At 58.3% G+C, this 55,389-nt stretch carries 59 protein-coding genes, 1 tRNA gene and 2 pseudogenes (1 of these 62 only partly in view); 37 read left to right on the top strand and 25 right to left on the bottom strand.

Going from position 1 to position 55,389, the window contains the following annotated elements; all coding sequences use genetic code 11:
- From G560_RS0113795 to G560_RS21765, 21 genes and pseudogenes are all read left to right on the top strand, one after another.
- The coding region (locus tag G560_RS0113795; RefSeq protein ID WP_022704891.1) for an ATP-binding protein at nucleotides 1–257 on the top strand (257 nt) is incomplete at its 5' end.
- 60 nt (nucleotides 258–317) lie between these two features.
- Nucleotides 318–1,064 (top strand): DUF4145 domain-containing protein, encoded by a 747-nt coding sequence (locus G560_RS19330; RefSeq protein ID WP_197082914.1) that lies wholly within the window; start codon nucleotides 318–320, stop codon nucleotides 1,062–1,064.
- Between the two features lie 145 nt (nucleotides 1,065–1,209).
- Nucleotides 1,210–1,689 carry a 50S ribosomal protein L15 gene (rplO, locus tag G560_RS0113805; protein WP_022704893.1) on the top strand — a complete coding sequence of 160 codons (480 nt, stop codon included), beginning with the start codon at nucleotides 1,210–1,212 and terminating at the stop codon, nucleotides 1,687–1,689.
- A 110-nt stretch (nucleotides 1,690–1,799) separates the two neighbouring features.
- On the top strand, nucleotides 1,800–3,155 hold the full coding sequence (gene secY / locus G560_RS0113810) for a preprotein translocase subunit SecY (RefSeq protein WP_022704894.1): 1,356 nt from the start codon (nucleotides 1,800–1,802) through the stop codon (nucleotides 3,153–3,155).
- 9 nt (nucleotides 3,156–3,164) lie between these two features.
- Complete coding sequence (locus tag G560_RS0113815; RefSeq protein ID WP_022704895.1) at nucleotides 3,165–3,818, top strand: adenylate kinase; 654 nt, start codon at nucleotides 3,165–3,167, stop codon at nucleotides 3,816–3,818.
- Between the two features lie 181 nt (nucleotides 3,819–3,999).
- Nucleotides 4,000–4,368 carry a 30S ribosomal protein S13 gene (gene rpsM / locus G560_RS0113820; RefSeq protein ID WP_028914100.1) on the top strand — a complete coding sequence of 123 codons (369 nt, stop codon included), beginning with the start codon at nucleotides 4,000–4,002 and terminating at the stop codon, nucleotides 4,366–4,368.
- A 14-nt stretch (nucleotides 4,369–4,382) separates the two neighbouring features.
- Complete coding sequence (rpsK, locus tag G560_RS0113825) at nucleotides 4,383–4,772, top strand: 30S ribosomal protein S11 (RefSeq protein WP_022704897.1); 390 nt, start codon at nucleotides 4,383–4,385, stop codon at nucleotides 4,770–4,772.
- Nucleotides 4,773–4,892: 120 nt separating this feature from the next.
- Nucleotides 4,893–5,909: a DNA-directed RNA polymerase subunit alpha gene (locus G560_RS0113830; protein WP_022704898.1), complete on the top strand. Its 1,017-nt coding sequence runs from the start codon at nucleotides 4,893–4,895 to the stop codon at nucleotides 5,907–5,909.
- Nucleotides 5,910–6,040: 131 nt separating this feature from the next.
- Nucleotides 6,041–6,460: a 50S ribosomal protein L17 gene (gene rplQ, locus G560_RS0113835; protein WP_022704899.1), complete on the top strand. Its 420-nt coding sequence runs from the start codon at nucleotides 6,041–6,043 to the stop codon at nucleotides 6,458–6,460.
- Between the two features lie 211 nt (nucleotides 6,461–6,671).
- A complete protein-coding gene (locus G560_RS0113840) occupies nucleotides 6,672–7,256 on the top strand; it encodes an autoinducer binding domain-containing protein (RefSeq protein ID WP_022704900.1) in 585 nt (194 codons plus the stop codon).
- A gap of 50 nt (nucleotides 7,257–7,306) precedes the next feature.
- On the top strand, nucleotides 7,307–7,894 hold the full coding sequence (locus G560_RS0113845; protein WP_022704901.1) for an acyl-homoserine-lactone synthase: 588 nt from the start codon (nucleotides 7,307–7,309) through the stop codon (nucleotides 7,892–7,894).
- 76 nt (nucleotides 7,895–7,970) lie between these two features.
- Nucleotides 7,971–9,347: a trypsin-like peptidase domain-containing protein gene (locus tag G560_RS0113850; RefSeq protein WP_022704902.1), complete on the top strand. Its 1,377-nt coding sequence runs from the start codon at nucleotides 7,971–7,973 to the stop codon at nucleotides 9,345–9,347.
- Nucleotides 9,348–9,388: 41 nt separating this feature from the next.
- A complete protein-coding gene (locus G560_RS0113855; RefSeq protein ID WP_022704903.1) occupies nucleotides 9,389–10,699 on the top strand; it encodes a replication-associated recombination protein A in 1,311 nt (436 codons plus the stop codon).
- 123 nt (nucleotides 10,700–10,822) lie between these two features.
- Nucleotides 10,823–11,200: a fluoride efflux transporter CrcB gene (crcB, locus tag G560_RS0113860; protein ID WP_022704904.1), complete on the top strand. Its 378-nt coding sequence runs from the start codon at nucleotides 10,823–10,825 to the stop codon at nucleotides 11,198–11,200.
- Nucleotides 11,197–12,243: an RluA family pseudouridine synthase gene (locus tag G560_RS0113865; RefSeq protein ID WP_022704905.1), complete on the top strand. Its 1,047-nt coding sequence runs from the start codon at nucleotides 11,197–11,199 to the stop codon at nucleotides 12,241–12,243. The genes crcB and G560_RS0113865 overlap by 4 nt, the downstream gene beginning before the upstream one ends.
- Entirely contained in the window at nucleotides 12,240–12,947 is a 708-nt protein-coding gene (locus G560_RS0113870; RefSeq protein ID WP_022704906.1) for an ATP12 family chaperone protein, read from the top strand. The genes G560_RS0113865 and G560_RS0113870 overlap by 4 nt, the downstream gene beginning before the upstream one ends.
- Nucleotides 12,948–13,181: 234 nt before the next feature.
- Nucleotides 13,182–14,204 (top strand): amino acid ABC transporter substrate-binding protein, encoded by a 1,023-nt coding sequence (locus G560_RS0113875; RefSeq protein WP_028914102.1) that lies wholly within the window; start codon nucleotides 13,182–13,184, stop codon nucleotides 14,202–14,204.
- Between the two features lie 138 nt (nucleotides 14,205–14,342).
- Nucleotides 14,343–15,596, top strand: a complete 1,254-nt coding sequence (locus G560_RS0113880) for an amino acid ABC transporter permease (protein WP_022704908.1) — start codon at nucleotides 14,343–14,345, stop codon at nucleotides 15,594–15,596.
- A 1-nt stretch (nucleotide 15,597) separates the two neighbouring features.
- Nucleotides 15,598–17,001, top strand: coding sequence for an amino acid ABC transporter permease (locus G560_RS0113885; RefSeq protein ID WP_022704909.1), 1,404 nt, complete (start codon nucleotides 15,598–15,600; stop codon nucleotides 16,999–17,001).
- 11 nt (nucleotides 17,002–17,012) lie between these two features.
- Nucleotides 17,013–17,804 (top strand): amino acid ABC transporter ATP-binding protein, encoded by a 792-nt coding sequence (locus tag G560_RS0113890; protein WP_022704910.1) that lies wholly within the window; start codon nucleotides 17,013–17,015, stop codon nucleotides 17,802–17,804.
- 144 nt (nucleotides 17,805–17,948) lie between these two features.
- Nucleotides 17,949–18,032 (top strand): annotated as a pseudogene (locus tag G560_RS21765) (IS5/IS1182 family transposase); the annotation flags it as partial.
- Here the strand turns inward: G560_RS21765 and G560_RS20725 are convergent.
- The 4 genes and pseudogenes from G560_RS20725 to argB all read right to left on the bottom strand — a co-directional run bounded on the left by G560_RS20725 (nucleotide 17,999) and on the right by argB (nucleotide 21,158).
- A pseudogene (locus G560_RS20725) lies at nucleotides 17,999–19,027 on the bottom strand (IS481 family transposase). The pseudogenes G560_RS21765 and G560_RS20725 overlap by 34 nt on opposite strands.
- A 78-nt stretch (nucleotides 19,028–19,105) precedes the next feature.
- The gene (locus G560_RS0113905; RefSeq protein ID WP_022704911.1) at nucleotides 19,106–19,612 is read right to left on the bottom strand and encodes a SixA phosphatase family protein; all 507 of its coding nucleotides are present in this window, start codon (nucleotides 19,610–19,612) and stop codon (nucleotides 19,106–19,108) included.
- Complete coding sequence (locus tag G560_RS0113910; RefSeq protein ID WP_022704912.1) at nucleotides 19,609–20,262, bottom strand: hypothetical protein; 654 nt, start codon at nucleotides 20,260–20,262, stop codon at nucleotides 19,609–19,611. Before G560_RS0113910 ends, G560_RS0113905 begins: the two co-directional genes overlap by 4 nt.
- A complete protein-coding gene (gene argB / locus G560_RS0113915; RefSeq protein ID WP_028914106.1) occupies nucleotides 20,259–21,158 on the bottom strand; it encodes an acetylglutamate kinase in 900 nt (299 codons plus the stop codon). The genes G560_RS0113910 and argB overlap by 4 nt, the downstream gene beginning before the upstream one ends.
- Before the next feature lie 126 nt (nucleotides 21,159–21,284).
- On the opposite strand from argB, the gene G560_RS0113920 reads away from it, so the two are divergent.
- On the top strand, nucleotides 21,285–22,016 hold the full coding sequence (locus G560_RS0113920) for an SDR family NAD(P)-dependent oxidoreductase (protein ID WP_022704914.1): 732 nt from the start codon (nucleotides 21,285–21,287) through the stop codon (nucleotides 22,014–22,016).
- A 3-nt stretch (nucleotides 22,017–22,019) separates the two neighbouring features.
- Here the strand turns inward: G560_RS0113920 and yihA are convergent, their stop codons facing one another.
- From yihA to rpmH, 7 genes are all read right to left on the bottom strand, one after another.
- Entirely contained in the window at nucleotides 22,020–22,673 is a 654-nt protein-coding gene (gene yihA / locus G560_RS0113925; RefSeq protein WP_022704915.1) for a ribosome biogenesis GTP-binding protein YihA/YsxC, read from the bottom strand.
- Entirely contained in the window at nucleotides 22,670–23,410 is a 741-nt protein-coding gene (locus tag G560_RS0113930) for an MOSC domain-containing protein (RefSeq protein WP_022704916.1), read from the bottom strand. The genes yihA and G560_RS0113930 overlap by 4 nt, the downstream gene beginning before the upstream one ends.
- Nucleotides 23,407–25,230 carry a membrane protein insertase YidC gene (gene yidC / locus G560_RS0113935; RefSeq protein ID WP_022704917.1) on the bottom strand — a complete coding sequence of 608 codons (1,824 nt, stop codon included), beginning with the start codon at nucleotides 25,228–25,230 and terminating at the stop codon, nucleotides 23,407–23,409. Before yidC ends, G560_RS0113930 begins: the two co-directional genes overlap by 4 nt.
- 209 nt (nucleotides 25,231–25,439) lie before the next feature.
- A complete protein-coding gene (locus G560_RS0113945) occupies nucleotides 25,440–26,999 on the bottom strand; it encodes a putative bifunctional diguanylate cyclase/phosphodiesterase (protein WP_022704919.1) in 1,560 nt (519 codons plus the stop codon).
- Between the two features lie 230 nt (nucleotides 27,000–27,229).
- Nucleotides 27,230–27,469, bottom strand: a complete 240-nt coding sequence (gene yidD / locus G560_RS20730; protein WP_081647668.1) for a membrane protein insertion efficiency factor YidD — start codon at nucleotides 27,467–27,469, stop codon at nucleotides 27,230–27,232.
- Nucleotides 27,466–27,900, bottom strand: coding sequence for a ribonuclease P protein component (gene rnpA, locus G560_RS0113955; protein ID WP_022704921.1), 435 nt, complete (start codon nucleotides 27,898–27,900; stop codon nucleotides 27,466–27,468). Before rnpA ends, yidD begins: the two co-directional genes overlap by 4 nt.
- A gap of 46 nt (nucleotides 27,901–27,946) precedes the next feature.
- Entirely contained in the window at nucleotides 27,947–28,081 is a 135-nt protein-coding gene (rpmH, locus tag G560_RS20735) for a 50S ribosomal protein L34 (RefSeq protein WP_081647669.1), read from the bottom strand.
- 317 nt (nucleotides 28,082–28,398) lie between these two features.
- On the opposite strand from rpmH, the gene G560_RS0113960 reads away from it, so the two are divergent.
- The 6 genes from G560_RS0113960 to G560_RS0113985 all read left to right on the top strand — a co-directional run bounded on the left by G560_RS0113960 (nucleotide 28,399) and on the right by G560_RS0113985 (nucleotide 33,166).
- Entirely contained in the window at nucleotides 28,399–29,145 is a 747-nt protein-coding gene (locus tag G560_RS0113960) for a TVP38/TMEM64 family protein (protein ID WP_081647670.1), read from the top strand.
- Nucleotides 29,146–29,148: 3 nt separating this feature from the next.
- Nucleotides 29,149–30,567, top strand: a complete 1,419-nt coding sequence (locus G560_RS0113965) for a dihydrolipoyl dehydrogenase family protein (RefSeq protein ID WP_022704923.1) — start codon at nucleotides 29,149–29,151, stop codon at nucleotides 30,565–30,567.
- A gap of 165 nt (nucleotides 30,568–30,732) precedes the next feature.
- Nucleotides 30,733–32,079: a sensor histidine kinase gene (locus tag G560_RS0113970; RefSeq protein WP_050525324.1), complete on the top strand. Its 1,347-nt coding sequence runs from the start codon at nucleotides 30,733–30,735 to the stop codon at nucleotides 32,077–32,079.
- Nucleotides 32,080–32,145: 66 nt separating this feature from the next.
- Nucleotides 32,146–32,222: transfer RNA gene (locus G560_RS0113975), tRNA-Arg, on the top strand.
- Nucleotides 32,223–32,312: 90 nt separating this feature from the next.
- Nucleotides 32,313–32,723, top strand: coding sequence for a hypothetical protein (locus tag G560_RS0113980; protein WP_022704925.1), 411 nt, complete (start codon nucleotides 32,313–32,315; stop codon nucleotides 32,721–32,723).
- Complete coding sequence (locus G560_RS0113985) at nucleotides 32,720–33,166, top strand: hypothetical protein (RefSeq protein ID WP_155947291.1); 447 nt, start codon at nucleotides 32,720–32,722, stop codon at nucleotides 33,164–33,166. The genes G560_RS0113980 and G560_RS0113985 overlap by 4 nt, the downstream gene beginning before the upstream one ends.
- 419 nt (nucleotides 33,167–33,585) lie before the next feature.
- Here the strand turns inward: G560_RS0113985 and G560_RS0113990 are convergent, their stop codons facing one another.
- Nucleotides 33,586–35,076 (bottom strand): NAD-dependent succinate-semialdehyde dehydrogenase, encoded by a 1,491-nt coding sequence (locus G560_RS0113990; RefSeq protein WP_022704927.1) that lies wholly within the window; start codon nucleotides 35,074–35,076, stop codon nucleotides 33,586–33,588.
- 81 nt (nucleotides 35,077–35,157) lie between these two features.
- Here G560_RS0113990 and G560_RS0113995 point away from each other — a divergent pair, with 81 nt between their 5' ends.
- Complete coding sequence (locus G560_RS0113995; protein ID WP_022704928.1) at nucleotides 35,158–35,937, top strand: alpha/beta hydrolase; 780 nt, start codon at nucleotides 35,158–35,160, stop codon at nucleotides 35,935–35,937.
- A 6-nt stretch (nucleotides 35,938–35,943) separates the two neighbouring features.
- Here G560_RS0113995 and G560_RS0114000 read toward each other — a convergent pair whose 3' ends face one another.
- The 5 genes from G560_RS0114000 to G560_RS0114020 form a co-directional block, all read right to left on the bottom strand.
- On the bottom strand, nucleotides 35,944–39,330 hold the full coding sequence (locus G560_RS0114000; protein WP_022704929.1) for an efflux RND transporter permease subunit: 3,387 nt from the start codon (nucleotides 39,328–39,330) through the stop codon (nucleotides 35,944–35,946).
- A gap of 2 nt (nucleotides 39,331–39,332) precedes the next feature.
- Complete coding sequence (locus tag G560_RS0114005) at nucleotides 39,333–40,793, bottom strand: efflux RND transporter periplasmic adaptor subunit (RefSeq protein WP_022704930.1); 1,461 nt, start codon at nucleotides 40,791–40,793, stop codon at nucleotides 39,333–39,335.
- Between the two features lie 121 nt (nucleotides 40,794–40,914).
- Nucleotides 40,915–41,457, bottom strand: a complete 543-nt coding sequence (moaB, locus tag G560_RS0114010; RefSeq protein ID WP_022704931.1) for a molybdenum cofactor biosynthesis protein B — start codon at nucleotides 41,455–41,457, stop codon at nucleotides 40,915–40,917.
- A gap of 3 nt (nucleotides 41,458–41,460) precedes the next feature.
- Nucleotides 41,461–42,099, bottom strand: coding sequence for a LysE family translocator (locus G560_RS0114015; RefSeq protein ID WP_022704932.1), 639 nt, complete (start codon nucleotides 42,097–42,099; stop codon nucleotides 41,461–41,463).
- Nucleotides 42,096–42,893 (bottom strand): uracil-DNA glycosylase, encoded by a 798-nt coding sequence (locus G560_RS0114020; RefSeq protein WP_022704933.1) that lies wholly within the window; start codon nucleotides 42,891–42,893, stop codon nucleotides 42,096–42,098. The genes G560_RS0114015 and G560_RS0114020 overlap by 4 nt, the downstream gene beginning before the upstream one ends.
- Nucleotides 42,894–43,017: 124 nt before the next feature.
- Between G560_RS0114020 and G560_RS0114025 the strand changes: the two genes are divergently transcribed.
- From G560_RS0114025 to plsY, 4 genes are all read left to right on the top strand, one after another.
- Complete coding sequence (locus tag G560_RS0114025) at nucleotides 43,018–43,980, top strand: aspartate carbamoyltransferase catalytic subunit (protein ID WP_022704934.1); 963 nt, start codon at nucleotides 43,018–43,020, stop codon at nucleotides 43,978–43,980.
- Nucleotides 43,981–44,141: 161 nt separating this feature from the next.
- A complete protein-coding gene (locus G560_RS0114035) occupies nucleotides 44,142–44,603 on the top strand; it encodes a hypothetical protein (protein ID WP_231575933.1) in 462 nt (153 codons plus the stop codon).
- Nucleotides 44,604–44,702: 99 nt separating this feature from the next.
- Entirely contained in the window at nucleotides 44,703–45,986 is a 1,284-nt protein-coding gene (pyrC, locus tag G560_RS0114040; RefSeq protein WP_022704937.1) for a dihydroorotase, read from the top strand.
- Complete coding sequence (gene plsY, locus G560_RS0114045) at nucleotides 45,979–46,587, top strand: glycerol-3-phosphate 1-O-acyltransferase PlsY (protein ID WP_022704938.1); 609 nt, start codon at nucleotides 45,979–45,981, stop codon at nucleotides 46,585–46,587. Before pyrC ends, plsY begins: the two co-directional genes overlap by 8 nt.
- Before the next feature lie 171 nt (nucleotides 46,588–46,758).
- Here the strand turns inward: plsY and G560_RS0114050 are convergent, their stop codons facing one another.
- The 4 genes from G560_RS0114050 to G560_RS0114065 all read right to left on the bottom strand — a co-directional run bounded on the left by G560_RS0114050 (nucleotide 46,759) and on the right by G560_RS0114065 (nucleotide 49,609).
- Complete coding sequence (locus G560_RS0114050; RefSeq protein WP_022704939.1) at nucleotides 46,759–47,124, bottom strand: YigZ family protein; 366 nt, start codon at nucleotides 47,122–47,124, stop codon at nucleotides 46,759–46,761.
- A 27-nt stretch (nucleotides 47,125–47,151) separates the two neighbouring features.
- Nucleotides 47,152–47,421 carry a DUF6455 family protein gene (locus G560_RS0114055; RefSeq protein WP_022704940.1) on the bottom strand — a complete coding sequence of 90 codons (270 nt, stop codon included), beginning with the start codon at nucleotides 47,419–47,421 and terminating at the stop codon, nucleotides 47,152–47,154.
- 122 nt (nucleotides 47,422–47,543) lie between these two features.
- Complete coding sequence (locus G560_RS0114060; protein ID WP_022704941.1) at nucleotides 47,544–48,809, bottom strand: DUF2254 domain-containing protein; 1,266 nt, start codon at nucleotides 48,807–48,809, stop codon at nucleotides 47,544–47,546.
- Between the two features lie 83 nt (nucleotides 48,810–48,892).
- Nucleotides 48,893–49,609, bottom strand: coding sequence for a M48 family metallopeptidase (locus G560_RS0114065; RefSeq protein ID WP_022704942.1), 717 nt, complete (start codon nucleotides 49,607–49,609; stop codon nucleotides 48,893–48,895).
- 121 nt (nucleotides 49,610–49,730) lie between these two features.
- Here G560_RS0114065 and G560_RS0114070 point away from each other — a divergent pair, with 121 nt between their 5' ends.
- On the top strand, nucleotides 49,731–49,967 hold the full coding sequence (locus G560_RS0114070) for a hypothetical protein (RefSeq protein ID WP_022704943.1): 237 nt from the start codon (nucleotides 49,731–49,733) through the stop codon (nucleotides 49,965–49,967).
- A 4-nt stretch (nucleotides 49,968–49,971) separates the two neighbouring features.
- Complete coding sequence (locus G560_RS0114075; protein WP_022704944.1) at nucleotides 49,972–50,370, top strand: hypothetical protein; 399 nt, start codon at nucleotides 49,972–49,974, stop codon at nucleotides 50,368–50,370.
- 7 nt (nucleotides 50,371–50,377) lie between these two features.
- On the opposite strand, the gene G560_RS0114080 is transcribed toward G560_RS0114075, so the two are convergent.
- The 3 genes from G560_RS0114080 to clpS form a co-directional block, all read right to left on the bottom strand.
- Nucleotides 50,378–51,187 carry an SDR family NAD(P)-dependent oxidoreductase gene (locus tag G560_RS0114080; protein ID WP_022704945.1) on the bottom strand — a complete coding sequence of 270 codons (810 nt, stop codon included), beginning with the start codon at nucleotides 51,185–51,187 and terminating at the stop codon, nucleotides 50,378–50,380.
- Nucleotides 51,188–51,201: 14 nt separating this feature from the next.
- Nucleotides 51,202–52,203, bottom strand: a complete 1,002-nt coding sequence (locus G560_RS0114085) for a class I SAM-dependent methyltransferase (protein WP_022704946.1) — start codon at nucleotides 52,201–52,203, stop codon at nucleotides 51,202–51,204.
- Nucleotides 52,204–52,269: 66 nt separating this feature from the next.
- On the bottom strand, nucleotides 52,270–52,590 hold the full coding sequence (clpS, locus tag G560_RS0114090) for an ATP-dependent Clp protease adapter ClpS (RefSeq protein ID WP_022704947.1): 321 nt from the start codon (nucleotides 52,588–52,590) through the stop codon (nucleotides 52,270–52,272).
- 166 nt (nucleotides 52,591–52,756) lie between these two features.
- Between clpS and G560_RS0114095 the strand changes: the two genes are divergently transcribed.
- Nucleotides 52,757–53,470 carry an HAD family hydrolase gene (locus tag G560_RS0114095; RefSeq protein WP_022704948.1) on the top strand — a complete coding sequence of 238 codons (714 nt, stop codon included), beginning with the start codon at nucleotides 52,757–52,759 and terminating at the stop codon, nucleotides 53,468–53,470.
- 242 nt (nucleotides 53,471–53,712) lie between these two features.
- A complete protein-coding gene (locus G560_RS0114100; protein ID WP_050525326.1) occupies nucleotides 53,713–55,254 on the top strand; it encodes a D-alanyl-D-alanine carboxypeptidase family protein in 1,542 nt (513 codons plus the stop codon).
- Nucleotides 55,255–55,305: 51 nt separating this feature from the next.
- Here G560_RS0114100 and G560_RS0114105 read toward each other — a convergent pair whose 3' ends face one another.
- Nucleotides 55,306–55,389, bottom strand: the final stretch of a protein-coding gene (locus G560_RS0114105; protein WP_028914113.1) for a YqgE/AlgH family protein. Its footprint extends 471 nt past the window's final position; the window shows 84 of its 555 coding nt (coding positions 472–555); its start codon lies off the right edge, out of view; it ends in the stop codon at nucleotides 55,306–55,308.

Here is a 55,389-nt window from a genome sequence, read left to right on the forward strand (position 1 = left end):
GTGCCTCTGGCGGTGCATTGCTCTTCCACCTTCTGAGCAAGCTGTATGAACGCACCAGCGTCATCATCACCACCAACCTGAGCTTCAGCGAATGGGCCAGCGTGTTCGGCGATGCCAAGATGACCACCGCACTGCTCGATCGTCTTACCCATCGCTGCCACATCCTCGAGACTGGCAATGACAGCTACCGCTTCAAGGCCAGCTCCGAAACAGCGAAGAAAAAGCGAAAGGAGGCAACAGCATTGACGCCATCATGACATAGAGAACATAACTAATGGGTGGGTCAAATCGCGGTGACAATGCCGGGTCAGTTCTCAGTGACAATCAACACTCATCAGTACTGGGGGTCTTTGCGGAGTGAATGGTTCAAAAAAGATGACGTTCCCCAAAAGCCTGATGCTCCATGGATACAGAAGGTCGAAAAGGAGTTGAAAGGACAAGACACCGAAGACAGCCGTAAAAATCTTGCTTGGTTGCAGGAGGTTAGTCGCTCTTTGGAGGGAACTGTTTTCCCATCGTTGATCCGGCGTGATCCTTACAGTTTTGAGATCTACAATTTGGATTTGTCGAGGTGTGATTCCTGTGGAGAGGTGGCAATTTGGCTGGCTGGAAGGTTAATCCATCCACAAACAGGGCCGGTAGGAATTCCTAGCCAAGACATGCCAGCTTCAGTTCGGAAGCTATTTGAGGAAGCCGGTCGGGTGTATTCGAGTTCGCCTAGGGCTTCGGTCGCTCTTTTGCGATTGGCTATGCAAGTCTTGCTAAAAGAGCTTGGACAAGATGGGAAGGACATCAATAAAGACATCAACGCGCTTTATAAGCAGGGCTTATCACCGGGGCTCACAAAAGTTATGCATTCGCTTCGGATTATTGGAAACGAGTCTGTCCATCCCGGAGTGATTTCTGTTGATGATGATCCGTCAATAGCAGCAACTATGTTTAGGCTCCTCAATGAAATTGTCGAACAGATGATCACTCGACCTCGAGAGCAACAAGAGTTGTGGGATATGCTCCCAGAGAATAAAAGAGCCCCTATTGAAGCCATCTTGAAACCCAAAGAATAACGATGTTTGCAGTGTAGTCTTGAACCCTCTACTACTTACCTCTATACGCTCCCAGTGGCCCCTCATAGTCACAAGAATCAACAAGAAACGCCGCGTTTGGCCGCTCCCGTCGCTGGGGGTCACATCCGGCAATAGGAGAAGCGACATGAAACTGAATGAACTTTCCGATAACGCTGGTGCAGCGAAGAAACAAAAGCGCAAGGCGCGTGGTCCGGGTTCGGGCAAGGGTAAAACCGCTGGCCGTGGTATCAAGGGTCAGAAATCGCGTTCGGGCGTTTCTATTGGTGGTTACGAAGGCGGGCAAATGCCGCTGTATCGCCGCCTGCCAAAGCGCGGCTTTACCAAGCCGAATGCAAAGCATTATGCCGTTGTGAACCTGGGCCTGATCCAGAAATTCATCGACCTTGGCAAGCTGGACATCAAAGCCGACATCACCGAAGACGCAATCATCGCGGCCGGTTTGACCAAGCAAAAGCTGGACGGTATTCGCGTTCTGTCCAAAGGCGAGCTGAAAGCCAAGGTTACGCTGATCGTAACTGGCGCGTCGGCATCGGCCATTGAAGCGGTCGCAAAAGCCGGTGGTAGCCTCACAGTTACGGCACAAGTGGCGGCTGCGGCTGAATAATAGGTTGTGAGTGGTCGCAAGACTGCTTACATCCCTAATAAGTTTTCTCGCGCCGCCGACCGGAAAACGGTTGGCGGCGCTTCCTTTAGCGCCTGTGGAGAAATTTTACCATGGCATCAGCTGCGGAACAAATGGCGGCCAACCTGAGCTGGGGGGCGCTGGGTAAGGCGACCGACCTGCGTCAACGCATCTTTTTCACGATCGGCTTGCTGATCGTGTACCGGATCGGGACTTATATTCCTGTACCGGGGATCGATGGGACAGCCCTGAAGAACTTTATGGCGGAAATCAGTGGCGGCATCGGGGGCATGTTGAACATGTTCACCGGCGGCGCGATTTCGCGCATGGGGATTTTCGCCCTGGGGATCATGCCTTACATTTCGGCCTCGATCATCGTGCAGCTGCTGACGGCCATGGTGCCGCGGCTGGAGCAATTGAAGAAAGAGGGCCAGCAAGGCCAGAAAAAGATCAACCAATACACGCGCTATGGCACGGTTGTGCTGGCCTCGTTCCAGTCATATGGCATCGCCGTCAGTTTGCAGAGCGGGGATTTGGTAACAAATCCCGGTTGGTTCTTTATTGCATCGTGCATGGTGACGCTGGTTGGCGGCACGATGTTCCTGATGTGGTTGGGTGAACAGATCACTGCACGCGGCATTGGCAACGGTATTTCGCTGATCATTTTCGTCGGCATTGTTGCGGAAATTCCTGCGGCTTTGGCGCAGTTCTTTTCTCAGGGTCGGTCTGGCGCGTTGTCGCCTGCTGTGATCGTGGGCGTCATCGTAATGGTTGTGGTCGTGATTGCCTTCGTGGTGTTCATGGAACGCGCCTTGCGCAAAATCCATATTCAGTACCCCCGCCGTCAGGTGGGCATGAAGGTCTATGATGGCGGCTCGAGCCATTTGCCTGTTAAGGTCAACCCAGCGGGTGTTATTCCGGCGATTTTCGCGTCCAGCTTGCTGCTGCTGCCAATGACAATTTCGACCTTCTCGGGTGCGCAAACCGGCCCGATCATGTCGACGATCCTTGCGTATTTCGGCCCGGGGCAGCCGCTCTATCTGATTTTCTTTGTCGGTATGATTGTTTTCTTTGCCTATTTCTACACACACAACGTGGCGTTCAAAGTTGAAGATGTGGCCGAGAACCTGAAAAGCCAGAACGGTTTTGTGCCTGGCATTCGCCCCGGCAAAAAGACCGAGGAGTATCTGGAATACGTGGTGAACCGTGTATTGGTGCTTGGGTCTGGCTATCTGGCATTGGTCTGTTTGCTGCCGGAAATTCTGCGGCATCAGCTGGCGATTCCGTTCTATTTTGGCGGCACCTCGGTGCTGATCGTGGTGTCGGTAACGATGGATACGATCAATCAGGTTCAGTCGCATCTGTTGGCTCATCAGTATGAAGGGTTGATTGAAAAATCGCAGCTGCGTGGGAAAAAGCGCGGCAAGCCAGCACCAGCACGTCGCTAAGGGGGCCCTATGCCGAATATCATCCTTCTCGGGCCGCCCGGCGCTGGCAAAGGCACGCAAGCAAAGCGGTTGGTCGATGAGCGCCAGATGGTGCAACTGTCGACAGGCGATATGCTGCGCGAGGCCAAAACCTCGGGGTCCGAGATGGGGCGCAAAGTGGCTGCCGTAATGGAACGGGGTGAGTTGGTTACGGATGAAATCGTGATTGGCTTGATCCGTGAAAAGTTGGGCGGCGCGGCGGGTGGCGGGTTCATTTTTGACGGCTTTCCCCGCACCTTGGCGCAAGCCGATGCTTTGGGCCAGTTGATGGCCGATACGGGCCAAAAGCTGAACGCTGTGATTGAAATGCGGGTGGATGATGCGGCCTTGGTCGCGCGGATCACTGGACGCTATACCTGTGGCGGTTGCGGCGCGGTCTATCATGACCAGACAAAGCCCACAGCGGTGGCAGGGGTGTGTGACAGCTGCGGGTCGGACAAGATGGTGCGGCGCGCGGATGACACCGAAGAGGCGCTGCGCACGCGGTTGATGGAATACTACAAGAAAACTTCGCCTTTGATCGGGTATTACTATGCCAAAGGCGCGCTGTCGTCCGTGGATGGTTTGGCCGAAATGGATGTGGTTGCGGGTTCTATCGCAACTGTGCTGAACAGCGGCGATTAAACACGGGCCTGCCCTTGACGGGCGGGTCAAAACCCCATATTGCACGGCGTCCCCTAGGGGAATCGTTTCGCACTTTGGGTCTCTCAAAATTGTAAACGGAAAACATCAAGGGCGGAGACGCCGCTCTTGGGTTGTGAAAAAAGGTTCTGGCATAACGGAACCGCAACGAAAGGAAGCGCGCGTGGCTCGTATTGCTGGCGTAAACATTCCGACGGGGAAACGTGTCCCCATCGCATTGACCTATATCACCGGGATCGGTTCCCACACCGCAGAGTTGATCTGTGAGGCTGTTGGCATTGACCGCGCCCGCCGCGTAAACGAGCTTTCGGATGCCGAAGTGCTCGCGATCCGCGAACATATCGACGCGAACTTCACCGTTGAGGGTGACCTGCGTCGTGAAACATCGATGAACATCAAGCGCTTGATGGACCTTGGTTGCTACCGTGGCTTGCGCCATCGTCGTGGCCTGCCGGTTCGTGGTCAGCGTACCCACACCAACGCTCGTACCCGCAAAGGCCCTGCAAAGGCCATTGCTGGCAAGAAGAAATAAGGGGGCGTTGAATAATGGCACGCGATAAGACCCGTATGAAGAAAAAAGAGCGCAAGAACATCGCCGCTGGCGTTGCTCATGTGAACTCTTCGTTCAACAACACAAAAATCCTGATCTCTGACGTTCAGGGCAACGCAATCTCTTGGTCGTCTTCGGGCACCATGGGCTTTAAAGGGTCGCGCAAATCGACTCCTTATGCTGCCCAGATGGCTGCTGAAGATGCAGCGCGTAAGGCGCAAGAGCATGGCGTGAAAACGCTGGAAGTTGAAGTGCAGGGCCCAGGTTCGGGCCGTGAGTCCGCGCTGCGTGCGCTGGCTGCTGCTGGTCTGAACATCACGTCTATCCGTGATGTAACGCCAATGGCTCACAACGGCTGCCGTCCACCAAAGCGCCGCCGCGTTTAAGGGTTTTCTATTTTATCGGGCCGGGCGCGGTTTGCGCACGGCCCGATTTCGGCATTTCTACATCCTCGGGCGTCGACTGCTTAGGGACATGGGCAGAAGACAAGTATGGAGGCTATACGCATGATCCACAAAAATTGGGCCGAACTGATCAAACCGACGCAGCTGGTGGTTAACCCCGGCCCAGACGCGTCGCGCACGGCTACTGTGATCGCTGAACCGCTGGAGCGTGGCTTTGGCCTAACGCTGGGCAACGCGCTGCGCCGCGTTTTGATGTCGTCGCTGCAAGGCGCGGCCATCACATCGGTACAGATCGACAACGTCCTGCATGAATTTTCATCCGTAGCCGGTGTGCGCGAAGACGTCACTGACATCGTGTTGAACCTGAAAGGCGTCAGCCTGCGCATGGACATTGAAGGGCCAAAGCGTCTTTCGATTTCCGCCAAGGGTCCAGGCGTTGTGACGGCTGGCGACATCTCGGAAACAGGTGGGATTGAGGTTCTGAACAAGGATCACGTGATCTGCCACCTTGATGATGGCGCTGACGTGTTCATGGAACTGACCGTCAACACCGGCAAAGGCTATGTTTCTGCTGACAAAAATCGCCCCGAAGATGCACCAATCGGGTTGATCCCGATTGATGCGATCTATTCGCCGGTGAAAAAGGTCAGCTATGAAGTGCAGCCTACCCGTGAAGGTCAGGTTCTGGACTATGACAAGCTGACGATGAAGATCGAAACCGATGGGTCGCTGACGCCAGATGACGCCGTGGCCTATGCCGCACGCATTTTGCAAGACCAGCTGTCGATCTTTGTGAACTTTGACGAGCCTGAGTCGGCGACACGTTCGGACGTGGATGATGGGTTGGAATTCAACCCGCTGCTGCTGAAGAAAGTCGACGAGCTGGAACTGTCGGTCCGTTCGGCAAACTGCCTGAAGAACGACAATATCGTATACATCGGCGATCTGATCCAGAAGACCGAAGCCGAAATGCTGCGTACGCCGAACTTTGGCCGCAAATCCTTGAACGAAATCAAGGAAGTGCTGTCTGGTATGGGCTTGCACCTTGGCATGGACGTCGAAGATTGGCCGCCAGAGAACATCGAAGATCTGGCCAAGCGTTTTGAAGACCAGTTTTAAGAGTTAGGGGGGCGGCAACGCCCCCCGCAAATGCCCGGATCTGCCGGGGAAAATATGGGCATAACGCCCCAAGGTGAGTGGCCCAGTCGAGGGCTGCCGGACAAAGCAAAACGCGACTTTAGGAGAATAAAATGCGTCACGCCCGTGGTTACCGCCGTCTAAACCGCACACATGAACACCGCAAAGCGCTGTTCGCCAACATGTGTGGCTCGCTCATTGAACATGAGCAAATCAAAACAACTTTGCCTAAGGCAAAAGAACTGCGCCCGATCATCGAAAAGCTGATCACGCTGGCAAAGCGTGGCGATCTGCACGCCCGCCGTCAGGCTGCGGCTCAGTTGAAGCAGGACCAGTATGTGGCTCGCTTGTTCGAAATTCTTGGCCCACGCTACAAGGACCGTCAGGGCGGCTATGTGCGCGTTCTGAAAGCCGGTTTCCGCTATGGCGATATGGCACCAATGGCGATCATCGAATTTGTTGATCGTGACCCGAATGCAAAAGGCGCAGCCGATAAGGCGCGTGTAGCGGCAGAAGAAGCTGTTGACGCGTAAGCTCTAACTTGTAATTTTGATGAAATGCCCGCCCAATCGGCGGGCGTTTTTTTTTGATGTGGTTCAATCGTGTGGTTTGTACGACGCTTGGCCTTTCGTAAACGAATTGTTAACGAAGATGCTGGCAGAGATGTGGTTAAGAACTTAGGGTTGATCCGAATCTATAGGGACTCTGTTAAGGTTGATGTCGTTAGAGAAGAGGCTGACAGGATTGTATGACGAGTTGCATCAGCTGGCGCCGGAAGGCTATGCCGTTGGGCTGCATATCCGGTTTGCATCCCCGCTTATTTATCATAGCTGCTACCCTGCAGACTGGGTGGCCTATTACAATGCCAATTCCTATTACCTTCGCGACCCTCTTGTGTTTTGGGGGATAGGGACCGCAGGAACCGCTCGCTGGAGTGAGATTCGGCTTCCGGACCCGTTTAATGTGCTAAAGAAGGCTGCTGCGCATGGGATGACCTATGGTGTCGTCTCATCTTATGGGCCTATTACCTCTCGGTCGATGGCTGGCATATGCCGGTCTGATCGAGAATTTTCAGACGAAGAAATGGCGCGGCTCACGGAAATAACCGCACGCCTGCATATTGAGGCAAAGCCACCGTCTGAATTGACAAAAGCACAGATTGAAGCGTTGCAATGCATCGCGAATGGGGACCGACACACTGCTGCCGCAGACAAACTAGGGATATCGGAAAGTGCCTTCAAGGCGCGTCTCACTTCGGCGCGCGTACGGCTTGAAGCCCGCACCACATCAGAAGCCCTGAAAAAAGCGCGAGAGTACCGATTGCTTTAGGAGTGTATGGCGCCCCTCTGACAGGTTTTAACCCCAGAAGGAGCACTAAAATGGAAGTTACTACACTCTCTTACGAGAACTTGCACAATCATGGTGAGCTGTTTGCCAACATGTTTCGGGCGCGCCACCGTTCATTCATCCTGCAAAACAAGTGGGATCTGCCCCAAGCAAACGGAATGGAATTTGACCAGTATGACACGCCCGCAAGCCGCTGGGTCGCGGTGCACGAGGCGGGTCAGGTTTTGGCCGGTATCCGTTTGACACCAACGACCCATCGCTGTGGCGTTTATTCCTACATGATCCGTGATGCGCAGATGGGGCTTTTGGCCTCGATTCCGCAAACGCTTCTTTATGAGCAAGCGCCCGTTGCCGATCACATCTGGGAAAGCAGCCGTGTGTTCGTGTCTGACCTTGTGCCAGCCAATTTGCGGCTGCGGGTCCAGTTGCAGTTGCGCCATGAAATGGTGATTTCTGCGCGAAATTTGGGTGCCACCTCGGTTCTTGGCCTGATCCCTGAAAACTCGCGCCGTTTGGGCCGCCGTGTTGGCCTTGACTGTGAACCCGCTGGTCCAATCATGGATATTGATGGCGTCGACTGCGTATGCGTTACCATCAACATGGCCGCAAAGATGCACTAGATGTGGAGCATGCGGCCGTTGCGGAACCGCCATCGATAGCGCATATCGATGGCGGTGCTGCAACACGGAGACTTTCATGCGGGTAAAAAACTTAATTGCCGCGTTGGGTATTTGCTTTTTGCCGATCATTGGGCTTGCGCAAACGGTTCCGGCCTCTGGCGCCGAAATCAGCTTGTCTTTTGCGCCGCTGGTGCGACAAGCGGCGCCGGCTGTTGTTAACATCTATGCGAAACTGATTGTCCAAGGGCAGGACAGCCCCTTTGCAGGCGATCCGTTTTTCGGGCAATTTTTTGAAGGGTTCGGGCAACCCGTTGAGCGGGTTCAAAATTCCCTTGGGTCGGGGGTGATTCTTGGGGCCGGCGGTTTGGTCATGTCGAACTTTCATGTGGTGGGCGAGGCGACGGATATTCGTGTGGTGCTAACCGACCGCCGCGAATTTACGGCTAGGGTGATTATGGCCGATGAGGAAAGCGACCTTGCCTTGTTGCAGTTGGACGAGGCAAAGGACCTGCCGTTTCTGTCCCTGCGTGGCAGTGATGCGGTTGAGGTGGGTGAGTTGGTGCTGGCAATAGGGAACCCGTTTGGTGTGGGCCAAACGGTGTCGAGTGGCATTGTGTCGGGCCTTGCGCGGTCATCGGCATCCCTTGGGCGCGGGTATTTCATTCAAACCGATGCCCCTGTGAACCCCGGCAATTCGGGCGGTGCGCTGATTGATATGGCGGGGCGGTTGATCGGGATCAACACGGCGATCATTTCAAAGGCGGGCGGGTCAAACGGCGTAGGATTTGCTATTCCTGCCGATTTGGTGGCGCAGATGATGACACAGGCGGCAAATGGGAATGACCAGTTCATGCGCCCTTGGGCTGGGGTTGTGGGGCAAACGGTTGATGCGCAGATGGCCAAGGCCTTGGGTATGGACCGCCCTGTTGGAATTGTACTGGATGAACTCCACCCGCAAAGCCCGTTTGGCCAAGCGGGGCTTGTCGCGGGGGATGTGATTGTTCACTTGGCTGGTGCGGATGTGAACAGCCCGCAAGAGGTGATGTTCCGTCTTGCCGTCGCTGGAATTGGTGCAGACATTGCGGTGGAATACCTGCGTGGCGGGGTTTTGAGCACCGCTAATGTCGTGCTTGTGGCCCCGCCGCAGGCCGATAGCGCGGCCGAGGTTGCGATTACCCAAGGCGGTCTTGCGGGCCTGACGGTGGCTGACATCGGGCCTGCATTGATTTCCTCATTGGACCTGCCGTTGTCGGCACAAGGCGTTGTTATTACAGATGTAAAGTGGCCTTTGATCCGTACCGGAATGATTGCAGGGGATATTGTGATTGCCATCAACGGCAGTGAGGTGAAAGCCGCTGCAGATGTGCAGGCCATTGCAGAAATCGATACGCGCAGCTGGTCGGTTGACCTAACCCGTGGCGGGCAGTTGCTGCGTCTGCGGTTTAGGTTGTGACAGGACTTTCTATGCGGGGCAGGACAGCGTAACCTGCCCTTATGACCGACCTTTTTGATCAAACACCTTCCCCCAAAGCCGAAGGGCCGCGCCCCTTGGCCGACCGTTTGCGCCCGCGCAAGCTGTCCGAGGTGATTGGGCAGGCCAAGGTTTTGTCGCCTGAGGGGCCGTTGGGGGCGATGCTGGGGGCGGGGTCGCTGTCGTCGTTGGTGTTTTGGGGGCCGCCCGGGGTGGGGAAAACCACGATTGCGCGGCTGCTGGCGGATGAGACCGATCTTGCCTTTGTGCAGATATCGGCGATTTTTACCGGCGTGCCCGACCTGCGCAAAGTGTTTGAGGCGGCCAAGCTGCGGCGGCAAAATGGGCGGGGGACGTTGTTGTTCGTCGATGAGATCCACCGTTTCAACAAGGCGCAGCAAGATGGTTTCTTGCCCTATATGGAAGATGGCACGATCCTTTTGGTCGGGGCCACCACGGAAAACCCCAGTTTTGAATTGAACGCGGCGTTGCTGTCACGGTCACAAGTTATTGTTTTAGAACGACTTTCTTTGACGGAGCTGGAGCTGTTGGCGCAGCGGGCGGAAAAAGAACTGAACCGCGCGTTGCCGTTGAAGGGTGAGGCGCGTGAGGCGATGTTGGAAATGGCCGATGGGGACGGTCGGGCCTTGTTGAATTTGATCGAGCAGGTGGCGGCGTGGAAGCTGGACGCCAACCTTACGCGTGACCAGCTTTCGCAGCGGTTAATGCGGCGGGCCGCAAAATACGACAAATCGGGCGAAGAGCATTACAACCTGATTTCCGCGCTGCACAAATCGGTGCGTGGATCGGACCCGGATGCCGCGCTGTATTGGTTCGCGCGGATGCTGGAGGGGGGCGAAGACCCGCGTTTCTTGGCCCGCCGCATCACGCGTATGGCGGTTGAGGATATCGGGCTGGCCGACCCGCAGGCGCAAGAGGTATGTCTGCAAAGTTGGCAAACATATGAACGACTTGGCAGCCCCGAGGGTGAGTTGGCACTGGCGCAGGCGGTGGTTTACATCGCCCTCGCGCCCAAGTCGAACGCGGTTTATGTGGCCTATAAGGCGGCGCGGGCGGCAGCAAAACAGACCGGATCGGAACCCCCGCCCAAGCACATTTTGAACGCGCCGACCAAGATGATGAAGGACATAGGTTACGGCGCGGGCTATGCCTATGACCATGATGCCGAGGACGGGTTTTCGGGGCAAAACTACTTTCCTGACGTGATGAAACGGCCCGTTTGGTACATGCCATTGGAACGCGGATTTGAGCGTGAGTTGAAAAAACGGGTGGATTATTTTGTCAAGCTGCGGGGCAAGCGGCAGGGCAACTGACCCCGTTTGGGGGCGTATTCACCGCGTATGTCATCTGTATGCCATCCGTACATACACCCGTATGTCGCCCAGATTAGACCTTGTCTGGTTGACAAAACCCGCCATCGGGCACAGATAGCGCGGATGATCATAACCTTGCTTCAAGTTGCCCTTGGCGGCGCTATCGGTGCATCTGCCCGTTATCTGACCAATGTCGCGGTGATGCGCGGCATCGGGCCGGGGTTTCCCTATGGCACGCTGATTGTGAATATCGCGGGGTCGTTCCTGATGGGCGTGCTGGTTGTGCTGTTGGCGCACAAAGGCGGCACACGGTTTGCGCCGTTTTTGATGACGGGCATTTTGGGCGGGTTCACCACGTTTTCGGCCTTTTCGCTCGATGCGTTTACCATTTGGGAACGCGGGCAAGTGGCGCTGGCTGGGGCCTATGTGGCCGGGTCGGTTATTTTATCTATCATCGCGCTAATCTGTGGCGTGCTGTCTATGCGAGGGATTTTGGCATGAGCGATGTGAAGTTGTTGACCGTTTCGGTGGATGAAGGCGAACAGCGATTGGACCGTTGGTTCAAGCGGCGGTTTCCACATTTGACCCAAGGTGCGGTTGAAAAGATGTGCCGCACCGGGCAGGTGCGGGTCAATGGCGGGCGGGCCAAGGCATCGGACCGCGTGGAGCCGGGGGCGGAAATTCGCATCCCGCCGTTGCCTACGGGGGATGCGCCGTCGCGGCCCGCCAAGGATGGCGTGTCGGCGGCGGATACCAAGATGATCCAGAATTGTGTGATTTTCAAAGACGAGCATTTGATCATCATCAACAAACCGCCGGGGTTGCCGAGCCAAGGCGGGTCGGGGCAGGGCGACCGGCATGTCGACGGGCTGACCGAGGCGCTGAAGTTTGGCTATAAGGACCGGCCCAAGCTGGTGCATCGGTTGGACAAGGATACGTCTGGTCTGTTGATGCTGGCGCGGACCGATCGGGTGGCGCGCGCGCTGTCCGAGGCGTTGCGCCACCGGGCCACGCGCAAGATTTACTGGGCAGCGGTGGCAGGTGTGCCGAACCCGCGCAAAGGGTCGATTAAGTACGGGTTGATGAAGGCGGGTGGGCGGGGCCGTGGCGGTGAAGGCGAAAAGATGATTTGTGTGCATCCCGCCAAGATGAACGAGCACCCCGAGGCGAAACGCGCGCAGACCGATTTTTTCGTGCTGTGGTTTTTGGGCAGCCGTCTGTCGTGGATGGCGTTGGAACCTGTGACGGGGCGCACGCACCAGCTGCGCGCGCATATGGCCGAAATGGGCCACCCGATTTTGGGCGATGGCAAATACGGCGGGTCGGGGACCGAAAACCAAGGCGATGGTTGGGGCGCGTCGATTGGCGGCGAGATCAGCAAGAAACTGCATCTGCACGCGCGGTCGCTGACCATTGAACACCCGATCACCAAAAAGATGATGACGTTTCTGGCCCCCTTGCCCGACCATATGGACCGGACCTGGAAGGCGCTGGATTGGGGCATTAATGATGTGCCTGCCGACCCGTTCGGGGATGGTGCATGAGCAGTTGGGCGCCAAAACGGTTCTGGAAACAGGCCGAGGTGGTTGCGGCGGAGCATGGGTTTACCGTGTCTTTGGACGGGCGCGGGCTGAAAACCCCTGCGAAAACCGCGTTTTGGGTGCCAAGCCGCGCATTGGCCGAGGCGGTTGCCGCGGAATGGCAAGCACAAGACGGCAAAGTGCGGCCCGAAACCATGCCCTATACCCGCACGGCCAATTCGGCGCTGGATAAGGTGATTCCGCAGTTCACGGCTGTGGCTGATATGTTGGCGGGTTATGGCGGGTCGGATTTGTTATGTTACCGTGCCGAGGCCCCGCAAGAGTTGATCGCGCGGCAAGCGGCTGCGTGGGACCCGCTTTTGGTATGGACCAAGGTGCATTTCGGGGCTGATTTGACCGTGACCCACGGGATCATGCCGGTTGAGCAACCCGAGCAAAGCCTTCGGGGATTGTCGAGCGCGGTCCATGCGTTGACCCCGTTCCAGCTTGCAGCCTTCCACGATTTGGTCGCGATTACAGGGTCGCTGGTTATCGCGCTGGCCATTGCGCGGGGACAGGTCGCGGCTGAGGCAGGGTTTGACCTGTCGCGGATTGATGAGGCTTGGCAGATCGAGCTGTGGGGGGCGGATGAAGAAGCTGCCGAATCCGAGGCCTATAAACGCGGCAGTGTTTTACAAGCTGCCCGATTCTTTGCATTGTGTGGGTAACAATCTTGCGCAAGAACCCGCCTATCGGGCCTGTTCTTGCATTATTCCACGCTAAGACCAGTGAAAACGCACATTCTTTGGTTTGACGATGGGTTGCACTTGACCTTTCAAAGCGGTTCGGACGAAACTGTCCTACGCTGAGGGGGGGATCCCTCAATCAGTTTCGCCCCGGCGACGGGGCAAGGGAGCAATTAATCCACCTGAAAATGGGTGGGCAATCAGGAAGAGGTAAAAATGAATAAAACCGTATTCTTCGGAGCAATGACAGCCGCCGTGACGCTTGTCGCTGGTGCTGCATCCGCAACTGTGTTGGATGAAGTCAAAGCCCGTGGTGAATTGAACTGTGGCGTCTCGACAGGCGTTAACGGTTTCTCGGCTCCGGATTCGGCTGGCGAATGGCAAGGCTTTGACGTGGCAGTTTGCCGCGCTGTTGCCGCTGCCGTGCTGGGCGACCCCAAGAAGGTAAAGTTTGTCACAACCACTGGCCAGACCCGCTTTACAGCGCTGGCTTCGGGTGAAATCGACATGCTGGCCCGCAACACCACCTGGACCTTGAGCCGCGATGCGGACTTGAAGTTTACCTTTGCTGGCGTGAACTACTACGATGGTCAGGGCTTTATGATCAACAAGGCGATGGGCGTGTCTTCGGCTAAGGAACTGGACGGATCGACCGTTTGTATCCAGACCGGCACCACAACCGAGCTGAACTTGGCTGACTATTTCAAAGCCAACAACATGACCTATGAGCCGGTTCCGATTGAAACCAACGCAGAAGCACAGCAGCAGTACCTTGCTGGCGCATGTGACGTGTACACCACGGACGCATCTGGCCTGGCCGCAACACGTGCGACATTTGCCGATCCAGAAAACCACGCGCTTTTGCCCGAGATCATCTCGAAAGAGCCGCTTGGGCCATTGGTTGCGCATGGCGACGACCAGTGGGCTGACATCGTTCGCTGGACGATGAACGCACTTGTTGCAGCAGAAGAGCTGGGCATCACGTCGGCAAACATCGAAGAGCTGTCGAAAGGCACCGCTAACCCAGAAGTCGACCGTATGTTGGGGTCGTCCGAGGACGATCTTGGTGCGATGTTCGGCTTGGACAAGCAGTGGGCCAAGCGCGCGATTGCGGCTAATGGCAACTATGGCGAAATCTTTGCCGCAAACATCGGTGAATCGACCCCAATCGGTCTGGCACGTGGCTTGAACGCGCTTTGGACCCAAGGTGGTTTGCAGTACTCCCCGCCCTTCCGTTAAGGCGAGGCTAAGGAAAGGGCGCGCCATTGGTGCGCCCTTTTTTTCCAACCAATTCGTCAATTCTGACAGATGCGCGGGCAAAGCCCTGACCGCATCAGAGCGCGATAAAGCGCCAGATCAGACCCAGGGGGAATATCAATGGCGATGACGTCTGAACCATCGGGCAGCTCGTTCCGGCTGAGTATGCTTATCTATGATACACGGTATCGATCGATTACGATCCAGATCCTGTTTCTGTTTTTGTTTATGGCGGGCTTTGCGTGGTTGGTTGACAACACGCTGGCCAACCTTGCCCAAAAGGGCAAAGACATCAACTTTGGCTTTCTTGGCTCGCGTGCCGGTTACGACATCAACCAGATGCTGGTGAATTACACCAACGACAGCTCGCATGCGCGGGCTTGGATTGTTGGCCTTTTGAATACACTGGTTCTGGCCGTCGCCGCCTGCGCTTCGGCGACCGTCATCGGGGTGATTGCAGGGGTTTTGCGGTTGTCGAAAAGCTGGATCGTCTCAAAAATCATGACGGTTTATGTCGAGATATTCCGCAACGTGCCGCTTTTGCTGTGGATTATTGTCATTTTCGCGGTTCTTACAGAAATCACACCGGCGCCCAATGCGTTTCGGGGTGAAAATCCGACCTCGTCTATGTTCTTTTTCGATAGCGTGGCCATAACCAACCGCGGCACCTATCTGCCGGGCGCATTGTTTGACCGCAGCTTGGGCGATATCAATCTTGGGATCGTGTCTGTCAGCACAAATTACATTGTTCTTATTGCGCTGATCATCGCGAGCATTTGGGGGTACCGCGCTTTGCAACGCAAGGCGGGAGTTGTGCAAGAGGCGACAGGCGTGCGCCCCGTGACCTGGTGGAAATCTGCGTTGATCCTTATTGCGCCAACGCTGATTGCCCTGCTCGCGATGGGGTTCCACCTAGAATACCCCGAGCTGAAGGGCTTTAACTTTCAAGGTGGGAGCTATTTGCGCAACTCGTTCATCGCGATGTGGTTGGCGCTGACGCTGTATACGGGCGCCTTTATCGCCGAGAACGTGCGGGCGGGTATTCTGGCGATTTCCAAAGGCCAAACCGAAGCGGCCTTTGCGTTGGGCCTGCGCCCGAACAGGACCATGAACCTTGTGATCTTGCCACAGGCGCTGCGGGTGATCATTCCACCGTTGATTTCGCAATACTTGAACATCACCAAAAACACATCGCTTGCGATTGCTGTGGGGTATATGGACTTGCGGGCCACTTTGGGCGGCATCACGCTGAACCAAACGGGGCGGGAATTGGAATGCATGCTGTTGTTGATGATGACCTATCTGATCGTCAGCCTGATGATCTCCGGTGCGATGAACGTCTACAACAATTCCGTCAAGTTGAAGGAGCGTTGAGATGAGTGACACACATAGCAACACAGCCGCCTATGTCCGCGACACCATGATTCCGCAAAAAGCGCCGCCAACCGGCCAGGTTGGAGCGGTGCGCTGGCTGACGGAAAACCTGTTTTCGGGGCCTGTGAACACGATCCTGACCCTGTTGGGGGTTGCGGCAGTGTATTTCCTTTTCGTGCATCTTGGGCCGTGGTTCCAAAATTCGATTTGGAACGCGAATTCGCTCGCGGAATGCCGGGAAATTCTTGACGGTGCCTCGGGGGCTTGCTGGGGGGTCATCAAGGATCGCTGGCATCAGCTGTTGTTTGGCTTTTATCCGCAATACACAGACCCGGCAATCATCTCGGCGTTAACCGGCGTTGATCTGGCGACGGCAAAGGGCTGGGGCGACGCGAGTGTCGAGGCCGAGAAAGGTTTCGGCGTGGTGTTTCGCTATTGGAGGCCAAGCCTGACCTTTATCCTGATGGTCGCGGCACTTGTGCCTGTTCTTTTTGACGCGATCCCGCGCAAGGCACTTTGGTTCTCGGCGGCGTTTCCGTTCTTGGCCTTTTGGCTGCTTTGGGGGGGCTCGATTTGGTTTCCGGTCTTTGCCATGATGGGATTTGCCGTTGGCTACATCGCTTTCATTGCCTTGCAGCGCATTTCGAGCCTTGCCGCAACAGTCGGTGCGGTCTTGGCGCCGGTTATCTGGTGGTTTTTTCTTGCAGAGCCAATCGGTGATGCGGTTGCTTCGGCTATCCCGATCAGCTTGGTGCCGATCCAGTCGCATGACTTTGGCGGCTTTATGATTTCGATCATCATTGGCGTTACGGGGATTGCGCTGTCACTGCCAATTGGCATTTTGCTCGCGCTTGGCCGTCAGTCAGATATGCCTTTGGTCAAGTGGATCTGCGTTGGCTTCATTGAATTCATTCGCGGCGTGCCACTGATCACCTTGCTGTTCACGGCCAGCTTGCTGCTGAACTATTTCCTGCCGCCGGGCACAAATTTTGACATCGTTTTGCGGGTTATCATCATGGTAACACTGTTTGCAGCGGCCTATATGGCCGAGGTGATCCGTGGGGGCTTTGCAGCCCTGCCGCGCGGCCAGTATGAGGCGGCGGATGCGCTTGGCCTTGATTACTGGAAGTCGCAGCGCCTTATCCTGTTGCCACAAGTACTGAAAATTTCGATCCCGGGTATCGTGAACACCTTTATCGGGTTGTTCAAAGATACCACGCTGGTTGTGTTTATCGGCATCTTGGACCCGATTGGCCTGTCCAGTGCGATCCGCGCAGATAGCAATTGGAATGGTATCTTCATGGAGCTTTACGCCTTCATCGCGCTTTGTTTCTTCATCTTCTGTTTCGGCATGTCCCGGTACTCGCAGTATCTTGAAGGCAAGCTGAAAACCGATCACCACTAAGGGAGACCGCTATGTCAGAAGCCATGGCCGACCGTAAACTGGACCGCAGCCACATGCAGGTAAGCGATGAGGTCGCGATCCAGATCAGCAACATGAACAAGTGGTACGGCACATTCCACGTGCTGCGCGACATTGACCTGACCGTGAACCGCGGGGAGCGCATTGTTATTGCGGGCCCGTCGGGGTCGGGTAAATCGACGCTGATCCGCTGTATCAACCGTTTGGAAGAGCATCAGCAGGGCCAGATTATTGTGGATGGGACCGAGTTGACGAGCGACTTGAAAAACATCGACAAAGTCCGGTCCGAAGTGGGGATGGTGTTCCAGCACTTTAACCTGTTCCCGCATTTGACCATTCTGGAAAACCTGACTTTGGCACCGATTTGGGTTCGCAAGACCCCAAAGAAAGAGGCCGAGGAAGTGGCGATGCATTACTTGAACAAGGTCAAGATCCCCGAGCAGGCGCATAAGTATCCGGGCATGTTGTCGGGTGGGCAGCAGCAACGTGTGGCGATTGCGCGGTCTTTGTGCATGAAACCGCGGATCATGCTGTTTGATGAACCGACGTCGGCGCTTGACCCCGAGATGATCAAGGAAGTTCTGGATACGATGATCGAGCTGGCCGAAGAAGGCATGACCATGCTGTGCGTGACGCATGAGATGGGCTTTGCGCAGGCCGTGGCCAACCGTGTTATCTTTATGGACCAAGGGCAGATTGTAGAGCAAAACAATCCGCACGACTTCTTTAACAACCCGCAGTCCGAGCGGACCAAGCTGTTCCTGAGCCAGATTTTAGGCCACTGATCAAAGGGAAGGGGGCGCTGCCCCCTTCTTTGCCTTACGGCAAATTCAACCCCCGGGATATTTTCGCCGAAAAGAAAGCGGGGGGCTTTGTTGGGCTCTGGCCCCGTTAAATTGCTTGGGGTCAGGGTAGCTCATTGCTTCACTGGCGGCAGTAAAGGCGGGTTGAACTCAAAACTGCACGCGGTCTGCGACAGTCAGGGACGGCCCCGCACCCTGTTTCTGACCGCAGTATTCAGTCCCAGCATCTGGTGGATCGGATTTAGGATGAATCGATCTGGCTCTGAAGTCCAGATCTTGCAGATGTATTCGTAGGGTGTGAGCCCACCGAGGGTCTTGAGGCTGCGAGCAAAGTTGTAGGCTGCTATGAAGTCCGCGAGATGGGTGCGGCGTTGGTTGTGGTCGTCGTAGTGGAAACGCTTGACCGTCGCGTCTTTGATTGTGCGGTTCATGCGCTCCACCTGACCGATGGTCCACGGATGGTTTGGCTTGGTAAGGCGATGTTCGATACCATTGGCCTCACAGATCATGTCGAAACGCATTGGCCTTGAATATGCGGTGTTGCGATTGCGTGGTTGCTCAGCGAACTGGATGTCGTTGTCCATTGCCCGGCAACACATCCCTGCATGTGTAAAAGGGGGGCAAAATGGTATGGACGCGATAAGGCACTGCTTCGAGCAAGATCTGCAAGAACTCCCAGGCGGTCTTCCTGTCTGCCTTCTCGACGAGTTGGGTCACGGCAAACTAGCTTGTGCGGTCAATGCCCACGAATATATAGAGCTTGCCTTCAGCGGTCTGGACCTCGGCAATGTCGATATGAAAGAAGCCGATGGGGTAGCGCTTGAACTTCTGACGCTTTGGTTTGTCACCTTCCACATCAGGTAACCGAGAAATGCCATGACGCTGAAGGCATCGATGCAAATCTGAACGCGTCAAATGCGGGATCGTCGGTTGCAGCGCATAGAGACAGTCGTCCAGCGGCAACAATGTAGGCCGTCTGAATGCGACGATGGTCGCCTCCTCGGCTTCGGTCAAGGCAGTTGAGCGCGGCTCCCTCGGTCCGGTCTTGAGGTGTCTTCCACGGTCCGGCGTTTGCACCACTTCGCTACAGTGTTGGGGTTGATGCCCAGCTGCTTGCTCAACTGCGTGAGCGAAGCTTGCGATCGCTGTATTGCAGCTCTGACGGCGTGCGTGGCCGTGGCGCGCCCGTAACGAACTTGTCCCATAATGCTTTCTTCCATTCCTGAGAAAGGATTGCACCATCAAACCATGGAATCAAACACCTAGGGTAAGCCTTGACCGATTTAGGCGACAATTTCGCGCGGGATGATGAAATCGAGCGCGGCACCCGTACCCAAGGTGACATCCTTCCAATCATCGACCATGAAATCGACGACAAGTGTGGCGCCGGTTGGATAGCGGTGGAATTCAGGGTTAACGGGCGCGCGTGTGACAAGCCGGGTGGCAAATTCGGAAATGCCGGGGTTGTGCCCGATCATCATCACCGTGTCGGCCGTGGCATGACGCAACACTGCCAGCATAACGTCTGGTCCCGCCTGATACAGCGCGGGTTTCAGATCCAGCTGTGGCGATCCGGGCAGGGCTGGGGCCATGCCGGAAAACGTACTGCGGGTGCGGATGGCATCCGAGCAAAGCACCTGCGCGGGCACATAGCCGCGCGAGGCAAGCCATTGGCCAAGGTCGGCGGCGGCCAATTTGCCGCGCTCGTTCAGCGGGCGGTCATGGTCGGGGGTGAGCGGGTCATCCCAGCTGGATTTGGCATGGCGGGTCAGGATTAGACGTTTGGTCATTTGTGAAATTGCCTCATGTGATAGGCCGACTGTTCTGGCAGTCTTGCATAGGCTTGGGAGATTGGGCAAGCGCGACGATTGCCGCAGCCGTTATTCATGCAACCGGCCCCTTTGGGGGTGTCCAGAAAGGCGTGGCAAGCGGGCAGATCATAGCCTTGCGCGTTCAGCGCATCTGTCGGGCAGGCCGTAAGGCAGGGCTTTGCGGAGCAGCTATCGCAAGGTTTGGGCCGCTGGGGCGGCAGGTCTATCGCCGTTTTTAGTGCTAATGCCCCGCGATAAGAGGCAAAGAGGCCCATCTGGTCATGCACAAGCAAGCGCACAGGGCTGTCCCATGCGCGCCCCGAGCGCAGCGCCCATTGGTAAAACGGGTGCCACGGCGGGCCGCCAAAGGGAAAAACGGCCTTGGCCCCAAGGTCGCAGGCCACTTGGCCGATGGTCCGGCGCGACCAGCGATCTAGGGGATCGGGCGCACCGTCTTTCCATTCGCGCGCTGCGGTCAGATGCGGCCAAAAGCCCGGCTCTGCCGGCCCGATCAGCAGCAGGGTGCGGGTGCCTTTGGGCAAGGCGGGGTCATCCTGCGCGGCAAACCCGCCCATCACTGCAAGGCGATGCGGTTGCAGCACTGCCGCAATGGCGGCCAGATCGGTCATTCGGCGCGTATTTTCACCCGGGGTTCCACCGTGGCAGACCGGATCAGTGACCCTGCGCCGTGGTCGGTGAACAGCTCCAACAGGCAGGCGTTCTGGATGCGCCCGTCAAGGATAACCACCGCCCGCACACCTTGTTCAATCGCCATCAGCGCGGTTTCGGTTTTGGGGATCATGCCACCGGCGATAATCCCTTTTGCGGTCAGATCGCGCACCTCTTCGGGGGTGAGTTGGGTAATCACCTCGCCATCCGCGTTTTTCACGCCGGACACATCGGTGAGCAGCAACAAACGGTCAGCTTTCAGCGCACCGGCAATGGCACCCGCCGCTGTGTCGCCGTTGACGTTAAAGGTTTCGCCATTGTCGCCGGGCGCCACGGGCGCGACCACGGGGATGATGCCTGCATTGAACATATCACGCAAAACCTGCACGCGCATATCGCGTGGGCGGCCAACAAAGCCCAGTTCGGGGTCGTCATAATCGCAGACCATCAGGTCGTCATCCTTGCCGGAAATGCCAACAGCGCGGCCCCCTGCATCATTGATCGCCTGCACGATGCGCTTGTTCACAAGGCCGGACAGCACCATTTCGACCACTTCGACGGTGGCGGCATCGGTTACGCGCTTGCCGCGAATAAACTCTGACTTAATGCCTAGTTTGCCAAGCAAGCTGTTGATCATCGGGCCGCCACCATGCACCACAACCGGGTTCAGGCCAACCTGCCGCATGAAAACGATGTCTTGGGCAAATTCTTCCATCGCCTCATTGTCACCCATCGCGTTCCCGCCAAATTTGACGACGACAATCGCACCGGAATACCGCTGCAAATAGGGCAAAGCCTCGTTCAGGGTGCGGGCGGTTGCAATGGAATCACGCATATTGACTAACTGCTTTTTCATGATGGGGTTCCTGTTGATCTTGCTTTTGGTAGCGGCTTTCGCAGCAACTGCCAAGGGTAAGTGGCGGGGCTTGCGCCCAAGGTGCAAAAGCATAGGGTGGCGCAAGATTTGAGAGGGAGCAACCAAGTGGCCGAACAAAAAACGCTGGTATTGACGGGGGCTAGTCGCGGGATTGGCCATGCCACGGTCAAACGGTTTTCGGCCGAGGGCTGGCGGGTTTTGACCTGTTCACGCCAAGCGTTTGATCCGCGCTGCCCCTGGCCCGGGGGCGAGGAAAATCATATCCAGATTGATTTGGCCGACCCGAACAAGACCATCGCAGCGATCGAGGTGATCAAGCAAAAGGTGAACGGGCGGCTGGATGCACTGGTCAATAACGCGGGGATTTCGCCGAAAGGCGAGGGGGGGAAGCGGCTGAGCACGCTGGAAACCGACCTGCGGACATGGGGGCATGTGTTCCATGTTAACTTTTTTGCCTCGGTCATTCTGGCGCGCGGGTTGCAGGCCGAATTGGCCGCCGCAAAAGGGGCGATTGTGAATGTGACCTCGATCGCGGGGGTGCGGGTGCACCCGTTTGCGGGGGCGGCCTATGCCACGTCCAAGGCGGCGCTGGCCGCGCTGACCCGCGAAATGGCGCATGATTTCGGGCCCTTGGGTGTGCGGGTGAATGCGATCGCGCCGGGCGAGGTGGAAACGGCGATCCTGAGCCCCGGCACGGACAAGATTGTGGAGCAATTGCCGCTCCGCCGCCTTGGGCAGCCGTCAGAAGTGGCCGATGCGATTTGGTTCCTGTGCTCGCCCCAATCCAGCTATATCTCGGGGACCGAGATTGAGGTGAATGGGGCGCAACACGTGTAGCGGCTATTCCAAGGTCGCGATTGTGGCCCGCAGGGTTTCGATGCCAAGACCCTTTTCCGACGAGGTTACGATCAGCTCGGGGTAGGCCGCCGGATGCTTTGACAAGGCCATGCGAGTTTGGTCGATGTTTTTGTCCAGCTCGGCCTTACTGATTTTATCGGCCTTGGTCATCACGGCTTGGAATGTCACGGCGGAACGGTCGAGCAGATCCATGATCTCTTCATCGACCGATTTCACACCGTGGCGCGAATCGATCAGGACAAAGGCGCGACGCAGGGTTTGGCGGCCGGACAAATAGCTTTTCAAAAGGGCCTGCCATTTGGCGACAATGGCAACCGGCGCCTCGGCATAGCCATAGCCGGGAAGATCGACCATATAGCGGATATCGCCCAAGGCAAAATAGTTGATTTCTTGGGTGCGGCCCGGGGTATTTGAGGCGCGCGCAAGGCTTTTACGACCCGTCAAGGCGTTGATAAGACTTGATTTTCCGACATTTGAGCGGCCCGCAAAGCAAACCTCGATCCGGTCGGCAGGTGGCATGCCAGACATCGCGACCACGCCTTTGACGAAATCAACAGGGCCTGCGAACAAAAGCCGCCCAGCCTCGCGTGCGGCAAATTCGGGCTCGTCGGCCAAAGGAAAAGGAAGTGTGGTCACAAGAGGGTCCCCTCATCATTCACGGAAATTTGGCCACCGGTTTTTACCACGGCATAGACGCCAAAATCTTGGTGCCCATAGGCCGAGTTGAGCGCGCCAAGCGTGTCGGCATCAACCTGTCCGGTGGTGGTATTCGTCATGGTGGCGCGGCAGCGGGTGATCCGTTCTTTCACGGTTAGAACGGCGGTGCCGATTTGGATGTCACGCCCGATCCAATCAAATTCGGCTAAGGCAATAGGGCCGTCAAGCCACAGGTTGCCGCGAAACCGGTCTTGGGACAGCGGCTGGCCAACCAACCGTGACAATGCATCAAGAGAGGCTTGTGTCAGGATCGATACGGACGGGAAATCGCTATCGGTCAGACCTTGGGGGGCCGAGACGATACGGGCCGGCTGTGCGCGGTCGGTTGGCGACAAGGGCGCAAGCCAATCCAGAAAGGCAGGCAGGTCGGTTGGATCATCGGGGCGAAAGGTCAGATCGGGCTGGTCGGGGTGGTGGAGCGTGACCTGATCCCCGTGCAAGTCGCAGGTTATCGCCATCAGCTTGGGCGCTTTGGCCCCGCGGTGGAAATTGTTGCAAGGGTTCCATCCCGGCACCAGTTTTGCCGCCTCATGGGCGACAGCCCAGCGGCGATCACTGGGCAGGCAGGCCCCAGCCAAAAGCAGAACGGACGCGAGATCCTCGCGTCCGTGTGCTTTGATCGGGTGACGGCATATCCGGGAGAGCCGTAGCGTCATTTTTTCCCTGTCTTTTTGGTAACCACCGGCTTTGGTGCCGGTTTGCGGCTAAGGCTGGCTTTGATATTTCCAAAGATATCAGGCGTATGGCCGTGGCTGCGCATGATCAGGAACTGCTGTGCAAAGGTGATCAGGTTGTTCGTAATCCAGTACACCACCAGCCCGCTTGCGAAACTGCCCAGCATGAACATGAAGACCCACGGCATCCATGCAAAGATCATCGCTTGAGTCGCGTCGGTCGGTGTCGGGTTCAGTTTTTGCTGCATCCACATCGAAACACCCAGCATAATCGGCAAGATGCCGATGAAAACCGTTGCCATCAACGAGTTGGCATCCGGGGCGGCCCAAGGCAGGGCACCAAACAAGTTAAAGATCGATGAGGTGTCGCGGGCGGACAAATCGGTCAACCAACCAAAGAAGGGGGCGTGGCGCAGCTCTAGCGTCACGAAGATCACCTTATATAGCGAAAAGAAAATCGGGATCTGGATCAGGATGGGCAAGCACCCAGCCGCCGGATTGACCTTCTTTTCCTTGTAAAGCGCCATCATCTCTTTTTGGAGCTTTTGCTTGTCGTCGCCAGCGCGTTCCTTCAACTCTTCCATCTCGGGTTGCAGCTCTTTCATCCGCGCCATCGAGACGTAGGATTTATAAGCGAGCGGGAAGACCAGCGCCTTAAGCAAGAAGGTCAGCGCGATAATGGCGAGACCCATGTTGCCGATCATGGCGTTAAGCCAGTGCAGAACAGCAAAAATCGGTTTGGTAAAGAAGAAGAACCAACCCCAATCAATCGCATCAATAAAGCCTGCGATGCCGCCTTCGTTTTCGTAGGTGCGCAGGGTTTCCCATTCTTTGGCACCCGCAAACAAACGCGAAGACGCGGCAACAGTTGCGCCTGCTGCAATCGTAATCAGCGGCTCACGGGTTTCGGTTTGGAAAATATCGGCGCTTGGGACATATTTGATGACCGAGGTGAAGGGCTTGCCCTGTTCGGGGATCAATGCGGTCATCCAGTATTTGCTGGTAAAGCCGATCCAGCCGTCTGTGGTTGCTTCGCGCACTTCGGCCAAGGCCGCCTCGCGGTCAACCAAGGGCAGCTTGGTCGCGTCTTTGTACTTGATTTCTTCCAAAGTGCCGTCGGCGCGCGACACAACACCTTCGTGGCTTAGATAAAACCCTTCAAGGTCGGGGGGGGTGCCGTGACGTGCAACGATGCCATATGGCGAAAGGCTGACATCGGCACCGCTTTGGTTGCTGACGCTTTGTGCAATCGTGAACATGTAGCGGTTATCGACCGATACAACGCGCTGAAAGATAAGGCCTTTGCCGTTATCCCATTGCAGGGTCACAGGCGTTTCGGGGGACAAGCCGTTGGTGCCGATCTGCGACCAAAGCGTATTCGCGCCGGGCACATCGTCAAAGCCGAGCGCGCCTGCAGGGGTCCAGCCGAACAGGGCGTAATAGGGGTGCTCTTCGCCAACCGGAGAGAGCAGCGTCACGATACCGGACTTTTGGTCAATAGTGTTGGTGTAGGATTTCATCGCTAGGTTATCGATGCGGCCGCCCAGCAAGGAAATCGTGCCTTTCAGGCGGGGTGTGTCGATGTCCAATCGCGGCGCTTCGGCCCGTTCGGCTTGAGGGGTGGCATCTGTGCCTGCCGTGGCCACCGCCGGTGGGCTTTGGGCCTCGGTCGTGGTGGCGACGACTGCCGGTGCGTTGGGATCAACCACAGCGTCTTCTGGTGGGAATAAGACAAACCACACCAGAATCACAAGGAAACTGAGGACTGTCGCGAGGATGAGATTTTTGTTTTGATCGTCCATCTGGGACTAACACCGTTCCTGTTCAGGGTCAGCGGTGGTTCAACGATAGGGGACACAAAAGGTCAAGGCCTTTTCCCCCATTTGGGCGGTTTGGGGCCGTAAAACCCCAGCAAAAAGACCGATACTTGGCAAGCGTTGCGAAACGGAGTCCAGAATCGCTTTTTCCGGGGCTGTATGCGGCATGCGAAACATGTCTAGATCGGCAAGGTTCAGCGCGCGCGTGTCCCGATTTGAGGAAGCTTTGAGCGGCTTGCCTGCTGTTCGACAATCCATTTTTCCGTATCTTCAAATGGCATTGGACGGGCAAACAGAAATCCTTGAACATGGCCACACCCAAGCTGTGCCAACATTGCATGTTCGCCCCGCGTCTCAACCCCTTCGGCAAGGGTTTCAAGCCCCATGCGTTCGGCCAGCGACAAAATGCCCGACACCATTTTCTGTTGCTCGCGGTCTTCATCGACTTTGGTGACAAAGCTGCGGTCAATCTTAATGCGGCGCACGGCAAAGCGGCGAATGTTGGTGATTGACGCGTGGCCGGTTCCGAAATCGTCCAGATCAATGCCGCAGCCCAGTTTTGCCAGCGCCGAGATGTTGTGAACGATGACGTCATTGTCGGTTTCGGCAATGACCGTTTCAAGGATTTCAACGCAAAGGCGGTCCGGGGTCAGGTCAAACCGGTCCAGTTCCCATTTCAGTTTCTCGGCAAGGCGTGGGTTGCGCAGCTCGGCCGATGAAAAGTTAACGCCGACATTGGGAACACGAAGACCGGCCTTGTCCCAGCGCACCAAGGCGGCAAGCGCGTGGTACAGCATCACCTCGCCCAATCGTTCCGACAGGCCAGCATCTTCAATCGCAGGCAGAAATTCGGCGGGAGAGATGAGGCCGCGGTCGGCATGATGCCAACGGGCGAGCGCCTCAAAGCCGGAAATAGCGCCTGTATCGGTACAGATCTGCGGTTGGAAATGCGGGCGAATGTGCCCTTCATCCAAGGCGGTTTCCAACTCTCCGCGAAAAGCATCACGGTCGGCCCGTTTGCGCGCCATTCCGGGAACAAAGGCGCGTATCGCACCGGGGCCATTGCGCCGCGCCTCGTCTGCCGCGACTTGGGCCGAATCGAGCAAAGACGCACCCGTTTGCAAGGGCGATTTCGCGCCAAGGCAAAATCCGATAGAACAGGTTACGTAAAGGCGCGCGGCATCCACACTTATCGGGCTGGCCAAGGCGGATTGAAGTCGTGCTGCGACCTGAATCATCGACTCAAGGTCGATGCGCCGCAGCGGGGCCAAAGCAATGGCAAACCCACCCCCTTCCAGTCGCGCAACAACATCCCCTTCACGCAGCGCTGCGCAAAGCCGTTCCGCACTGCGGGCAAGCACCTCGGTTTGAACCGCGCGCCCGTGACGATCCAGCAAAATGTCGGCATCATCAAACTGAACAACAAAACACGCCGTGTTTTTTCCCGTGATGGGTGTATCCCGCAGCGTGGTTTCCAGTAACTGTGTAATATGCGAGCGCAAAGCCAGCCCGCCAAGTGGATCGGGGATCGCGGCAAAGCGCCCGTCTGCGCTGCGAAACACCCCTGCAAGGGCGAATAGGACTGGCAAGCCGAGGGCGGTCACCATCAAAATGACCTCTCCCCCCGCCCAATAGGCAATGAGCGATGCGGCAGGCAGGAACACCAAGAATTCGGGGCGGCGTAAGTGGCGCCCAAGTCGGTTGACCAACCCAAATCTGTTGTCAGCGTCTGGCTTTTGGCGCGGTTCGTGCATGTCATATCCCTTTTGCCCAACAAGGGAGTAGACGCCCCTGGTTTTTGTGACGCTAAGGGCAGGGTCTAATTGACCCGTTAATGTCGTGCGAAAAGATACAAACAATTCTAATGAGTTCAGTGCTGAACAGGCCTGACATGTTCTTTTACATATATATATCAAAGACTTGTTTTGGTATATTCTCTGTGAGAAACATGGCCGGCGGGCAGTTTTCGGCGCTTTGAATCTTATCAGCTAGGGTCTTTTTGCGATCCGGGGACGGGGTCGTAGCCCGTTCCGCCCCATGGATGGCAGCGGCAAATGCGGTGCGCCGTAAGATACCCGCCCTTGAGGCCGCCATGTTTTTCCAAGGCCTCCATCGCATAGGCCGAACAGGTCGGTTGAAACCGGCAGCCGTGACCGACCCAAGGGCTGAGCAGCAGGCGGTAGGCGCGAATAGGCAAGGCAAGGGCATGAGCGAGGGGGGTCATTTGCGCGCCGCGTCAGGCTGGCCGTGAATGCGGGTCAGTGCGGTGCGCAGATCGGACAAAAGATGGGCATAGTCCCGCTCAATCGTCGCATTTGGTCGGCCAACCAAGACGTAATCCCAGCCCGGGTGCCCTTCAACAGTCAACACCGCGCGGGCAAGCTCTCGCAGGCGGCGCTTGGCCCTGTTGCGGGCAACGGCGTTGCCGATTTTCTTGGAGCAGGTAAAGCCTACCCGAACGGCCGCGCTGTTATCATCGCGCGCACGCGCCTGAAGCATAAACCCTTGGCTACCTTGCCGTCTTGCAGAAGCGGCCCGCAAAAAATCAGCGCGCTTGCGTAAGACTTGTAGGGTGTTGGGCGCGCAAAACGAAACCGCCGGTGACAAGCTGGGGATCGCATCACTGCACAGTCCCTTTGCCTCCGGCGGTATCATGTTAGCTAGTCCTTTAAAAAGCAGGGCAGACAATCACCCCAGCCGATTAGGCCGACAGCTTTTTACGACCTTTGGCACGACGCAGGTTCAATACATTGCGTCCTGCTTTAGTCGACATACGAAGACGAAAGCCATGGCGCCGCGCGCGGACCAGGTTCGACGGTTGAAAAGTGCGCTTCATCGCGGAGCTCCATCACATTTGCAGACACAGCGTTTTCGGGCGGGATTCGCCACGAACCAACTGGCCGCGTCTATTCGAAGCCCGTCCTTTACGCATCCCTTTGGCGCAAGTCAATTCATGCGCGGCGAAAATCCTGCAACATTTCGCGCTTATTCGCCGTTAAGGTGCCCCTGCAGCCCTGCGAATGTTTCAATAAGGGATGTTCCGGTGCCAAATCTGTCACCGCAGATCAAGGCCACGTGAACAGGGTGCCACAAACGCGCTCTTTGGTCCAGTTATAGGGTAGGTCATGTTCCAGACGTTCAGCGGAGAAAGTGATGCCTACAATGCCCCTAAACGATACCGACAATGCTGTGCCCAAGTCAGGTTTGGCGCAGAAACTGCCTATTTTCATTATTCTGGCGGTCGCTGCCGCAGGTGCCTTCTTTTTGCGCGATCAAATCAGCTTTGCCGCCTTGGCCGAGAATCGCGAAGCGCTGATTGCCTTTCGCGATGCCAATTATGTGGTGGCCGTGCTGGCGTTTGTGGCGGCCTATACGGCCATTGTCGGGTTTTCATTGCCGGGGGCGACGATTGCCACGCTAACGGGTGGTTTTTTGTTTGGCACCTTTCCAGGGGTGTTTTTCAATGTGACAGGGGCCACGCTTGGCGCGATTGCCATCTTTATGGCGGCGCGCACAGGATTTGGGGCCAGATTCGCGGAAAAGATTGAAGGCAAGGGCGGGGCGGTGGCCAAGTTGCAGGCTGGATTGCGCGAAAATGAATGGTCGGTGCTGTTTTTGATGCGGCTGGTGCCTGCGGTGCCGTTCTTTTTGGCCAATCTTATTCCGGCATTCGTTGGCACGAAGCTGTCGCGCTTTGCGATCTCGACTTTCTTTGGCATTTTGCCCGGTGCTTTGGTCTTTACATCCGTGGGGGCCGGTTTGGGCGAGGTGTTTGCGCGGGGCGAGACGCCGGATTTGTCGATTATCTTTGCGCCCCATGTGCTGGGGCCGATTTTGGGGCTGGCGGCACTGTCGGCGCTGCCGATCATTTTGAAATTGTTTCGTAAAAAGGCGAATTGACCCATGGAAACCATCACAACGGATATTTGTATTATTGGTGCGGGGTCGGGAGGGTTGTCGATTGCGGCGGGCGCGGTGCAAATGGGCGCGCGGGTTGTGCTGATTGAAGGCGGCGAGATGGGCGGCGATTGTCTGAACGCAGGCTGTGTGCCGTCCAAGGCGCTGATTGCGGCGGCCAAGCATGCGCATGCGATGACCACGGGGGCGGCGTTTGGGATCACGCCTGTGGTGCCAGAGATCGATTTTGCCAAGGTTAAGGACCATGTGGCGGCGGTGATAGAAGGCATTGCGCCCGTTGACAGTCAGGAACGGTTTGAGGGTTTGGGCGTGCGGGTGATCCGCGACTGGGCCAAGTTTACCGGACCGGATGAGGTGACGGCGGGCGGGTATCGCATCAAGGCGCGCCGCTATGTGGTGGCCACAGGGTCGCGCCCTTTTGTGCCGCCAATTCCGGGCATTGAGACCGTACCCTATCTGACCAATGAGACGATTTTCGCGCAACGCGAGCGGCCCGCGCATTTGATTGTTATCGGGGGTGGCCCGATCGGGATGGAAATGGCGCAGGCGCATCGCCGTTTGGGCTGCGCGGTGACGGTTGTTGAAGGGGCCAAGGCCTTTGGCCGCGATGATCCGGACGCTGCCGCTGTGGTATTGGCCAAAATGCGCGGGGAAGGGGTGGAGATATTGGAAGACGCCCCCGTCGTGCGCGTGGGAGGTCATGAGGGCGCAATCGAGGTTGAGATTAAAGATGGTCGTGTCGTGACAGGCACGCATTTGCTGATGGCTGTTGGGCGGCAAGTGTCGCTTGAGGGTTTGGGGCTGGACGTGGCGGGCGTGGAGCATACGCGCAAAGGTGTAACGGTTGGCGCGGACCTGCGGTCAAGCAACCGCAAGGTTTATGCGGTGGGGGATGCAGCGGGCGGGCTGCAATTTACCCATGTTGCGGGCTATCATGCGGGGGTTGTTATTCGCCAAATGCTGTTTGGGTTGCCGTCTAAGTCTGGCACGGCGCATATCCCTTGGGCCACCTATACCGACCCAGAACTGGCGCAGGTTGGCCCGACCGAGGCCGAGGCGCGCAAGGCTTATGGCGAGACCTTGACGGTGGTGCGGTTTCACTATGCTGAAAATGATCGCGCGCAGGCGGAGCGCAAAACCGATGGGTTTATCAAGGTGATGGTGGTCAAAGGGCGACCTGTGGGTGTGACGATTGCCGGCGCGCAGGCAGGTGAATTGATTGGCCTATGGGCAATGGCGATTGCCGCAAAGCTGAAGATGGGGGCAATCGCTGGAACCGTTTTGCCCTATCCCACGTTAAGCGAAGTGTCGAAACGCGCGGCAGGGGCCCATTTTTCGCCAACATTGTTTGAAAATCCAATGGTCAAGCGTATCGTAGGGCTGGTACAACGCTTTGTGCCATGACGGTTATCTGCGGGTGACGCGACGGGGAGGGCTGTCTGCCCTCCCCGAACCCCTCCCGAGGATATTTGTGAACAGAAAAAGGCAGGTGTTGGTTTGGGGATTAAGCGGTCGGGATTTTTGAACACGCTATCCGGGCGGTTTTTGCTGCTGACCGTGGCCTTTGTCATGCTGGCCGAAGTCCTGATTTTTGTGCCCTCGATTGCGCGGTTCCGCGAAGATTATTTGCTGTTGCGGCTGGAAAAGGCGCAGATTGCGTCGTTGGCATTGCTGGCAACGGATGGGATGATCAGTGCCGAGCTTGAGGCCGAATTGCTGTCGAATGCTGGTGTGTTGAACGTGGTTTTGTGGCGCGACCAGATCCGGCAGCTTATTCTATCATCGCCGATGACCGAAGAAATTTCGGCGACTTATGATTTGCGGACAGCAACACCATTGTACCTGCTGCGCGATGCCTTGGTGGTGTTGGTCGACAGTCATGATCATGTGGTCCGCGTGATCGGCAATCCGGTGCAGCAGGCGGGGTCGCTGATTGAAGTCACGATGCCAACCGCGCCTCTGCGTCAGGCGATGATTGAGTATGGGTTGCGCATCCTTGTCCTGTCGGCGCTTATTTCGGCCGTGACGGCGACGCTGTTGTTTCTGGCGGCGCGGCGGTTGTTGGTGCAGCCTATTCGCCGCGTGGTGGACCATATGGCACTTTATGCGGATGCGCCCGAGGATGCGCGCAGGGTGATCAAGCCGACATCGCAGGTGGTCGAGTTGCGCGAGGCAGAGGATGCCTTGTTAAGCCTGCAAACCCAAATGACCGGCGCTTTGCGGCAAAAAGAGCGGCTGGCGCAGCTGGGTTCGGCTGTGGCGAAGATCAGCCATGATTTGCGCAATATCCTGACCACGGCGCAGCTGTTTGCCGACCGGATAGAGCGCAGCGCAGATCCGGCGGTGGCGCGCATTGCCCCCAAACTGGTTGGGTCCATCACACGCGCTGTATCGTTGTGCGAATCGACACTGGCCTTTGGCAAGGCCGAAGAGCCGCCGCCGCGCCTGTCACGCGTAGCCCTCGGCCCCTTGATCGAAGAGGTGATCGAGGCCGAAGCGCTGGGTGAGCGGGACGGTGTAACCTGTTTGGTTGATGTGCCAATCGGCATGACCCTGCGCGCTGATTCTGAACAGCTGTACCGCATTTTGGCCAATCTGATGCGCAATGCCATGCAAGCGCTGGAGGCTACGGGCAAGGACGGTGTGATCGAGGTGTCGGGGGGCGAGACCGATGCGGAATGGTGGATCAAGGTCGGTGACACGGGGCCGGGGCTGCCAGCGCGCGCCCGCGATCACTTGTTCACCGCGTTTCAGGGGGGCACGCGCAAGGGCGGGTCGGGTCTTGGGCTTGCGATCGCGTTTGAGCTGGTGCGCGGGCATGGGGGGCGGTTGGACTTGCTGCGCAGCGATGAGGCAGGGACAGAATTTATGATTCATCTGCCGAAAAAAGACGGGTTGACCGATACGATCGATTAAAACGGGCAACTTGTTGTTTTCCCCTCTTGCAATGCCCAGCGTGGGGCGTTACATCGCCCCCACTACGCACCCGTAGCTCAGCTGGATAGAGCATCAGACTACGAATCTGAGGGTCGGGCGTTCGAATCGCTCCGGGTGCACCATTTCCCTTTCATATTCGCCAATCGTACAACGATTTCATATGCTTGTCGCCTCCCTCGGTCCACATTAAGGTCCACAGGAGGTTCACATTCATGGGTGTTACAGTGACGCTTAAGTATTTGAGCGAGCTGGGCGGGGGCCGTTGGGAGTATCGGCGGCGGGTGCCAGAATCGGCCAAGGCCGTGGTTGGAAAGTCTGAATGGAAGCGCGTCTTCAGTGCGCGGAACGCGGCGGGTGTCGCACGGGGTCACGCCAAGGTTGACGCTGAATTCATCGCTGAGATGAGCTTTGCTCTAGACGGCCTAAGTCCTGCACCCGGCTCAGCGTCCCCTCGGAAGGCTTTCGAGGTTGCCCTGAGGAGGGCTGAAGGTTTGATTGCCGGGGCGGTTGGTCTTGACGACGATGAGGTGCGCGCCATCATGGCGGAGGGGATTGCTGCGGCCTATCCTGTTGACCCAGAAGATGGTACTGCGCTGGGCATCTCACCCCCGATGACGCTTTGACGATCAAGGCCCTGATGAACCCCGTGAAAGGCGCGCCGGGGTACTCATTAGGAGATGCTAGAGAACTTTACTTTAACGAACGCATAGGGGCGGGTGATGACCCGAGAAGGCAGGAAGCGCGTAAGCGTTTGGCAAAGGTGTTTGTACGGGCTGCTGCGGCTGGGCTTCCCGCCTCCACCTTGCTTGTTAATTTGACAAGGCAACACGCGCGGGCGGTGCGGGACCATATACTCACTTATGATAAGGCTGGTGGTGGAAAGATCGGCCCCGACTCAGTGAAACGGGACCTCGCCATGATGAAGGCCTTGATTGGCCACGCCCTCCGAGAATTTGATTTGAAGAAGACTGCACACAACCCCTTTGAAGGGCTGGAAATTGGCGCTGCATCAGGCAGGGAAAACGAGATCGCCGCGTGCGACAAGCGGGAAGGGGTCGTCGTCTGAGGGCGTGTTCAGTTTGATCATGGGTTCGTCTTCTACAACGTATTTCGAACAAATTGCTCAACTCGCAGACCGTGTTCTGGCCGAGTCAAAGTCAGCGATATCATCTGCCTGAGAGGGTCGACATCATCAGCGCCTGATTAGGCTGGCTCGCTGTCACACAACAAGTTCAACACTATATTGAGGTGGGGCTCTGTTTCGGACTTTCAGGCTACTTAAGTGTTTCACGAGAAACCATGCGGATTTGGGATCGCTTGCTTGCATCAATTCGAGGATCGTCAGGTTTTCACACGATCCAGCCAGCCTTCGGTAGAACACGTTATGGGATGCTCACTGGCTTCAATTTCTGCCAATTAGCATCCCAATAATGTTCCAATACGCCGATTTTATATTTATCTAACGTATTGATTTTGATATAAAAACTATACCGAAAGGCAGATGTATTTCATCTCCAGATAGTCTTCCATTCCGTGGTGGCTGCCCTCGCGGCCAAGGCCGGATTGTTTGACGCCGCCAAAGGGAGCGACCTCGGTCGAGATGATTCCGGTGTTCACACCAACGATGCCGTATTCAAGGCCTTCCTGCACGCGCGTTACGCGGCCGATGTTTTGGGCGTAGAAATAGGCGGCAAGGCCAAAGATCGTGTCATTGGCGTAACCGATGACCTCTTCTTCGGTGTCGAATTTGAACAAAGGCGCCATCGGGCCAAAGGTTTCTTCCTTGGCGACGATCATGTTTTGGGTCACGCCGGTGACGATAGTGGGTTCAAAATACGATCCACCCAGCGCGTGGCGTTTGCCGCCTGCAACCACTTTGCCGCCTTTGGCAATTGCATCGGCGATATGTTCTTCGACTTTTTCCACGGCGGCCACGTTGACCAAGGGGCCAAATTCGACCGTTTCGGTCAAGCCATCCCCCACGCGGGTTTTGGCCAAGGCTTCGCCCAGCTTTTTCGCAAAGGCGTCATAAACCCCAGCTTGCACATAAATTCGGTTTGCGCAGACGCAGGTCTGGCCGTTGTTGCGGAATTTCGACGCCATCGCACCTTGCACGGCTGCATCCAGATCGGCGTCATCAAACACGATGAACGGCGCGTTGCCGCCCAGTTCCATCGAACATTTCATCACCTGATCGGCGGCTTGTTTCAGCAAGATCCGCCCGACTTCGGTGGACCCTGTAAAGGTCAGTTTGCGCACGGTATGGTTTTCACAAAACTCTTTGCCGATGTCTGACGATTTCTTCGAGGTGATGACCGAGAAGATCCCTTTGGGCAGGCCCGCACGATCCGCCAAAACGGCCAGCGCAAGCGCCGAAAGCGGTGTTTCTGCGGCAGGGCGGGCGACAAAGCCGCAACCGGCAGCAAGGGCGGGGCCGCATTTGCGCGTAATCATCGCATTTGGAAAGTTCCACGGCGTGATCGACCCCACAACCCCGATGGGCTGCTTCAACACTGTGATGCGCTTGTCTTTCATATGGCCGGGGATGGTTTCGCCGTAAACGCGCTTGGCCTCTTCGGCAAACCATTCGATGAAGCTGGCACCGTAGGCGACTTCGCCCTTGGCCTCGGCCAGTGGTTTGCCCATCTCGGCCGTCAGGATCGCGCCCAGATCATCCTGGTTCGCCATCATCAGGTTGTACCAAGCGCGCAGAATATTGGCGCGTTCCTTGGCGGTGCGGCTGGCCCAATCTTTCATCGCGATTTCGGCGGCGGCAATGGCGCGGGCGGTTTCCGCACGGCCAAGGTTCGGCACAGAACAGATCACATCATTGCGGGCGGGGTTGGTCACGTCAAAGGTCGCGCCGTCATCGGCGTCGATCCATTCGCCTGCCACATAGGCTTTTGTCACCAGCAGGCTTGGGTCTTTCAACATCGCGCGCAAATCGGTTGCGGTGGATTTTGCAGTCATTGCCATTCGGGCCTCCCATTTTGGTTTGGCATATGCAAATCATGGGCGAACAGGGAAGTCCAGTTCCCCGACAAGATTGGAGCTATCATGGATATGGATCTGGCCTATGCCAATGGCGCGTTTATCGCGGATGCCGCCACTTATCCGCCAAAATGGGCCGCAGCGGCGGCGGCGTTTCGTGAGGAGTTGGGCGCGCGGGCGCGGTTGGGTTTGGCTTACGGGGCGGGCGCACGGCAGCAGTTTGATTTGTTCATGCCTGTGGGGGTGCCGCGCGGGGCGGTGACATTCATCCACGGCGGCTATTGGTTGCAGTTTGACCGGAGTCTGTGGTCGCATCTGGCGGCGGGCGTGGTGGCGCGGGGCTGGGCCTGTGCGATGCCGTCCTATACCCTCGCCCCCGATGCGCGGATTGGACAGATGACGCAGGAAATGGTGGCTGCCGTGGCCGCGATTTCGGCGCAGGTGGCCGGGCCGATGGTGGTGACGGGTCATTCGGCAGGCGGGCATTTAAGTGCGCGGATGGGCTGCGCGGATGTGGATGTAAGGGGCGTTGTGCGGGTTGTACCTATTTCGCCCCTGACAGATTTGGAACCGATTGCTCTGACCAAGATGCAGGAAGCCCTGCGTCTGGACGCAGTTGAGATTGAGGCCGAGAGCCCCGCGCGCCACCCCTTGCGCCAAGGTGTTCAGGCGCATGTCTGGGTTGGCGGGCAGGAACGCCCCAGCTTTTTGTGGCAAGCGCGCCTGCTGTCCGAGGCATGGGGGTGCGATTGGACCGTAAGCGCGGGCAAGCACCATTTTGATGTGATTGATGCGCTGCAAGACCCGAATTCGGATTTGGTTAAGGTGCTGGTCGGCGGGCTGTGACGGGGTTTAGGTTGCGGGGCGCAAGACCACCAGCGCCGCTGCATAGGCCAGCAGCGCCATTGCAACCACGCCTGCAATAAACAGCAAGAACGCCGCCCCCAGCGCCCCCATCGCAGGGGCGAGGCCCGCAAACGGAGCCACCAAGGCGCCCGTCACGATCACCCAGCCAAGGGTCAGCCCGAACCAGACGATCATCGCCAAGCCAGCCCCGCCAAGCAAAAACCGTGCGCGCTGGGCCGTTGCGGCATGGCTGCGCAATCCGCGGCGCAGCGCGCGGAACTGGCGGCCGACATCAGCCTGTACCGCCAGAATGGCTGGCACCAAGACCAAGACCAACAGCATCCCAAAGCCCAACCCGTAAACCAAGGTAATCACCGTCGGGCGCAGGAATTCTGCTTGTGATGACCGCTCATACAGCAGGGGGGTAAGGCCCATGACGGTGGTCGCGGTGGTCAGGAATACTGGGCGCAAACGGTCAGCCACGGCATCAATGATCGCCGGATACAGCCCGCGCTTTTCGGAATATTCGTCGATTGTGGATACCAAGACGATGGAATCATTGATAATAATCCCTGTCATCCCGATCATGCCGACAATGGAAAAGATCGAAAGCGGCACGTCCCACGCATTATGCCCATAAATCGCGCCGATCATGCCAAAGGGGATCACGACCATCACAACCACGGGGCGGGTCCAGCTGGCAAAGACCCATGCCAGCACCATGTAAATCCCCAACAGGCAAAAGATCAGGCCAAGGGTCGCATCGCCCAGAAATTCGCGTTCCTGTTCGGCAAGGCCGGACTGGCGGGTGGTCACGCCGAAATCCTGTTCCAGCTTTGGCAAGATCTCCTCGGTCATGGCCCGCTGCACCTCGGCGGCGCGGGCGGGGTCATCTTCGGAAATGTCACCCGAAACGGTCACGATGCGCAGGCCATTTTCGCGGCGGATGGTGGAAAACCCCGATCTGCGGTCGACCGTCACAATATCGCCCAAAGGCACATAAACGCCGGGCGACGCGCGCAGCAGCGTGCTTTCCAAAAAATCGGCGGTCAGTTCCGATTGCGGCAATTCCACGCGCACCGTTGCCGTGCGTGGCCCATCGGGAAAGGTTGCGGCTTCGATGCCGTTCAGGCGTTCGCGCAGGTTGCGGCCCAGCGTGTCGATGCCAAACCCCAAGGCCTGCCCTTGCGGCGTGAGTGACAAGATCAGCTCTTCCTTGTCATAGGCAAGGCTGTCTTCGAGTGCCGACACTTCGGGGAACGGGGTCATCGCGGTTTTCAACGCCTCGGCTGCGGCCTTGAGCGTGGTGGCATCGGCGCCGGAAATATCGACCGATAGGGCATCGCCGCCCGGGCCAAAGCGGCCCCCGCGAAAGCTGAGTTCCTCTAGCAGCGGGTGCGAAACCACTTCGTCTTGCAGGTCGGCCACAAAGGCCGAGGAAGTATAGCTGCGGTCATCGGGGTCAATCAGTTCCATCGCAATGCCGCCCAAAAGGTCGGCATCTTTGGTGTCGGCGCTGGACAGTCCGCGCCCGGATCCGCCGCCGATTTCGGCCATCACAAAGGTTGTGGGGTTCAGCCCATGTTCGGCCGTGTAGCGGGCTGTCACCGCATCGGTGGCGCGCTGCAATTCGCGCATCATGGCAAATGTATCGTCGCGCGTGGCCGAAGGCAGCATCGAGAAATTACCCGTGACCGAGGATTGTTCAGGCGAGTTGAAGAAGCGGAATTTCAAATCGCCGCTGATGAACAACGCGGCTTGGGTCGCCAGCAAAAACACCGCAAAGGCGATGGTCACAGCCCGCCCACGGATCACCAAGGCGGTAAAGGGGCGGATTGCGACGCGGATCAGCCATTGCAGGCCTTTGTTCATTTGCCGCGACGGCCAGTCATACCACGCCTCTTCGCGGGCGGCGCGCAAGGCGTGGGCCATATGGTTGGGCAGGATCAAAAAGCATTCCACAAGGCTTGCCATCAGCACCGCGATCACGGTGAAGGGGATGTCGGCAATCAAGGTGCCAAACCGCCCGCCAATCGTGACCAAGCCCGCAAAGGCAATCACCGTGGTGAGGGTCGAGGCGATAACAGGCATGGCCATGCGATTGGCGGCGTTTTCCGATGCTTCAATCGCCCCTTCGCCCAAGTGACGCGCGCGAAAATCGGCGTGTTCGCCCACGACAATCGCATCATCCACCACGATGCCAAGCGTGATGATCAGCGCGAACAGCGAGATCATGTTGATGGTCAGCCCAAAGGCATACATGATCGCCACCGCCGCTAGCAGTGACACCGGAATCCCCGCCGCCACCCACAGCGCCGTGCGCGCGTTCAGGAACAAGAACAGCAAGGCCACGACCAAACCAAGCCCCATAGCTGCGTTATCCAGCAGCAATTCCAACCGTGCCGAAATGTATTCGGCCCGCGCGCGCACCAACTCGACCTTAACCTCGGGTGGCAGAAGGGGGGTCATTTTGTCGACCACCGTTTGCACATTCGCCTGCATTCGGATCGCATCGCCCGTGTCGTTGCGATCAATCCGCACGGTCATTGCAGGATTTGCACCGACATAGGTTGCACGCCCACGGTCAGCAGGTTCATTGCGTACGCTGGCCACATCGCCCACCGTTAGGGTGGTGCCATCGCTGGCTTGGCGCAGCACAATCGCGCGAATTTGGTCTGCCGTTCGCGCCTCTTGCCCCGTGCGCACGCGGGATGCACCGCCGCCCACTTCGCCAGCGGGGGCCGAGCTGGTAGCCGCCGCAATGGCCGCCGCAATTTCAGCCATCGTTACGTCATGGCGGATCAGGTTAACCGAAGGCACCTCGATCCCGATCTGCGGATCTGCCATCCCCTGAATCGTGGTGCGGGTGATGCCTTGGTCAAACAGGCGGGCCACAAATTCATCCGCGAACCGGCCCAACTGGTCGACCGCAACGGGGCCGGTGATGACCACATCGGTCACACGGTCGCGCCACGCTCCCCGCCGGACCACGGGGTCATCGGCATCGGATGGCAAGGTATTGATGCTGTCGACCGCCGATTGCACATCTTCGGCGGCTTGTGACAAATCGGTGCCCGGCTCGAATTCCAGCGTGATCCGTGCGGACCCTTCAGAGGCAAGCGACGTTGCATCCGTCACCCCGTCGACGGTCAAAAGAGCGGGTTCCAAGACCTGCACAATGGCGTGGTCCACATCTTCGGCCCCAGCCCCGTCCCAGGCCACGGCAACGGTCACTTCCGAGATAATGACATCGGGGAAAAACTGCGCGCGGATACGGGTGGTGGCCGCAAGCCCCGCGACGATCATCACCGCCAACAGCAGGTTTGACAGCGTATGATGCCGCGTGAAATACGACAAAATGCCCTTGGCCCGACCTGTGCGCGGCTTTGCCATTGTCAGCCCCCCATCCGGCTTTCCAGCCGTTCAATCACGCGGGACGGCACTTTTTCTTCGGCCAATTGTGCAAGGATGCGGGTTTTGGCCTCGGCGGGCATGCGGTCATTGCCTTCGACAAATGCAATAAGGGCGGCGCGGCGTTCAGGGGTCAGATCAACAAATTCGGGTTGGGCGGCGGCTTGGGCCTGCACATCGGGGCGCACGGGTTTTACCTTGATCCCCGCGCCCAAAAGGGGCGACAGTTCGCGCACCACATCGCGGCCCGCAAGGCCTGCGGCGGCCAGAATGACCTGATCGCCCTGACGGCGCAGCAAGGTTGCAGGCAGGGTTTCCAAGCGGTCATCCACGCCCAAGGCCAGCACGGACCCATCGGCACCGTAGGCACTGGCGGGCAAAACGACGATAGACGTCAATTTTGGTTCCGACACGCGCGCGGTGACAAAATCACCGGGGCGAAAACCGGGGGCAGAGGCAAGCGTGGCATAGACCAAGCGCCCCGTCTGCCCTTCGCCCACCGCAGCGCCCACCCGTGATAATTGGCCCGTGGCCACCAGTTCCGCGCCCGAAACTTCAAGCGCGGCGGTGACATCGGTTGGGATTAGCTGGCCATTGGCATCAATCAGGCGCGCGAATTGCGCTGTGGAAATGCGAAAGGACACCTCAAGCGCGTCAGGGTCGATCAAATCGCCGATCCGTTCGTTTGCCCCCAGAATGCGGCCTTGAACCGTCGTGATGCCGCTTAACACCCCGTCAAATCCGGCGAAAAGTTCGGTATCGCCCAAGGCGCGTTCGGCCTCGGCCAGTGTAATCGCTTGGCGCGACAAAGCGGTTCTGGCTTGGTCCAGCCGCGCCTCGGCTGCTGCAAGCGCAGAGCGACGTGACAGCACAGCCTGATCCGATGCTGACGCCGCAAGGGCTGCGGTTTCTACCGCCGCCGCAGACCCGACACCGCGTTTTTCAAGGTCTAGCTGGCGGGTCAGGGCTTGGGCGCGCAAATCGGCTTGGGCTTGGGCTGCGGCCACATCATCGCGGGCCAGAATCAGCGCGCGGTCGGCATCGCGCAGTTCTGCCTCGGCCCGTGCCATATCGGACGCGGCAAGGTCACGCGCGGCTGTTGCATCCGCAGGGTCAAGCCGCAACAACAACTGGCCTGCCTTGACCGAAGCCCCGTCTTCGACCCCATCGCCAAGGGCAATAACCTTACCTGCACGCGGCGCGCGCAGTTCCAAGGTGCGGCGGGACCGGACCTCGCCAAAGGCGGTTAAAACCGGCGCAAAGTCAGATTCAACGGCAGACACCACATTCACCGAAAACACCCGTTCGCGGGCTTGTTGCGGCGGGGCACCGCCTGCCAACTTTGCCTCAAACGCGCTGCGAATGGTTTGACCCGCCAGTGCCAACAAGCCCAGCGTTACTGCCACTAAAAATAGCCCGGTCAACGAGCGTCGAAAAAACCGCATTTGCGCACTCCGGCCGAGGTCATCTTAAGGTATACGCCCTGTGCGGGCGATTGGATGAAAACCATGTGTTAGCTGATACTACGTCGGAACAACGGCATTCCGTCGCGCGCTGCGCAAAAAACTATTTGCGGCGCTGATGTTCATCCAGCCGTGGCATGATTTCCACAAAATTGCAGGGGCGATGGCGGTAGTCCAGCTGCCAGCGCAAAATTTCGTCCCAGGCATCGCGGCACGCCCCCGGGCTGCCCGGCAAGGCAAACAGATAGGTGCCATTGGCCACGCCCCCCGTGGCGCGGCTTTGCACCGCCGACGTGCCGATTTTTTGCATGGAAACGATGGTGAACACCGTCCCAAACGCCTCGATTTCTTTTTCATAGACATCGCGGTGCGCCTCGACCGTGACATCGCGCCCCGTTAGGCCCGTGCCGCCGGTGGACAGGATCACGTCGATATCAGGGTTCGCGCACCAATCGCGCAACTGGCTGGCAATTTCGGCGCGCTCATCGCGGATAATGGTGCGGGCGGCAAGCACATGGCCTGCTTCGGTTATCCGCGCGACCAGCGTGTCGCCCGATTTGTCATCGCCGCTTTGGCGGGTATCCGACACGGTCAGAACCGCGATGCGGACAGGCAGAAAGGGTTTGGTTTCATCAATTCGTGACATGGTTCAAACCTTTTGCAAAAGGGCAAGCCGCAGGGCAAGGGCTGCAAAAATTCCGGCGCTGATCCGCCCCAGATTGCGGGAAAGCTGTGGCGAGGTGGCAAGGTGGCGGCCAAGGCCTGCGGCAAAGATGCCAACGGCGGAGTTCACAATCATCCCGCCCATGCCCAGCACCGCGCCAAAGATCAGAAATTGCACCAACACAGCCCCGCGCGCGGGGTCCACAAACTGCGGGATAAAGGCCAGCACGAACAAGATCACCTTGGGATTGGTCAGATTGACAAGCGCCCCATCCCGAAACGCCGCCAAAGGGGCAAGTGCCGGCGCGGTTGATCGTGCCAGCGCGGAGTGACGCAAGGATTGCACCGCAAGCCACAGCAGATAGGCGACCCCGACCCAACGGATCAGATCAAAAAGGCCGGGGTGGGCTGCCACCAACGCGCCAAGCCCAAGGCCTGCCAGCGTCACATGCACCATACCGCCTGCCGTAATGCCTGCCGCCGCCGCCACGGCCGCACGCGGACCCGACCGCAAGCCTTGCCCCAAGCTGAACATCATATCCGCCCCCGGTGTCAGGTTCAGCGCAAGGGCGGCAGGCACAAAGGTCAGCAGCGTCAGGGCGTCTACGGGGAACATCACGCTCATCCGTTAAGCCTTGCCTGAATGGCCAGCAAATCGGCCCAAGCATCGCGTTTTCCCGCCGGATTGCGCAGCAAGGCATCTGGGTGAACCATCGGCATCACGGGAATGCTCTGCCCCGTGGCCCAAATGCCGCGCAACCGTGTCACCCCGCGCTGGCCCAACAAAGCCGCGCAAGGGGTGTTGCCCATGGCAATAATCACACGGGGTTTAACCAAGGCGATATGGCGCAAAAGGAACGGCTGCATCATCGCAACCTCTTCATCGGTCGGGTCACGGTCACCAGGTGGCCCCCAAGGCAAAGCGGTGGTCAGATAGGCGGCGCGCGCCGCAACTTCCTTTTCCCCGCGCGCGTGGCCAATCGCAGCCAGCATCTTGTCCAGCAGCGCACCTGCGGGGCCGACAAAGGGGCGGCCCTCGCGGCCTTCTTCGCGGCTTGGGGCCTCGCCTATCACCATCAGGGGGGCTGTGGGGTTCCCATCGGCAAACACCAAATTGCGCGCGCCTTTTTTCAGATCGCAATGGTCGAACGCCTCTAGCGCCGCGCGCAAGGCTACAAGATCGGTGCAGGCATTGGCCGCCGCATTGGCCGCCGCAACCGTATCCACCTTGGCAAGCTCTTGCACCACGGGGGCCGCCGCTTTGGCCTTGGCAATCACGGGTTCTTGCTTTTCGGGCAAGGCGTAACGGTCAATCGCTGCCTCGACCATCACCTCATCCACGCCCAATTCAACCTGCCACGCAAGGGCGGCAAGGGCGGCGTCAAAGGTATAATCTGCAATATGCGTGTCGATTCCCATAAACGAACAGTAGGGCGGGGCAGGGGGCGGGGCAAGCGGCGGCTTTGCCCCGATCGTGAACTAAACATTGCCCCGCGCGCGCGGCTTTGCCATAAGCAAGGCGTAACCAAACACCGGAGCAAGCATGAGTTTTCGCGCGCGTCATTTGCTGGGGATCCAGCACCTTGCCCCAGATGAAATTCGCGCCATACTTGATCTGGCCGATAAATATGTCGATCTGAACCGCCGCTCGATCAAGAAATCCGATGCGCTGGCGGGGATGACGCAGATCAACATGTTCTTTGAAAACTCGACCCGCACGCAGGCCAGCTTTGAATTGGCGGGCAAGCGGTTGGGCGCGGATGTGATGAACATGTCGGTCGCCCAGTCGAGTGTGAAAAAAGGCGAAACCCTGATTGATACGGCGCTGACGCTGAACGCGATGCACCCCGATTTGCTGGTGGTGCGGCACGGGGCATCGGGGGCCGTGAACTTGCTGGCCGAAAAGGTGAATTGCGCGGTGCTGAATGCAGGGGACGGGCGGCATGAACACCCCACGCAGGCCTTGTTGGACGCGCTGACCATCCGCCGCGCCAAGGGGCGGATCCAGCGGTTGACCGTGGCGATTTGTGGCGACGTGGCCCACAGTCGCGTGGCCCGCAGCAACCTGATCTTGTTGGGGAAAATGGAAAACCGCGTGCGCCTGATTGCGCCGCCAACCCTGATGCCCGCAGGCGTGGCCGAATTTGGCTGCGAGGTGTTTGACGACATGCGCAAAGGCCTTGAAGGCGCGGATGTGGTGATGATGCTGCGCCTGCAAAAGGAACGGATGGACGGCGGGTTTATCCCGTCGGAACGCGAATATTACCACCGCTATGGTCTTGATGCCGAAAAGCTGGCCCATGCCAAACCCGATGCCATCGTCATGCATCCGGGGCCGATGAACAGGGGCGTCGAAATTGACGGCGAAATCGCGGATGATATCAACCGAAGCGTGATCCAAGAACAGGTCGAAATGGGCGTGGCTGTGCGCATGGCCTGCATGGACCTGCTGGCCCGCAACCTGCGCGCCGAACGCGGTGCCCGCGCGGCAGGGGTGATGGTATGACCGATCCCGACCGTAAACCAACCAAGTCCGATGCCCGCGCCAGTGGCATGGTCGCAACGGCTGTGCTCGTGGCGCTTGCGGTGTTTACAGTGGTCTTTTTGTGGATGGCCGGATGATGCGCAAAACCCAAGCCAATGATACCAAAACAAAAGGGGAAAGCGATGCCTGACCTGCCACGCGACACAGTGATGGGAACGGCTGTCATGGCCCCACTCCGCCCTGATGAGGCACTCTTGGCGGATTGGCCCGCAGACAAAGCCAGCTATTGGCGCAGCCACGGGATCATGGCGGTTATTGGCGGCGCAGTTGCAGGGGGGGTCTTGGTTGCTATCGGAAACCCGACACCTTGGGTTGGCCCTGTGGCCGCCGTGGCCGCAATGGTCGCGCGCGGCTGGTATTTGGCGTCCGAGGCATTGGTGGCCCATTGGCGGCTGACCGATCAGCGCCTGCAAGGTCCAGGTGGCCGCGCCATTCCGCTGACACAAATCAAACTGGCCCGACCGTTCCTGGGCGATGTCCAAGTGATAACCCGGTCCGGCGACAAGCATCTTATGAAGTATATGGGCGATATCCCTGCAGTCGTGGCAGCGATTGAAGCCGCCCAACACGGGCAGTCGAAATGAGCCTGCGCCCCCGTTTTTGCCTTGCGGCTTCATCTTTGCAAAAATACTTAAATCCACGCACCAAACCTGCACCCACCCTTTCAGAACTGGCACCCGCTCATGACCGTCTTTCTTGAAAACGCTCTGATCATCGACCCCGAAGCGGGGACCGTCACGGCAGGCAATCTGGTTCTGGACGGCGGCATGATTGCGGCAATCGGCGCCGTCAGCGCACCAAAAGGGGCGCATGTTATTGATTGCGGCGGCAAACATCTTGCCCCCGGCATCGTTGATATGGGCGTCAAAATCGGCGAGCCGGGCGAGCGTCACCGCGAAAGTTTCCGCTCGGCGGGGCTGGCTGCCGCCGCAGGAGGTGTGACCACGATAATCGCGCGCCCCGACACCAACCCCGCGATTGATACGCCCGAAGTGCTGGAATTCGTGACCCGCCGGGCCGCCGAGTCCCCCGTGCGCATCCACCACATGGCCGCCCTGACCAAAGGCCGCGAGGGGCGTGAGATGGTCGAGATCGGCTTTATGCTCGATGCCGGCGCTTTGGCCTTTACCGATGTGGACCATGTGGTCACTGACACCAAGGTGCTGGGCCGCGCGCTGACCTATGCCCGCAGTTTGGGGGCGCTGGTGATCGGCCACCCGCAAGACCCCGGATTGTCCAAAGGGGCGGCTGTGACCAGCGGCAAGTTTGCGTCGCTTTTGGGCCTGCCGGGGGTGCATCAGATGGCGGAAAGGATTGGCCTCGACCGTGATCTTGGCATGGTTGAGATGACAGGCGTGCGTTATCATGCCGATCAGATTACCTGCGCGCGGTCTTTGCCGCCTTTGGCGCGGGCCAAGCAAAACGGGTTGGATGTGACGGCGGGGGTGTCGATCCATCACCTGACGCTGAATGATCTGGATGTCGGCGACTACCGCAGCTTTTTCAAACTGACCCCGCCCTTGCGTCCCGAAGAGGACCGCTTGGCCGTGGTGGAGGCCGTGGCATCTGGGCTGATTGATATCATCTGCTCGATGCACACGCCCCAAGATGAGGAAAGCAAGCGTCTGCCGTTTGAAGAGGCGGCCTCGGGCGCGGTTGCGCTCGAGACGTTCTTGCCCGCAGCGATGCGGCTTTATCATGCGGGGGTGATGGATTTGCCGGGGCTGTTCCGGGCGATGGCCTTGAATCCGGCGAAACGGTTAGGGCTGCCGCAGGGCCGGATGGCCGAGGGGGCACCTGCCGATCTGGTGCTGTTCGATCCGGACGCGCCTTTTATGCTGGACCGTGCCAAGCTGCATTCAAAGTCAAAGAACACACCATTTGACGGGCAGCGGATGGAGGGGCGGGTGATCGCGACCTTTGTCGCGGGCCGTCAGGTTTTTGGTGAGGGGAACGCAGATGCCTGATATGACAACGGGGTCGATGGTGCTTATTTTGGTGGCAGTGCTGGCCTATCTTTTGGGGTCGGTGCCCTTTGGGTTGGTCATAACAAAGGCGCTGGGATTGGGCGATTTGCGGACCATCGGGTCGGGCAATATTGGGGCCACGAATGTGCTGCGGACCGGAAACAAACCTGCCGCTTTGGCGACCCTTTTGCTGGATGCGGGCAAAGGCGGGATTGCGGTTTTGATCGCAAAAGCACTGGTTGGAAATGATGCGGCCCAACTGGCAGGGCTGGCGGCGTTTCTGGGGCATATCTTTCCGGTCTGGTTGAATTTCAAAGGCGGAAAAGGGGTGGCTACGTTTCTTGGTATCCTTTTGGCGTTGGCTTGGCCTGTTGGATTGGCGGCCTGTGCCAGCTGGTTGGTCATGGCCTTACTGGGGCGGATTTCATCCTTGGCGGCCTTGGTGGCGGCGGCGTCTTCGACTCTTTGGATGCTGGCTTTGGGGCAAGGGCAGATGATGCTTTTGGGGATCATTTTGACCCTTTTGGTCTATTGGCGCCATGCCCCGAATATCAAGCGATTGAGGGCAGGGACCGAGCCCAAGATTGGCAAAAAGGGCTGAGGTTTTCCCCGAATGTTCGCGCGCGGACATTTCTGTAAGTGATTGATTTCGCTTTGTTTCCATATTTTTGTTTACGCGGTCTTAACCTTTTGAGACATGCGGTCGCGGCGAGGGCGGAGCCTCCGGCGGGGATACTTAGGAACAGATGGTATGGGTATAGGCCGCGGCTTTTTAAGGCTTGGTACTGAGTGACAGCGCGTCAAGATAGGCGCGGGTGCAGGTGGTGACGTGGCGAAAACGGTCGCCGCCCAGTTGGGTGCCGCCGTACCAGCGCGTCACGACGATGAGATGATCGGTGACTGCCTCGCGGTCCAGCATGCGCAGGATGGCGGCGGCGGCACCTGACTCGCCATCATCATTGCGTAAGGGACCGTCTGGCAGCAGCGCGGCCCAAGTGTTATGGGTTGCGCGGGCAAATTTCTTGTTGGATTTCAGCGTTTTGAGGAAGGCGTCGATATCGGCGCGGCTGTTGACGGGGCCGCCGGATACGGCATAGCGCGAGCCGCGGTCGCTGACCACGTTCAGGATTTGCAGCATAAGACCCCCCGTTTGGTTCAGGGGATGTTAGGCGTTGGGCGTGTCGGGGGCCAGTGCCTCTAGATCGGCGCGGATCGCGCAAAAGCTGGGCGGGGATTGGTGCGGGGCGGAGGGTTTTGCCAGAACATCCATGCAGCCCTTGGCGCAGCCGCTGGTTTTGCAGCGCGACACGATTGCGGCAAGGTCGGCGCGTGTCAGCCAGCCGTCAATCACCGCGCGGGGCACATCGACGCCCGCGCGCCGTGCCATGCCGCGAACAAGGCCCCATGTGACGGGTGCGTCGACATATCCGATCATTCTGTTTCCTTTGCCTTGGATGCGCGTTTTGCTTATCCAAGGTGCGGGGAAATGCTGTGTGGCGCTTTGATTCAGATCAAGGCGGCTTGGTTTGGCATCGCCACGCGGGCGGGGCCTGTGGTCTAAATCGGGCGGGGGCGCGGGGTTTTGGCGCTGTCGGAGATTTGGTCAGCGACGGCCTTTAGGCGCGCCACCTCATGCGGCAGCAGGTTGGGGGTGCAGCGGGCCAGCGCCGTTTCGGAATGGGTTTGCGCCAGTTTGGCAAATTGCGCAGGGGCGATTTGGGCCAAGGCCAGCAGCGCCTTTTGCAAGCGGATTTGAACAGCGAAGTTGGACGCGCCATCACGGGCAATGGGAGGAAAAATATCATCCATCATATCGTCAACCGTCAGCGGCGGCACCCAGACATTGGGAAAGCGCAGGTCGTGGTCGCGGGGGGCTGACAGGCTGGCAAACAGGCGCACGGCGCGGCCCAGAATATCAATCGCCGTCCCGGGGTCATTTACGGCGGGCGACAGGGCGCGTTCGGCAATTTCGGCCAGAACGGCAAGGCCAAAGCGGGGGTCTTGTTCAAAGCTGCGGGTGCGACCGATGCTGAAGGCGCGGGTAATTTTGTCAGGGTCTTGGGGCTTGTCGCCCAGAACATAGGCAACAACCCTGCCCGGGTGGACGAACGCGCCGGGCAGGGCCGCGAGATAGATCTGGCAGCCCAGATCTTCGGCGCGGTCTTGGAGCCAATCCATATGGACATAGCGAACATAGCCGATGTCGGGTTGGGTGATCGGGTGCGCGTTGGGCGGGGGCGGGCCGGAATGGCCGTGGCCGCCCATAAAGGGCGCATCGGTGCGGTTTTCCAATGCGCGCTGGGCCGCCTTTTCGACCTTTTCGATGGAATCGGTCATCAGGCCAAAGACGGTGAGATGCGCGATCCAGCGCAGGATGGCGATGACCACGATGGCCACAACCGCGATGCTGACGATGAACAAGACCAAGCGGTCGTTATCGGTCAGCACGCCTGCATTCAGGGCGATGATCCCGATCAGGCTGTACAGAAACGAGCCGAGGAAGGTTGCGAGCACGCGCTGGGTGGTGCGGTCGGTTTTCAGCAGCGCCGTGGCGCGAGGGGTGACGGCGGCGGCGGCCCCCACAAAGGCCGAAACCATGATGCCAAGCGAGAAGGTCACGACCGACAGCATCGAGCTGGCGAGGATGGTCAGGACCGCCTCGACCGAGTCGGCCCCAAGAGTTTCACCAAGACCGTCTGGCAAAAGCGGGCCGATGAAAATGGCGGCAAGGTTGGTGGCCACGGCGAGGGCTGCGTAGAGCAGGGCCACGAACCAAAGCTTTTCGAACAATTCCTTGAGGAACAGTCGCCATTTAGAGATCATCGGGGCCACCTTTGCAACGCTTCGCTTTGGTCAAAGCCTGCCCGCAGCGCAGACAGGTAGCAAGTGGCGTTGTGACCGAGGTGTCACCTAAGGGCTGCGACCGCGCGGGCCACCGTGGCGCGGCGGTCGGCGTTTGGCGGGTGGGTGCCAAGGAATTTATTGCCCGGATCGGGCAGACGGTCAAAGAAGGCCGCACCGCGCAGTGCGTCAAACCCTGCGCGCTCGGTGATCTCAGTACCCAATGCGTCGGCCTCAAGCTCGAATCCTTTGGAAAAGCGGCGTGCGCCGACAGTCGCCCCGATTTTCTGCGCCTCTTGGATCGTGGCGGCATCGCCGCCGCCTGCGGCAACAAGGATACCTGCCAGCAGCGCCCCTTGGGATGCGCTTTGTTGTTGCTGCGGGATATGACCTGCAATGTGATGCGCCGCTTCATGCCCGATGACAAAGGCAAGTTCGTCGACATTGCGGGCATTGGCGATCAGCGCAAGGTTGAAAGCAAGGATGGGGCGGTTGAAATCATCCAGCGTTTGAAAGGCGTTCGGGGGTTGGTTCGGGGTGTCATCGACCACGATGCGGAAGTCGCAGTTGATGCCACGGGTGCGGGCGCGGCAAATCTGTTCGGCCACAGGTTCGACCGCCCCGACCGCCGCGACAAAGTTTCTGGCGGCTTGGTTGGGGGGAAGGGCGTTTGAGGCTGCGCCTGTGCTTGCCGCCTGTTGCGGCAATTGAGTGGCGGGGTCCATTGGCACCACGCAGCCCGCAAGTGCGAGAGAAAACAGGAGTGCTGCGATTGGGCGCATGGGGGACCTCATCCTGAGTGATAGCCGTCTAACTAGCAGAGTTGCGGGCGGGGAAAAGCCCCTTCACGCAGCGGTGTAGTGGGGGATTGATACGGGCGCGGGCGCGGCATAGGCTGAACCCATGTTTACCATAGAGCACGAATTTGACGCGACCGTTATCACATTGATCGACGAAGGTGCGCCCGAGTTGACCGAGGATGTGACGATTTCGGCCTTTGAGGACTGCGTGACGCTGACGCAGTTGGACCCGCGCACAGGGCAGCCTGTGGTGGTGACATTGTCGATGGCGCAGGTGAATGACCTGCTGGCGGCGCTGGATTTGCCCGAGGGCAGTTATCGGTTGATGCGAGGTGGATAGGGCGATGAATCGATTCGTGGTTTTGGCTGGATTGGTGGTTTTGGCGGGGTGCGGCACCCCGCAAGAACGCTGCATTGCAGGCGTCACGCGGGATTTGCGCGTGGTCGATCGATTGATCGTTGAAACGCAGGGCAATCTGGACCGGGGTTATGCCTTGGTTGAGGTGGTGCGCAGCAGAGACCGTTGGGTCATGTGCGTGCCGGAGCAGGCGGCAACGGCGACCCAACCTGCGCAAGCGCCGCAAATGTGCCTGCAAGACTATGATTACACAGTAACCGAACCCCGCGCCGTGAACCTTGCCGAACAGCGGGTGACGCTGGCCGAGTTACAGAAAAAACGTGTGGCGCTGGAAAAGGCGAGCCGCCCTGCGGTGGCAAGTTGCATACAGGCGCATCCGGAATAGGGGTGGGTTAATGCGCGGGGGCGACTGCGGCGTCGATCAGGGCGCGGCCACCGTCTAGCGTGACGATTTGGCCGGTCATAAAGGCTGACGCATCCGAGGCCAGATATTGCACGGTTTCGGCCAATTCATCCGCGCCAGCGATACGGCCCAAGGGGGTGGCGGCGGCGATTGCGTCGCGGTAATCGGGGTTTTCGCGCAGCGCGCCTTGCAAGCTATCGCTCATCACGGAGCCGAATGACACGGCGTTCACGCGGATGCGGTTGGGGGCCAAAGCCACGGCAAGCGAACGGGTCATTTGTTCGACCGCCGCACAAGAGATTGAATAACCGAGCAATTCCGGCTGCGTGCGGCGCGCGGCGATGGACGACATGTTGATGATCGAGCCAATCACCCCTTCGGTATTGCCCGTCTTTTCGGCCTGATGGATCATGCGCTTTGCGGTCATCTGCGACAGGCGCAGGCTGGTCATCAGGTTTTGCTGCAGCATCAATTCGACCACATCGCCGTCAGGGTTCAGCGGGTCGGAGGGTTGCATTTTACGGCTGGCGTTAACCAGAATATCGACGCGGTCAAAGGCGTCGATGGTGGCGGACAAAAGGTTGGCAATGGTCAGTTTTTCACGCAAATCGCCGCCGAAAAAGCGCAAAGCGCCTTCGGCCTTGGCCTCTTCGCTGCATTCACTGTCCAGCCGCGCCTCGTCCACATCGGCAAACATGACATTGGCGCCTTTGGCCAGAAAATGCCGCGCGATGGACAGGCCGATGCCCGCAGCCGAGCCGGTGACGATGGCGGTTTTGCCGGTAAGGGAAAACGACATGGGATATCCTTTGACTATTTGGGGGCGCGCAAAGGGCGCGCGGCGCGGGTCAGGCGGAAACGGGGATCGGAGCCGATGTCTTCGACCTCGCGGAACAGCGCCGCAAGGGTGCGGTCATAGGGCAAATGGCGGTTGGCCACGAGCCATAGGGTGCCATGCGAGGCCAGCAGGCGGGCGGCCGATTGCAAGAATGACAGCCCCAGCGCGGGGTCGGGGTCGCGGGCGGTGTGAAAGGGCGGGTTGCAGACCACCGTATCGACGCCGCGATCCAGTTTGAACGTGGTTGCATCGGCCCAATGAAACTGCGCGCGCGGGTCGGTGATATTCAGTTTGGCGCAGGTGAGGGCGGTGGCGTTCGCTTCGACCAGATGCAGGTCTTTGACCGTGGGGCGGGTCAGAATGGAACGCGACAGGTAGCCCCAGCCTGCGCCAAGGTCGATCACGCGCGTGCCCAGCTTTTCCGGCAGGGTGGCGGCCAAAAGGGCGGAGCCGGCATCGGGGCCATCGGCGGAAAACACGCCGGGCAGGGTTTGAAACCCATCTCCGACATCTTGCGGTTTCGCGGCCCAATCGGCCATCAGGTCATCGCCGGGGCGAAAGCTGAACAGTTTGCCATGCGCCTTGGACACGGGGTCAGACACGGTAAACCGTGCGCGCAGGTCGCGCAAAAGGCTGTCGATGCCATCGGTTTTGTGCCCGTCTACGATGATATGGCCCTTGGGGCCAGTGGCGGCGGCAGCCTCGGCCAGCAGGGCATAGGCGGCGGCTTTGGCGCGGGGGACACAGACGAGAACGGCGGCAAAACGGCCGGATTTGGGGCGTTCGGCCAGAACCGAATAGCCGCGCGCAACGAAATTATCGTAATCGGGGCGCATTGGTTGAATTACGGTCAGCCGCCCCTTGGGCAGCATCGACAAGCTGTCGTGGCCAGCGGGGTGCAGAACCAGAATATCGCCTGCATCGGGCAAGTTTAGCATATCGGTTCGCAAAGCGAATGTCAGACGATCTGAGCGCATGGGCAGCCGCAAGTCACGGCCTTGATCCTTTTATGATGTGGCGAAAGCGGCGCAAGAGCGGCAGCTTTACTCTTTTTCCATGGTGCATTGCAACGGATGCTGATGGCGGCGCGCGAAATCCATCACCTGGGTCACTTTGGTTTCGGCGATTTCATAGGAAAACACACCCACAACAGCGAGGCCTTTTTTATGCACGGTCAGCATGATTTCAAAGGCTTGGGAATGGTTTAGGCCAAAGAACCGTTCCAAAATATGCACGACAAATTCCATCGGCGTGTAATCGTCGTTTAATATCAGAACCTTATACAGCGGCGGACGTTGGGTTTTGGGTTTGGTTTTCGTCAACAGGCCAGGGTCGCCGTGGGTTCCATCCGGCTTTTCAGACATCTGGAGGGGGATTTGCGGCAAGGGGCGGCTCCGGTTTATGGGATTCGGAAAATATGTCTGTTGCGGTTTAGTATAGCGTTTTTTCGTAAGGCGCAAAGGGGGCGGCAAGTGGCCTTGATTTAACACGAAAAACAGAAGAGCTTGGCGCGGAAAGAGAGGGGTTTTTGTGCGCGAGATTACGACAGTCGGGTTTGATGCGGATGATACGCTGTGGCAAAATGAGGCGTTTTTTCGCCTGACGCAGGCGCAGTTTGTCGAACTGCTGGCGGATTACGCCGAGCCTGCGCATTTGCACGAACGGTTGCTGGCCGCCGAGCGGCGCAATCTGGGGCAATACGGGTTTGGTATCAAAGGGTTTGTGTTGTCGATGATCGAAACCGCGATCGAGGTGACGCAAGGCCGCGTGGAAGCGCGGGTGATTGCCGAGATCATGGCGGCGGGGCGCGATATGCTGGCCCATCCGATTGAGCTGTTGCCCCATGCGCGCGCAGCAGTTGAGGCGGCGGCGGTGGATCATCAGGTGCTGTTGATTACCAAGGGCGATTTGCTGGATCAGGAACGCAAGCTGGCGCAATCGGGGTTGGGGCCGTTGTTTCACGGAGTTGAAATTGTGTCGGACAAGACGCCCGAGGCCTATGTGAAGATTTTTGAGCGGCATGGCGGGCGTGCGGACCGCGCGTTGATGGTGGGCAATTCGCTGAAATCGGATGTGGTGCCGGTGATTGTGGCGGGGGGGCATGGGGTGCATGTGCCGCATGGCGAGACATGGGCGCTGGAACATGCCGAGGCCCCAAGCGGCAACCCGCGGTTTCATGAGCTGGCCGATTTGGGGGCGCTTGCAGGTTTATTGGTGGCGTTGCATATTGGCACCAGCGGCTAGCGCCCTAGGGCTTGGGGGTTGTTTCAGGGTGCCCCCCCAGATGTGGGGTGCTGTGTTTACGTGAAGAACGGCGGGAAAGCCTTTGAAATTTTAGGGAAATTTGGGGGTTTTCCGATTCTCTGGCCTGTGTTACGTTTTGCCCAAGCAGTTTAAGCCCCATAAAAAAACCGGGGCATCATGAGGCAGGACAAGGGATCAGCGACGTGGCATCGCTTCAAGGGCTATTTGCCCGCATTTTTCTTATGTTCGCATTAGCGACGCTCATTGCAATTATGTCTGTCCGTTTCGGGCAGGCCGCACCCTATGCGGCGGTTGTGATGGATGCGCGCAGTGGCGAGACGTTGTACGAGCAAAACGCCGATGCGCGGTTGCATCCGGCTTCGCTGACGAAAATGCTGACCCTTTATATTGCGTTTGACGCGATCCGGCGGGGCGAGGTTTCGCTGGATTCAATGATCACCGTGTCCAAGAATGCGGCGTCCAAGCCACCATCGCGGTTGGGGTTGAAGGCGGGGCAAAAGATTGCGCTGCGTTATTTGATTCGCGCGGCGGCGGTGAAATCGGCGAATGATGCAGCGTCGGCGATTGGCGATGCGCTGGGCGGCAACGAGGCACGGTTTGCCGCGCGGATGACGCAGACGGCGCGCGCTCTGGGGATGCGCAATTCCACATTTAAGAACGCGAACGGGTTGACCGAGGCGGGGCATTTGTCGACCGCGCGGGATATGAACATGCTGGGGCGACGGTTGTTTTACGATTTCCCGGAATATTACAACATATTTTCGCGCCGTGAAACGGATGCGGGCATGTCCAAGGTGCGCAACACCAACCGCCGCTTTCTGGATGCTTATAAGGGCGCGGACGGGATCAAGACCGGCTATACCTCGGCTGCGGGGTTTAACCTGACGGCATCGGCAGAACGCGGGAACAAGCGGATCATTGCAACGGTGTTTGGGGGGCAATCGACCGCGCACCGGAATGCCAAGATGGCGGATCTGATGGATCTGGGTTTTGGCAATGCCAAGAATAATGTGGCAGTGCGCAAGCCGGCACCTGCCAACTTGCCGGGTGCGGATGTTGAGGTAATCGCGGATAGCGGATCGGGTGGCACGCAAGGCAATGGCCAAGGGCGCAGTGCGGGCAAGACTATTCGTTTGGTGACGTCTGTGGCCACGTCGCCGCGCCCGCGTTCGCGGCCTGTGAGCGCCGAGAAAGTGGCGGCAACCGAGGTGGCCGTGTTGGCAATGAAGGATGATATTGCAGGGATTTTGGCCGAGGTGGTGGCACCGCCTGCGCCAAAAGTTGCGATTGCCGAAGTTGTGGCGGCGGTAGAGCCTGAAGTGCGGCCAGAGCCGAAACCGCAGGATATTGCCGAGACGGTGATGGAGATTCGCGATACGCCCGCGGTGGTCGCTGCGGCTGTGCCAGAGATTGAGGCCACACCGCGCAAACGCCCTGCCATGCTGTTGATGGCCAGTGCCGAAACCGAACGCCGCGCGGCTGCCAAAGCACCGGCGCCTGTTATTGTGACGCGGGTGTCTACATCCGGCGGGCGGCATTGGGGTGTGAACCTTGGGCGTTTTTCCTCGCGCGGGGTGGCCGAACGGGCCTTGATGCAAACGGCCTTGGCCGAGAGCACGACGCTGCGCGACGGGTTGCGCAAGGTGGTTGAACGCAAGGGCGGTTACGACGCGAATTATATGGGCCTGACGCAGGAACAAGCCGATATGGCCTGCCGCCGTTTGCAGGCCCGTGCCGTGCAGTGTTTCACCATCGGTCCATGAGGGTTTGATGTGATGTGTGGCGGGGTGGTGGGTTGGCACCCACCCTACGCTTTACGCCCGTCCCGACATGGCCGATAGCGCCAAGGGTTCCACGCCCATATGGCGCAAGGCGGCGGCCCATTTGCCCGCAGTATC

The sequence above is a fragment of the Pseudorhodobacter ferrugineus DSM 5888 genome, from assembly GCF_000420745.1.
GTDB classification, from domain to species: Bacteria; Pseudomonadota; Alphaproteobacteria; order Rhodobacterales; family Rhodobacteraceae; genus Pseudorhodobacter; species Pseudorhodobacter ferrugineus.

Bases quoted from the DNA above. Each gene is read 5' to 3' on its own strand.
- G560_RS0114000 (WP_022704929.1), bottom strand. From the start codon at position 39,330: ATGGCAAAGCCGCGCACAGGTCGGGCCAAGGGCATTTTGTCGTATTTC.
- argB (WP_028914106.1), bottom strand. From the start codon at position 21,158: ATGAAAAAGCAGTTAGTCAATATGCGTGATTCCATTGCAACCGCCCGC.
- G560_RS0114080 (WP_022704945.1), bottom strand. From the start codon at position 51,187: ATGTCGTTTTCCCTTACCGGCAAAACCGCCATCGTCACCGGCTCGGCT.
- rplQ (WP_022704899.1), top strand. From the start codon at position 6,041: ATGCGTCACGCCCGTGGTTACCGCCGTCTAAACCGCACACATGAACAC.
- rpsK (WP_022704897.1), top strand. From the start codon at position 4,383: ATGGCACGCGATAAGACCCGTATGAAGAAAAAAGAGCGCAAGAACATC.
- G560_RS0114100 (WP_050525326.1), top strand. From the start codon at position 53,713: ATGTTCGCATTAGCGACGCTCATTGCAATTATGTCTGTCCGTTTCGGG.
- rplO (WP_022704893.1), top strand. From the start codon at position 1,210: ATGAAACTGAATGAACTTTCCGATAACGCTGGTGCAGCGAAGAAACAA.
- G560_RS0114075 (WP_022704944.1), top strand. From the start codon at position 49,972: ATGAATCGATTCGTGGTTTTGGCTGGATTGGTGGTTTTGGCGGGGTGC.
- G560_RS0113890 (WP_022704910.1), top strand. From the start codon at position 17,013: ATGTCAGAAGCCATGGCCGACCGTAAACTGGACCGCAGCCACATGCAG.
- yidD (WP_081647668.1), bottom strand. From the start codon at position 27,469: ATGACCCCCCTCGCTCATGCCCTTGCCTTGCCTATTCGCGCCTACCGC.
- G560_RS0114050 (WP_022704939.1), bottom strand. From the start codon at position 47,124: ATGCTGCAAATCCTGAACGTGGTCAGCGACCGCGGCTCGCGCTATGCC.
- G560_RS0113875 (WP_028914102.1), top strand. From the start codon at position 13,182: ATGAATAAAACCGTATTCTTCGGAGCAATGACAGCCGCCGTGACGCTT.
- G560_RS0113905 (WP_022704911.1), bottom strand. From the start codon at position 19,612: ATGACCAAACGTCTAATCCTGACCCGCCATGCCAAATCCAGCTGGGAT.
- rpmH (WP_081647669.1), bottom strand. From the start codon at position 28,081: ATGAAGCGCACTTTTCAACCGTCGAACCTGGTCCGCGCGCGGCGCCAT.
- G560_RS0113990 (WP_022704927.1), bottom strand. From the start codon at position 35,076: ATGGCAATGACTGCAAAATCCACCGCAACCGATTTGCGCGCGATGTTG.
- moaB (WP_022704931.1), bottom strand. From the start codon at position 41,457: ATGTCACGAATTGATGAAACCAAACCCTTTCTGCCTGTCCGCATCGCG.
- G560_RS0114060 (WP_022704941.1), bottom strand. From the start codon at position 48,809: ATGATCTCTAAATGGCGACTGTTCCTCAAGGAATTGTTCGAAAAGCTT.
- G560_RS0113980 (WP_022704925.1), top strand. From the start codon at position 32,313: ATGGGTGTTACAGTGACGCTTAAGTATTTGAGCGAGCTGGGCGGGGGC.
- G560_RS0113850 (WP_022704902.1), top strand. From the start codon at position 7,971: ATGCGGGTAAAAAACTTAATTGCCGCGTTGGGTATTTGCTTTTTGCCG.
- G560_RS0114035 (WP_231575933.1), top strand. From the start codon at position 44,142: ATGCCTGACCTGCCACGCGACACAGTGATGGGAACGGCTGTCATGGCC.
- G560_RS0113855 (WP_022704903.1), top strand. From the start codon at position 9,389: ATGACCGACCTTTTTGATCAAACACCTTCCCCCAAAGCCGAAGGGCCG.
- G560_RS0114055 (WP_022704940.1), bottom strand. From the start codon at position 47,421: ATGATCGGATATGTCGACGCACCCGTCACATGGGGCCTTGTTCGCGGC.
- G560_RS0114015 (WP_022704932.1), bottom strand. From the start codon at position 42,099: ATGAGCGTGATGTTCCCCGTAGACGCCCTGACGCTGCTGACCTTTGTG.
- G560_RS0113910 (WP_022704912.1), bottom strand. From the start codon at position 20,262: ATGACCGATCTGGCCGCCATTGCGGCAGTGCTGCAACCGCATCGCCTT.
- G560_RS0113830 (WP_022704898.1), top strand. From the start codon at position 4,893: ATGATCCACAAAAATTGGGCCGAACTGATCAAACCGACGCAGCTGGTG.
- G560_RS0114085 (WP_022704946.1), bottom strand. From the start codon at position 52,203: ATGCGCTCAGATCGTCTGACATTCGCTTTGCGAACCGATATGCTAAAC.
- G560_RS0114025 (WP_022704934.1), top strand. From the start codon at position 43,018: ATGAGTTTTCGCGCGCGTCATTTGCTGGGGATCCAGCACCTTGCCCCA.
- G560_RS0114070 (WP_022704943.1), top strand. From the start codon at position 49,731: ATGTTTACCATAGAGCACGAATTTGACGCGACCGTTATCACATTGATC.
- pyrC (WP_022704937.1), top strand. From the start codon at position 44,703: ATGACCGTCTTTCTTGAAAACGCTCTGATCATCGACCCCGAAGCGGGG.
- G560_RS0113970 (WP_050525324.1), top strand. From the start codon at position 30,733: ATGCTGGCCGAAGTCCTGATTTTTGTGCCCTCGATTGCGCGGTTCCGC.
- G560_RS0113885 (WP_022704909.1), top strand. From the start codon at position 15,598: ATGAGTGACACACATAGCAACACAGCCGCCTATGTCCGCGACACCATG.
- G560_RS0113965 (WP_022704923.1), top strand. From the start codon at position 29,149: ATGGAAACCATCACAACGGATATTTGTATTATTGGTGCGGGGTCGGGA.
- G560_RS0114005 (WP_022704930.1), bottom strand. From the start codon at position 40,793: ATGCGGTTTTTTCGACGCTCGTTGACCGGGCTATTTTTAGTGGCAGTA.
- G560_RS0113930 (WP_022704916.1), bottom strand. From the start codon at position 23,410: ATGACGCTACGGCTCTCCCGGATATGCCGTCACCCGATCAAAGCACAC.
- G560_RS0113870 (WP_022704906.1), top strand. From the start codon at position 12,240: ATGAGCAGTTGGGCGCCAAAACGGTTCTGGAAACAGGCCGAGGTGGTT.
- yidC (WP_022704917.1), bottom strand. From the start codon at position 25,230: ATGGACGATCAAAACAAAAATCTCATCCTCGCGACAGTCCTCAGTTTC.
- clpS (WP_022704947.1), bottom strand. From the start codon at position 52,590: ATGTCTGAAAAGCCGGATGGAACCCACGGCGACCCTGGCCTGTTGACG.
- G560_RS0113815 (WP_022704895.1), top strand. From the start codon at position 3,165: ATGCCGAATATCATCCTTCTCGGGCCGCCCGGCGCTGGCAAAGGCACG.
- G560_RS0113945 (WP_022704919.1), bottom strand. From the start codon at position 26,999: ATGCACGAACCGCGCCAAAAGCCAGACGCTGACAACAGATTTGGGTTG.
- rnpA (WP_022704921.1), bottom strand. From the start codon at position 27,900: ATGATACCGCCGGAGGCAAAGGGACTGTGCAGTGATGCGATCCCCAGC.
- G560_RS0113995 (WP_022704928.1), top strand. From the start codon at position 35,158: ATGGATATGGATCTGGCCTATGCCAATGGCGCGTTTATCGCGGATGCC.
- G560_RS0114065 (WP_022704942.1), bottom strand. From the start codon at position 49,609: ATGCGCCCAATCGCAGCACTCCTGTTTTCTCTCGCACTTGCGGGCTGC.
- G560_RS0113960 (WP_081647670.1), top strand. From the start codon at position 28,399: ATGCCTACAATGCCCCTAAACGATACCGACAATGCTGTGCCCAAGTCA.
- plsY (WP_022704938.1), top strand. From the start codon at position 45,979: ATGCCTGATATGACAACGGGGTCGATGGTGCTTATTTTGGTGGCAGTG.
- G560_RS0113845 (WP_022704901.1), top strand. From the start codon at position 7,307: ATGGAAGTTACTACACTCTCTTACGAGAACTTGCACAATCATGGTGAG.
- G560_RS0114020 (WP_022704933.1), bottom strand. From the start codon at position 42,893: ATGGGAATCGACACGCATATTGCAGATTATACCTTTGACGCCGCCCTT.
- G560_RS0113865 (WP_022704905.1), top strand. From the start codon at position 11,197: ATGAGCGATGTGAAGTTGTTGACCGTTTCGGTGGATGAAGGCGAACAG.
- crcB (WP_022704904.1), top strand. From the start codon at position 10,823: ATGATCATAACCTTGCTTCAAGTTGCCCTTGGCGGCGCTATCGGTGCA.
- G560_RS0113880 (WP_022704908.1), top strand. From the start codon at position 14,343: ATGGCGATGACGTCTGAACCATCGGGCAGCTCGTTCCGGCTGAGTATG.
- secY (WP_022704894.1), top strand. From the start codon at position 1,800: ATGGCATCAGCTGCGGAACAAATGGCGGCCAACCTGAGCTGGGGGGCG.